Origin of the sequence: Paenarthrobacter sp. CAP02 (assembly GCF_040137855.1) — a bacterium.
Classification (GTDB): Bacteria; Actinomycetota; Actinomycetes; order Actinomycetales; family Micrococcaceae; genus Arthrobacter.
Window position 1 is genome coordinate 227,329 of the sequence record NZ_JBEEII010000007.1, and the last position, 42,988, is coordinate 270,316.

The 42,988-nt window shown below is 61.7% G+C and carries 29 protein-coding genes and 1 pseudogene (1 of these 30 cut by a window edge); 8 read left to right on the plus strand and 22 right to left on the minus strand.

Going from position 1 to position 42,988, the window contains the following annotated elements:
• Both ABHM97_RS14275 and ABHM97_RS14280 read left to right on the plus strand, forming a co-directional pair.
• Positions 1-187 carry the end of an amino acid ABC transporter permease gene (locus ABHM97_RS14275; protein ID WP_211711986.1) on the plus strand. It extends 605 nt beyond the left edge of the window, so the window shows 187 of its 792 coding nt (coding positions 606-792); its start codon lies beyond the left edge, outside the window; the stop codon is at positions 185-187.
• Between the two features lie 11 nt (positions 188-198).
• On the plus strand, positions 199-987 hold the full coding sequence (locus tag ABHM97_RS14280; protein ID WP_235517248.1) for an amino acid ABC transporter ATP-binding protein: 789 nt from the start codon (positions 199-201) through the stop codon (positions 985-987).
• Between the two features lie 105 nt (positions 988-1,092).
• Here the strand turns inward: ABHM97_RS14280 and ABHM97_RS14285 are convergent, their stop codons facing one another.
• From ABHM97_RS14285 to ABHM97_RS14305, 5 genes are all read right to left on the minus strand, one after another.
• Positions 1,093-2,046, minus strand: a complete 954-nt coding sequence (locus tag ABHM97_RS14285; RefSeq protein WP_257370668.1) for a hypothetical protein — start codon at positions 2,044-2,046, stop codon at positions 1,093-1,095.
• Positions 2,047-2,204: 158 nt separating this feature from the next.
• Positions 2,205-3,899 (minus strand): 2-succinyl-5-enolpyruvyl-6-hydroxy-3-cyclohexene-1-carboxylic-acid synthase, encoded by a 1,695-nt coding sequence (gene menD, locus ABHM97_RS14290; RefSeq protein WP_349471209.1) that lies wholly within the window; start codon positions 3,897-3,899, stop codon positions 2,205-2,207.
• A gap of 165 nt (positions 3,900-4,064) precedes the next feature.
• Positions 4,065-6,155, minus strand: coding sequence for a PhoX family protein (locus ABHM97_RS14295; RefSeq protein WP_349471210.1), 2,091 nt, complete (start codon positions 6,153-6,155; stop codon positions 4,065-4,067).
• 77 nt (positions 6,156-6,232) lie between these two features.
• Positions 6,233-7,252: an o-succinylbenzoate synthase gene (locus ABHM97_RS14300; RefSeq protein WP_349471211.1), complete on the minus strand. Its 1,020-nt coding sequence runs from the start codon at positions 7,250-7,252 to the stop codon at positions 6,233-6,235.
• A gap of 60 nt (positions 7,253-7,312) precedes the next feature.
• A complete protein-coding gene (locus ABHM97_RS14305; RefSeq protein WP_235517253.1) occupies positions 7,313-7,906 on the minus strand; it encodes a hypothetical protein in 594 nt (197 codons plus the stop codon).
• Positions 7,907-8,009: 103 nt separating this feature from the next.
• Here ABHM97_RS14305 and ABHM97_RS14310 point away from each other — a divergent pair, with 103 nt between their 5' ends.
• On the plus strand, positions 8,010-8,639 hold the full coding sequence (locus ABHM97_RS14310; RefSeq protein WP_349471212.1) for a DUF2510 domain-containing protein: 630 nt from the start codon (positions 8,010-8,012) through the stop codon (positions 8,637-8,639).
• Positions 8,640-8,651: 12 nt separating this feature from the next.
• Here the strand turns inward: ABHM97_RS14310 and ABHM97_RS14315 are convergent, their stop codons facing one another.
• Positions 8,652-9,533, minus strand: coding sequence for a helix-turn-helix transcriptional regulator (locus ABHM97_RS14315; protein WP_235517255.1), 882 nt, complete (start codon positions 9,531-9,533; stop codon positions 8,652-8,654).
• A 137-nt stretch (positions 9,534-9,670) separates the two neighbouring features.
• Here ABHM97_RS14315 and ABHM97_RS14320 point away from each other — a divergent pair, with 137 nt between their 5' ends.
• Positions 9,671-10,723 carry a LacI family DNA-binding transcriptional regulator gene (locus ABHM97_RS14320; RefSeq protein ID WP_349471213.1) on the plus strand — a complete coding sequence of 351 codons (1,053 nt, stop codon included), beginning with the start codon at positions 9,671-9,673 and terminating at the stop codon, positions 10,721-10,723.
• A gap of 100 nt (positions 10,724-10,823) precedes the next feature.
• Here the strand turns inward: ABHM97_RS14320 and ABHM97_RS14325 are convergent, their stop codons facing one another.
• The 4 genes from ABHM97_RS14325 to ABHM97_RS14340 are packed head-to-tail and all read right to left on the minus strand — an operon-like array spanning position 10,824 to position 15,490.
• Positions 10,824-12,203 carry a glycoside hydrolase family 32 protein gene (locus ABHM97_RS14325; RefSeq protein ID WP_349471214.1) on the minus strand — a complete coding sequence of 460 codons (1,380 nt, stop codon included), beginning with the start codon at positions 12,201-12,203 and terminating at the stop codon, positions 10,824-10,826.
• Between the two features lie 28 nt (positions 12,204-12,231).
• Positions 12,232-13,104: a carbohydrate ABC transporter permease gene (locus ABHM97_RS14330; RefSeq protein ID WP_349471215.1), complete on the minus strand. Its 873-nt coding sequence runs from the start codon at positions 13,102-13,104 to the stop codon at positions 12,232-12,234.
• Positions 13,105-13,112: 8 nt separating this feature from the next.
• Positions 13,113-14,075, minus strand: coding sequence for a carbohydrate ABC transporter permease (locus tag ABHM97_RS14335; RefSeq protein WP_349471216.1), 963 nt, complete (start codon positions 14,073-14,075; stop codon positions 13,113-13,115).
• The gene (locus ABHM97_RS14340) at positions 14,072-15,490 is read right to left on the minus strand and encodes an extracellular solute-binding protein (RefSeq protein ID WP_349471217.1); all 1,419 of its coding nucleotides are present in this window, start codon (positions 15,488-15,490) and stop codon (positions 14,072-14,074) included. The genes ABHM97_RS14335 and ABHM97_RS14340 overlap by 4 nt, the downstream gene beginning before the upstream one ends.
• Before the next feature lie 155 nt (positions 15,491-15,645).
• Between ABHM97_RS14340 and ABHM97_RS14345 the strand changes: the two genes are divergently transcribed.
• Positions 15,646-16,557: a phosphatase PAP2 family protein gene (locus tag ABHM97_RS14345; RefSeq protein ID WP_502921290.1), complete on the plus strand. Its 912-nt coding sequence runs from the start codon at positions 15,646-15,648 to the stop codon at positions 16,555-16,557.
• A gap of 113 nt (positions 16,558-16,670) precedes the next feature.
• Positions 16,671-18,020, plus strand: coding sequence for an acyltransferase family protein (locus tag ABHM97_RS14350; protein WP_349471219.1), 1,350 nt, complete (start codon positions 16,671-16,673; stop codon positions 18,018-18,020).
• Positions 18,021-18,022: 2 nt separating this feature from the next.
• Here ABHM97_RS14350 and ABHM97_RS21500 read toward each other — a convergent pair whose 3' ends face one another.
• The 7 genes and pseudogenes from ABHM97_RS21500 to ABHM97_RS14380 form a co-directional block, all read right to left on the minus strand.
• Positions 18,023-18,925 carry an S-layer homology domain-containing protein gene (locus ABHM97_RS21500; protein ID WP_502921293.1) on the minus strand — a complete coding sequence of 301 codons (903 nt, stop codon included), beginning with the start codon at positions 18,923-18,925 and terminating at the stop codon, positions 18,023-18,025.
• Between the two features lie 552 nt (positions 18,926-19,477).
• Positions 19,478-20,899: pseudogene (locus ABHM97_RS21505) on the minus strand (S8 family peptidase); the annotation flags it as partial.
• A gap of 129 nt (positions 20,900-21,028) precedes the next feature.
• On the minus strand, positions 21,029-23,851 hold the full coding sequence (locus ABHM97_RS14360; protein WP_502921291.1) for a S8 family serine peptidase: 2,823 nt from the start codon (positions 23,849-23,851) through the stop codon (positions 21,029-21,031).
• A 196-nt stretch (positions 23,852-24,047) separates the two neighbouring features.
• The gene (locus tag ABHM97_RS14365; protein WP_349471221.1) at positions 24,048-26,852 is read right to left on the minus strand and encodes a S8 family serine peptidase; all 2,805 of its coding nucleotides are present in this window, start codon (positions 26,850-26,852) and stop codon (positions 24,048-24,050) included.
• Between the two features lie 170 nt (positions 26,853-27,022).
• The gene (locus tag ABHM97_RS14370; protein ID WP_349471222.1) at positions 27,023-27,946 is read right to left on the minus strand and encodes a hypothetical protein; all 924 of its coding nucleotides are present in this window, start codon (positions 27,944-27,946) and stop codon (positions 27,023-27,025) included.
• 58 nt (positions 27,947-28,004) lie between these two features.
• Entirely contained in the window at positions 28,005-29,222 is a 1,218-nt protein-coding gene (locus ABHM97_RS14375; protein ID WP_349471223.1) for an MFS transporter, read from the minus strand.
• A gap of 155 nt (positions 29,223-29,377) precedes the next feature.
• Entirely contained in the window at positions 29,378-31,357 is a 1,980-nt protein-coding gene (locus tag ABHM97_RS14380; RefSeq protein WP_349471224.1) for a cell wall anchor protein, read from the minus strand.
• Positions 31,358-32,825: 1,468 nt separating this feature from the next.
• Here ABHM97_RS14380 and ABHM97_RS14385 point away from each other — a divergent pair.
• Positions 32,826-33,557 carry a choice-of-anchor P family protein gene (locus tag ABHM97_RS14385; protein WP_349471225.1) on the plus strand — a complete coding sequence of 244 codons (732 nt, stop codon included), beginning with the start codon at positions 32,826-32,828 and terminating at the stop codon, positions 33,555-33,557.
• Complete coding sequence (locus ABHM97_RS14390; RefSeq protein ID WP_349471226.1) at positions 33,539-34,063, plus strand: choice-of-anchor P family protein; 525 nt, start codon at positions 33,539-33,541, stop codon at positions 34,061-34,063. The genes ABHM97_RS14385 and ABHM97_RS14390 overlap by 19 nt, the downstream gene beginning before the upstream one ends.
• Positions 34,064-34,174: 111 nt before the next feature.
• Here the strand turns inward: ABHM97_RS14390 and ABHM97_RS14395 are convergent, their stop codons facing one another.
• The 5 genes from ABHM97_RS14395 to ABHM97_RS14415 all read right to left on the minus strand — a co-directional run bounded on the left by ABHM97_RS14395 (position 34,175) and on the right by ABHM97_RS14415 (position 42,723).
• Entirely contained in the window at positions 34,175-35,047 is an 873-nt protein-coding gene (locus tag ABHM97_RS14395) for an MBL fold metallo-hydrolase (protein WP_349471227.1), read from the minus strand.
• A gap of 169 nt (positions 35,048-35,216) precedes the next feature.
• The gene (locus ABHM97_RS14400) at positions 35,217-36,812 is read right to left on the minus strand and encodes a carboxypeptidase-like regulatory domain-containing protein (RefSeq protein ID WP_257370690.1); all 1,596 of its coding nucleotides are present in this window, start codon (positions 36,810-36,812) and stop codon (positions 35,217-35,219) included.
• Between the two features lie 279 nt (positions 36,813-37,091).
• A complete protein-coding gene (locus ABHM97_RS14405) occupies positions 37,092-38,645 on the minus strand; it encodes a polysaccharide pyruvyl transferase family protein (protein WP_349471228.1) in 1,554 nt (517 codons plus the stop codon).
• A 152-nt stretch (positions 38,646-38,797) separates the two neighbouring features.
• Positions 38,798-41,755, minus strand: a complete 2,958-nt coding sequence (locus ABHM97_RS14410; protein WP_349471234.1) for an Ig domain-containing protein — start codon at positions 41,753-41,755, stop codon at positions 38,798-38,800.
• Between the two features lie 299 nt (positions 41,756-42,054).
• Positions 42,055-42,723, minus strand: a complete 669-nt coding sequence (locus ABHM97_RS14415) for an S-layer homology domain-containing protein (RefSeq protein WP_502921294.1) — start codon at positions 42,721-42,723, stop codon at positions 42,055-42,057.
• Between the last annotated feature and the right edge of the window lie 265 nt (positions 42,724-42,988).

A 42,988-nucleotide genomic window follows, 5' to 3' on the forward strand; every position in this document is an offset into this window, starting at 1 on the left:
GATTTACGTCCTGGGCCTCACAGCTTCCCAGTACGAGCTCACCAAGTTCGGCCGCGATGGCATCTCCAGCCTCGGCGCGGGCCTGACGCCGCTGCTCGTGGCCGGCGCCTTCTACCTGGTCATCACCATCCCCTTGAGCCTCCTGGCACGGAAGTTCGAAAGCCGCTCCGCGCGGACGAAGCGATAGGCAGGACAGTCATGAACGACGTCGTAAACAGCACCGTTCGCGCCGCTGGCGTGGACATCAAGGACCTGCGCAAGTCCTACGGCAGCAACGAGGTCCTCAAGGGCATCTCGCTGACCGTGGAACCGGGCCAGGTGGTTTGTCTGATCGGACCTTCGGGCTCGGGCAAGTCCACGCTCCTGCGCTGCGTCAACCTGTTGGAGCAGCCCAATGCGGGCACCATCAACGTGGGCAAGTTCGAAGCAACGGATCCCGATGTTGACCTGAACAAGATGCGCCAAAGCGTGGGCATGGTGTTCCAGCACTTCAACCTGTTCCCGCACCTCAGCGTGCTGGACAACTGCACCATCTCACAGATGAAGGTCCTCAAGCGCTCCAAGTCCGAGGCCGCCAACGTGGCCCGCCACAACCTGGAGCGCGTAGGGCTGGGCCACTTGGCCGACCGTTTCCCGGACCAGCTCTCCGGCGGGCAGCAGCAGCGTGTCGCAATCGCCAGGGCGCTGTCCATGGACCCGCAGCTGATGCTCTTCGATGAGCCCACCTCCGCGTTGGACCCCGAGACCGTCGGCGATGTCCTGGCAGTCATGCGCAAACTCGCGCAGGAAGGCATGACCATGTTGGTGGTCACGCACGAGATGGGCTTCGCCCGCGAAGTCGCCGACCGCGTGGTCTTCATGGACGCCGGCGTCGTGGTGGAAGAAGGCCCGGCCGAGCACGTTATCAGTGCTCCTACCCAGCCGCGCACCAAGGAATTCCTGCGCCGCGTACTGGATCCGACACACATCGGCGTCGAGGAAGCGTAACTTTCTGCCCACGCATATACGCTGGCTCCACGCATACTGATTGGTGCCACAGAAACGGGAGGGCGACACCCACATTTTGGTGTCGCCCTCCCGTTTCTAGTTCAGCTACGATTTTGGGTGGCCTGCAGAAGCACGACGGCGGCGGGGAACCCCCGCGGCCTCAAGTGCGCGTTCCAGCTTGCTCACCGTCAGGTCGCTCCACACCAGCCGGAACACTCTTCGGCCGGTGGCGCGTATGGCGTCTTCACGGGCCTTCTCTTCGATCACAACTTGGGAAGGCGTACGTCCCTTCAAGTACTCCGGCTTCATGTACTTTTCGCGGCCATCGAATTCTCCAACCAAGCCAACGCTCTTCCAGTAGTAGTCCGTGTATACCGTTCCCCTCATGGTTTTCACCGCATACTGCAGCAGAGGCACCTCGAATCCGAGGACGTGTATCAAGGCCCGGGCATAGGACTCTCCGGGCGAACCAGAGTCTCCGGCACCGAACTCCACCGCCGCCGTGATTCGCCTGTCCGCTGCTTTGGAGTATGTCCCCTTGATGCCGTCCAAGAGTTGCTCCTTGGTTACAGGCTGGGAGTTTCGATTTCTGTTCAGCAGGAAATCCACCGGAACAACGGCCTCGGCAAAGGGAACCGACGCAGCGATGTCCAATACCGTCCGAACCCGGTCCGTGACCAGGAACCCGTTGACCTCCTGGACCTGCTCGCTTCCTTCGACTACTAAGTGGCGTCTCACCCCTGCACGCGAACGGCCACCTCCGGCATAAGTGGTCAGGGCATGGACAGGCTGCTGGCGCAGGATGGTTGGGATTCCATGGATCGACGCCGCCGAGTGATGCGAGAAGATAGTCGGAGCAGCCAAGCACTCCGCTGCCGCTTCTACGTTCAGGGCGTACCTTTCCCAGCTCTCCAGCTTCTGCCATTGCGTGGCATCGACGTAGACACCGTGCCTGATACGAACGAGCTTTCCGGCCCTCGCATCGACGGAAAGTGGCCTGGCATCGCCTCTGAGCATGGTCAGATCCTTGGCAAGGATGAGTTTGGGTAGCCTTCGCATTCCAACAGTCTTCGTCGGACGCTGTTGCACTTCGAGGGAAGAGTTGTCCTATGTGGATAACCACCCGATCGCGACGCGAACTGCCCGGTGCCCGGAAAACGGACTGACGACACCCAAATGTGGGTAGCCTTGGTCAGTTTCGGTGGCTCTCGTCAGTTTCAGTGGCCCACGGCGGCGTTGATGGCTTCCTTGATCCGGGCATGGAGTCCACGCAAGCCCACCCGGTCCACGCGCACCTCCACAATGGTGCGCCCCTTCAGCGGCGACTTCAGCGCTTCGGCAAGTTCCGCCGTCGTACTTACCGCTTGGTGTCCGACGCCGTAAGCGGCCGCGAGTGCCGCGATGTCCACTGAGTGCGGGGTACCGAAAAGGCGTTCGACGGCGGTGCCGTACGCTCCCGAGTCTTCAACGGCGCCGTGTTCCAGGAGGCTGAAGATGGCTCCGCCGGAATCGTTGAGGACCACGATGCGAAGATCCGGAACTGGTTCGCCGTGGCCGATGAGCAATCCGCCGGCGTCGTGGAGGAAAGTGACATCGCCCAGGAGCGCAGTGGTTTCGCGGCCGCTGCCCAGCGCGATTCCCGTGGCTGTGGCGATGGTGCCGTCGATTCCGGCCAGGCCGCGGTTGGCGAAAACCGTTGCGATAGGCGCGGTGTGTGGTTGCCCCGCGAGGTCGACATCGCGGATGCCGTTGGAGGAGCCGAGGACCAGCTGGCCGCGGGCGTGTTCCCAAACCGCTGCCCCGACGGATGGGCCATTGGCAGCACTCTCCCCCGCCAACACACTGTCCAAGCCATGCTGGGCTGCGGCGGCGGCGAGGAGCCAGGAGTCGAGCCACTCCGCGGAGCCACGGCCCGCGAAATCCGCGAGCTCCGGGAGTGTTTCAATGGGCGTTTCGCGTCGCCGTCCCGCCTCGTACCAGGCAACCGGGACCGGCTGGTAGATGGCGGACTGTACGGACTCACGCGCCAACAGGGACGCGACGGGACGCGAGAGCGTTGCCCGGCCGAACAGGACCACACGTTCGATCGGGGTTGAAGATTCGGGCCCGAAGTGCTGAAGCAGCACGCGATACGGGCCCACTGCATTAGGGCCGAAGCGCGCGTTGGATGATGGCTCTGCAAGCAACGGCAAGCCATGCGCCCTCGCGAAAGCCTCGGCCACGGGCCCGGCATCGTGACCGGCGAGGACCACGGTGCGTCGCTCGGGGAGTTCGCTGGACGCCGCCGGCAAGTCCAGTGCTTGAGGACCGGCGTCGTAATGGAACACGCCGTGTCCCTGCGTTACCGGGAGGGCGTCGTTGGCCCCCGGAACCAAAGGATCACGGAACGCAAGGTTCAGCTGGACGGGGCCGGGCGGGGTGTCTTCGAGGGCGCCCGTCGCGGCATAAAGTGCAGTGGCAACAGCCTTTTGCGGATCGTCACCCGCGGGGACGTCGACGGCGAATCGCACGTGCTCGCCGAAAAGGTCCAGTTGGATGGTGGTCTGGTTGGCCCCGGTCCCGTGGAGTTCTTCGGGCCGGTCCGCTGAAATGACAACCACGGGCACGGCCGAATGGTTGGCCTCCATCACGGCCGGAAGAAGGTTGCCCACGGCCGTCCCGGAGGTGGTGACGACAGCGACGGGAGCTTCCGTTGAGAGCGCCAACCCCAGGGCCGTGAATCCGGCGTCGCGTTCGTCGATCCGCACGTGGAGCCGGACCCGTCCCGCAGCTTCGGCTTCCGCGAGGGCGTAGGCCATGGGGGCCGACCGCGAACCCGGCGCCACCACCACATGCCGCACACCGCCGTCGAGCAGCGTAGTTACGGCGATCCGTGCGGCGGCGATGGATGTCAGAGAGTCCTGGGAAGTCACCGCTCCAGTCTATTGGGGCGGTGAGAGAGCGTCCGCCGGAACCGGGCGGGACGTGAGAGAGCGTCCGCCGGAAGGGGGCGGGACGTGAGAGAGCGTCCGTGTGGGAATGCTCCCCCACCCGGAGGCCGGGCGGGAGAGCATTCGTGGTGTTCGGAAAGGTCAGTGCTACTTGCGGAAGACCTGCACGATCGCGGGGCGCGGGGCCCGCACGGCACCGGCCGGAGCGGGGGCGCCTGCAGCAACGTAGTCCGGGAAGTACGAGTGCGGCGCGTCGAACGTGCCTTCCTCGCCCGGGTGCTGGACGGCGACAAACACCGTTCGCTCTTCGTCGTGGACGATCGGGCCACAGGTTTCGGCGTCGCGGGGTACGGCCAGGAACTGCTCCACCTTGCCGCGCTCCGGGCCTTCCAACGTGACCTTGAACAGACCGTCGTTGTAGCCGATGGTCGACGGGGCACCGTCGGTGGAGATCCAGAGGTTGCCCACCGAGTCGAATGCCACGTTGTCGGGGCAGGAGATGGGCGACACCTTATCCGCCGGGAAGCCGGAGAAGTAGGCGGACTTGTTCTTGGCCGGATCGCCCGCAACAAGCAGGAGGGTCCAGTTGAACTTGGTGCCGGTCTGCCCCGGCGCTTCAGTGATCTCCACGATGTGGCCGTCACGGTTCTGGGTACGGGGGTTGACCTCCGTCGCGCCTTCCTTGCCGGCCTTGCCGCGGTCGGAGTTGTTGGTGCAGGCCACATAGATCTTGCCCGTGAGCAAGTTGGGCTGGACGTCTTCGCAACGGTCCATCTTGGTGGGTCCGACCTTGTCAGCGGCCAGGCGGGTGTACACGAGGACCTCGGCCACGGACATACCCGGAACCGCGGAGACACCACCAACCACCAAGGGCAGCCATTCGCCCGAACCGTCGAAAGCGCCGTCGGCCGGGAGCTTGCCCGTACCGTCGATCTCGGCGGCGGGCGAGTCACCCGTGAAGCGGGCCACATACAGGTCGCCTTCAGAGAGAAGGTTCATGTTGTTCTGGCGGGCAGCCTTCGAATCACCTGGCTGGTACTTGCCCTTGGAGACGAACTTGTAAAGGTAGTCGAAACGCTCGTCATCACCCATGTAGGCAACCACGTGTCCATCGGGGGCAACGATCACGTTCGCGCCCTCGTGCTTGAACCGGCCCATGGCCGAGTGCTTCCTCGGAGTGGATGTGGGATCGAAAGGGTCCACTTCCACGATCCAGCCAAAGCGGTTGGTCTCGTTCGCGTACCCGGCGTTGCGGGTGTCGAAGCGGGGCTCGTCCAGCTCCCACTGCCGCGCGGTGGGCTTGGCAGACAGGCCGTAGCGCTTGTCCGAGTCGCTCGTACCGGGCGCAACGAAGTATCCGTTGAAGTTTTCTTCGCCGGAGAGGATGGTGCCCCACGGGGTGGTGCCGCCGGAGCAGTTTCCGAGCGTGCCCTTGATCCAGCGGCCGGCTGGGTCATCAATGGTCTTGACCAGGTTTGTACCGGCAGCCGGGCCCGTCAGCTCGTAGACCGTGTTGGTGAGGAATCGCCGGTTCAAGGGTGCGCCCTGGACGTAGCTCCACGGCTTGTTCTTGTTCTTGCGCTCAAGCTCCACCACTGCGAGTCCGTGGGCGGCGCGACCGATGGCACGACCCTCGGCAGCATCGAAGCCGACCGGCAGCATGATGTTCTCGTTGGTGTACTCGTGGTTGGTGAACAGGACAGCGCGGCGATCCTTGGAATCGGGGATCGGAAGGATGTCCGTGTAGTCGTTGTTGTAGCCGAACTGGCGTGCCTGCGCGGCCGCGGTCTGCTTGGTGATGTCGAAGGCCGGCGAGTCGCTGAACAGCGGATCACCCCAGCGGATGATCGGGTTCCAGCCGAACCCCTCAGGGACGGTGAATTCGTCGACGGCGGCGTCGACCGGCTTGATCGCGGTGAACTTGAGCTTGGACTTATCGAAGCCCTTCTTGGCAGCGTCGGAGAGTCCGTTCCCGGAGTCGGCGACTGCGGCATCGGTGCCGGTCACCGCGCTGCCAAGAACGACGGCGAGTGCACCCGCAGCGCCGAGGCCAAGAGCCGCGCGGCGTGACATGGCCGTGGAGGCGATGTCCCTGAAGTAGCCGTTGGTGCTGGTGTTACAGACATCGCCAGAGCAGGCGTTGTCGCATTTCAGAGCACACGTGACTGGGCTGCGCTTGCCTTTGGTATGGCCGAGCATGGGGAGCAGCGGGAACGTGCGTCCGGTGGTTTCAGACATGGGGATGACCTTCCAGAGGGTGTACGGGATTCCCGTTGAGCTTTTCAGCGGAATCCGAATCCGGGAGGTCGCTCGGGTTAAGACTGAGTGAACAAAGGGTGGTGGTCCCGCGCCAGGACGTCGTGCACCCGTCGGAGCCGGTCCAGCCACCAATCCCGGCGGTCCGCCGAAGCCGCGTACTGCTCCAGCAGTCCGGGATCGGGGTGCGTGTCACGCAACGGTATGGCGCCGTCGTCGGCTACCAACGGATCCAAGGTGACGTCTGAGGCAAACAGGGACACCGTGCCCAGGCCGCAGGCGTAGGGAAGGGACGGAAGGGAAGCTGCGAGCGCGAGCCCGGCACGGATTCCCACCGAGGTGTCCAGCGCAGAACTGACGACGGCAGGCAGCCCGGCTTGCCCGACGATGTCCAACGCCCGCCTGACTCCCCCGAGCGGTGCTACCTTGACGACAATGAGGTCCGCAGCCCCCGCCTTGGCTACACGGAGGGGGTCATCCTCTTTGCGAACACTTTCGTCGGCGGCGATCAAGACCGGCGTACCTGCGTCGGCAAGACGACGGCGGACCTCAGCCAAACCTTCGATGGTGGGAACGGGTTGCTCGGCGTACTCGAGGCCCTGCGATGACAGCGCCCCAAGCGCTTCCACAGCTTGGCTAACGTTCCATCCACCGTTCGCATCCACCCTGATGGCGGCCTCGGGAAGGGCCCGGCGTACTGCTGCTACCCGCGCGAAGTCGTCGGCGAGTTCCTGTCCCTTCTCGGCGACCTTGATCTTGACAGCATCGACCCGGCCAAAGCGGGCCAGGACGTCCGGTACCTGCTCGGCCCGAACTGCCGGAACTGTGGCGTTAACCGGAATCACATGCCGCAATGGCGAAGGAAACCCCACCCAACCTGCCTCCACGGCGGCAGCGAGCCAGCGGGAGGACTCTTCGTCGTCGTACTCGGGGAACGGGCAGAACTCGCCCCAGCCGCGAGGTCCCTGAAGCAGCAGGGTTTCGCGCTGCATGATGCCCCGGAACTTCACGCGCATGGGCAGCGACACAACGTGGGCGGAGTCCAGGAGTTCTTCGAGGGCAGGAAGGCTTGCAGGCATAGTGCCACTGTACCGGCGGCTTTGCGGGCCACGCGGCGGCAGTTGGTCTATGTGGACATCTCAAACGGCCCAGTAGTTTTGGACAGTTCCAAGGACATCAACCAACCGGGCTCCGGAAAGGACCACAGAGCTTTCGGGTACCCCCAGTTCGTCCCATTTGGCCACGATGCGGATATCACCCTCCACGGGCAGGGGCCATAGCCAGAACTGCGCAGATCCCTCCACTTGCTCATCCCCGGCACTGCCTCCGCCGCCGCCCCGGTGGGTGAGGACCGGCCCTGAGACGTCTTCGGTGTCCTCCAACATTGCCGGCGTGGGATGCGAGGCAATCGCCTTGCTCCCATCGGCGAGCGAGACTCCGACCTTGATTCCCGGCAGTCCCGGACGGCTGAAGCTTTGCTCCAGAATGTCCCGCCATTCCTGGGCCGACTCATCTACGCGTCGCACGGACCACTTGAGGTCCAGCAAACAGCCAGTGGAGTACACCTCCGCCATCTTCAACGCCACCACCACGTGGGCGCTTTGGTACACAAAAGCTCCGATGGGCAGGATGCCCGGCAGCTCGTCCGACGGCGGGCCGAACCATCCGGGCCGGATGGGCTGCGGTTGGCGTGGCCGTTCCGGCAATTCAGGGACGTCGTCGAAGAAGCTCATATTCCATGCTTACACCGCCACGCGGCGCCTGGGGAGGGCCATCTGGCAACTAAGGGACGGCAACCGCGATATTCTCAAAGTCACGACTCAATGCGGGGGAAACATGACTCAATCAATGCCCGGTTCACCAACACCTGCCGGCTGGTATCCGGACCCTTCGGACCCCAGGTTTGTCCGGTGGTGGGACGGCCACGCGTGGACCGCCAACCAGGCCCCGCGCCAGGGGCAGTACCAGCCAGCCTTCACGCCGCAACGCCCGCGGATCAATGAGGGGACACCTGTTTACAACCCCTTCATCTGGGCTATCACGCTGTTGCCGCTGGTCTCGGTCATCTTCCTGCTGTTCTGGCAGCCGGAGTTCCGGATGATCACCACCCGCAGTGGCGCGACCACTGTGGACCCGTTCTCGATGTATACCCCGGCGTATTTCCTCAGCCTGGGATCGGGTTTCATCGCCTATGGCCTCTCGGTGTTTTTCGCCTATCTGGACCGTCAGCGCCTGCTGAAGTCCGGCGTCGAGCGTCCGTTCCATTGGGCGTGGGCGTTCCTCAACGCCGCTGTGTACGTGATTGGCCGCTCGGTGATCGTCAACAAGGTTGCCCCGAAACGGGGGCTGTGGCCGATCTGGGTCACCATCGCCGTGTTCGTGCTCACCATGGTGGTTGCAGGTATTTGGACGTCCAACATGATGCAGTCCATGTACAACCAGCTCGGCTACTCGGTCACCACGTAGCTCACCCGCAGCTCACAACGTAGCCGTGGTGGCCGCCCAGCTGCTCAGGAGCTTGATGTGTTCCTCGTGGACGGTGCCTGGCTCCGCTGTGTAGACGCTGAGTTCGTTGACGGCCCGAGGCAGGGTGGGCAGGGCGAGGGACTGGTAAGTGAGTTCCAGATACCCCACCACGGGGTGCTGCAACCGCTTCATGCCCTCGTGGCGGAACCGGATATCGTGTGATCCCCAAAGCTCCCTGAATTCGGGGCTCAGGGTGGAGAGCTCGCCCACCAGTTCGCGCAAGGCCCGGTCGTGGGGCTCCCGTCCGGCTTCTGCGCGTAGAAGAGCCGCCGTGGCAGCGGCGCCGGCTTCCCAGTCGATGTAGAAGTCCCGTGACGCCGGATCGAGGAAATGGAAGCGGGCAAAATTGGGGCGGCCATTCGCCGTGGTGGTTTCGCTGGCGAACATCTGAGCGTGCAGCGCCCGTCCCAAGGCGTTGGATGCGACGATGTCCAGGCGGCCATTCCTGATGAACGCCGCGGACATGGTGATGGAGTCCACCATCCATTGGACGGGTGCGGCCACTTCCGTGTCCTTGCGCCTGGGAGCGGAGCGATTCGTGGTCCTGGCCGCTTTGGCGAGCTCGAACAGGTACGTCCGCTCCTCTTCGTTCAGTTGCAACGCCCTGGCTACGGCGTAGAGGACGTCATCCGAAACGCCACTGATGTTCCCCTTTTCCAAGCGGGCGTACCACTCCGGGCTGACGCCTGCCAGCACGGCTACTTCCTCGCGCCGAAGGCCCGGCACCCGACGCCTGCTACCCGATGGAAGCCCAACCTGTTCCGGGAGGAGTTTCGCGCGGCGCGTAGCGAGGAAATCCTTGATGTCGGCACGGTTGTCAGGCAGGTTGTTCATGGATTTACAGTATCGCTGCCGCGCCACACTATGGGGGCCACAACCTGTACCCCCTATCAACGGAGCCTGTCCCGCAGAACCGAAGCCTCACACGCGTTAGATAGACTTCAGGGAACAGAGCACGGAAGGACGTTCCCATGAACCGCAAGGCCACCGCCCTGGACGTCGCCAAGAGGGCGGGAGTTTCCCGGAGCGCGGTCTCGCTGGTACTGAACGGCCGCGGCGACGGCAATGTGGCAAAGGACAGCCAGGACCGGATCCGCCAGGCGGCCCAGGAACTCAACTACTCCCCCAACGCCATTGCGCTGAGCCTGCGCAACCAGCGGTCCCGGGTCATCGGCATCCTGTCCGACGAGGTGGTGGTGAGCCCCTTCGATGGCAACATCATCGGCGGCGCTGACGACGTCGCCCGGAGCCGCGGTTTTGTCACCGTGGTCATGGACACCGAGAGCGATACTGCCCGGGATGCGAGCGCCATCGAGACACTGTTGGATCGCCAAGTGGACGGTCTCATGTACGTGACGGTGGGATTGAAGCCGATCGAGGTGCCGCAAGGGATGCTTCGTGTCCCGTCGGTCCTGGCAAATTGTTATGACGCCCACCCTGAGCCGCAGCTCCACCATGTCATCCCGGACGAGGTCACCGGCGGCAGGGAGGCAACGGAGCATCTCCTGCAACTGGGCCACACGGATATTGCCCTGCTTGCCGGTTCCTTGGACTCTCCCGCGGCTCCCCTGCGCGTGCAGGGTTACCGGGATGCGTTCGCCACTGCGGGACTCGCAGCGAATGAGGGCCGGATCCACATGGCGGGCTGGGATATCGATGCCGGTTTCCACGGGGCCATGAAACTGCTCGACGGCGTGTCCCCGGCTGATCGGACCACCGCCATCATGTGCGCGAACGACCGCCTGGCCGTCGGCGTAGCCCTCGCCGCCGCACGCCTTGGATTGAACGTTCCTGCGGACCTGTCCATCATGGGCTACGACGACGAGACCCGGATCGCCGACACCATGGTCCCCGCCCTCACCACCATGGCCCTGCCGTTGCGGGAGGTAGGGCGCGCGGCGATGACCACGTTGCTGGACGCCCTGGAACGTACCGAAGGCGCGGCGGAGGAAACCACGAAGGAAACCATGGTTCCCTGCCGCCTTGTCCTCCGCGAATCCACTGGCCCGGCGCCAACCCGCTGATCTGCCGCGTTGTGAGGCCCGCTCTGCACCCCAAAAGGTCGAAATACCCTGCAGAGCGGGCCTCACAACGCAGGTCAGCGAACGACGCCGGCCTGCCGCCTTAGCGGGGCAGCGCCAACTCCCACACGTCGGCAGTCGCGCCCGGGGGCAGGGTGAGCTCCCACGACTCCCCGGGAGCGGGGTAGGCGCGGACCGTCGTAGCCACGGAACCGGTACGGTATACCTCCACGAGGGAGGCGTCGACGAAGATCCTCAGCTCCTCCCCCTCAACCAGGGAACCTGAGTAGACCACCTGCGCCGCGGGCCCTGAGCCAAGCACCAGGTCGATGGAACCGGCCGGTGAACCCGAACCCCGCACCAGTACCTCGGCAAACCCGGGCACGGCAACCGATCCTGCAGCACCCATCTCCAGTGCAACACCACGGTATGCGAGGACCTCAGGCGCAGGGGCGACAACCAAGGAACCATCAACCACGGACAAGACGCGAGGATGTGTCAGCACACCCGACCATCCGGCGTCGTCGATTTCCTCTTGGGTGCGGCCCCGGCGACCATCGCGCCCGGGCCCCTCGTTGGCCCAGCCCCACAGCAGCGCCGCAGGCGCGCAATCAACAGAACCGGTGGAAAGCTGCAGGATCTGCGGCGCATAGAAGTCCCGTCCGAGATCGGACTTTCCTCCAGTAACGGGAGTGAACACCGGCAGCCCGGTCTCGGGGTCCGGGGTGAGCGAGCCGATCAGGTGGCCGACACCGTTGGCGTGCTCATGGTCGTCCCCGGAGAGCCACAGCGAGAACATCATGACCCATTCCCCCGTCGGCACCTGGACCAATTGCGGGCATTCCCAGATTTCGGCCGGCGTGTGAGCTCCAGCGATGGGATCAGCCGTGGTCAGCCAGATTCCCTGGTACTTCCAGTCATCGAGGGTATCCACCGTGTAAAGCAGCAGGGCAGCTCGACCGTCAGCAAGTCCCGCCCCCTGCATGGCGTAGCGGGCACCGTTGAAGCGGAAGATGAAGGGGTCGCGGACGGCGGTGACAAGAGGATCGGCCGGCATGGAGGCGGCAACATGCCCGTCCTGGGACCAGGTCACCAAGTCCCGGGAACCCCGGGCAATGACCACCTGCGAATGCCCGCCGTGATCCTTGACTCCGGAGTAAGCAGCGGTCGGCACGCCGTCGTCGGAAGTGACCACACCTGTCCAGCAGCCCGCTGAGTCCGGCCCGCCCGGCTGTGGCGATAGCGCCACCGGGTGTTCTTCCCAGCGGACCAGGTCCGGGGAGCTCACGTGGCCCCAGCAGATCTGGGAATGCCGCGCGGACAAGGGGTTGTACTGAAAAAACACGTGGTACCTGCCGTCGATGTAGCTGACCCCGTTGGGGTCGTTGATCCATCCTTGCGCCGGACGCGGGTGGAAGCGCGGAAATGCGGGATCCGGATGTGTCGTTGCCGCAAGGAGGGAGTCAAGTGCAAGGTCCGTCAATGGAAGCCCTTTCAGAGTGAAGAGAAGATTACTTGCCCGTGCCTGCGGTGAGTCCATCCTGCAGCGCGCGCTGGCCGAACATGAACACCACCAGCGCGGGAATCATGGACAGGACAACACCGGCGAGCACCACGGAGATGCTTCCCGTGCCGAGGTTGCCCTGGAGCGAGACAAGGCCCAGTGGCAGGGTGAAGTTCTGTTCCGAGATGGTCATGATGAGTGGCCGGAAGAACTCGTTCCAGTGGAAGTTGAACGCCAGGATGCCCACGATCGCCAAGCCCGGCATGGCCAGCGGAGCATACACGGAGCGGAAGGTCCGCCACGGCGATGCGCCGTCGATCGCAGCCGCTTCAGCGAGCTCACCCGGCAACCCCATGAAGTACTGGCGCATCAGGAAGGTTCCGAACGCCGTCGGGATGGCCGGAATGATCAGCGCGAGCAGTGTGTCGGAAAGCCCCACGCCGCGGATGAGCATGAACACGGGCACGATCGTCACCTGCGCGGGCACCATCATGGTGGCCAGCACGATCGAGAACAAAGCACCGCGCCCCTTGAAGCGCAGGTGCGCGAAGGCGTAGCCGGCCAGCGCCGCCGTCACCATTTGTCCGACGGCGATCAGCCCCGTCACCAGGGCACTGTTCACCACCAGCAGCACGATGTTGAGCTGTTTGAAGACCTGCGTGTAGGACGTGAGGTCCGGGTTCAACGGCAGGAAGGCGGGCGGAAGTTTGAAGGATTCCGACGGCGGCCGAAGCGAGGTGGACAGCGTCCACAACACCGGACCAAGGACAAAGACGGACGCTATCAGCAGGACCATGATGCGGACGGCCACTGACCAGTCCCGCTTCTTCCGGGTGACGACGGGCGCCGTGGTGGTGACACGTTCTTGAATGGTGGTCATGGCGGGCCTCACTGGTAGAAGACGAATCGTTTGCTGAGCCGGAACTGCGCGGCGGTGATGGCCATGATGATGAGCGTCAGGATCACGCCGATCGCTGAAGCCTGGCCGAACTCGAGCCGCTGGAACGCGGACTCGAAGATCACCATCACCGCTGTCCGCGTCGAGTCGCCGGGACCGCCGCGGGTGAGGACGTAGGGCTGGTCGAACACTTGGAGTGCGTTGATGATGGCCATGACCGAGGCCACCAGTGTGGTGGGACTCAGGAGCGGAAGCGTGACGTAGAAGTGCTTGCGCCACCCGGTAGCACCGTCGATCGACGCGGCCTCGTACGTCTCCACCGGAATGGACGCCAGGCCGCCGATGAACAGCAGGAACGAGAACCCGAAGTTCTGCCACACGTAGACAAGAATCACGACGGCGGCAGACCCGCCTGGCGTCGTCAGCCACGGTACTGCCGGGATTCCAATCAATGAGAGCATCCAGTTCACGACGCCGAACTGCTCGTTGAAGAGGTATCGCATGAAGATCGAGACCGACGCCGCGGACAGGATCAGCGGGAAAAAGAAGGCGGACCGGAAGAACACCCTGAGCCAGGCCGGGAGTTTCTCCTGCACCATGATTGCAAGCCCAAGGGCCAAACCCAGCTGCAGCGCCACGGCCACCACCACAAACACGATGGTGTTCACGAATGAGACGCGGACCGTGGGGTCCTGGACTACTTCGGCAAAGTTGTCGAATCCCACGAACGTCGGTGCCGAGATGATGTCCCAGCGGAAGAACGCCAGCGCAATGGAAGCAATGATCGGCAGCAGGGTAAAGATGCCCATGCCCACGATCGTTGGCGCAAGGAAGACCCATGGGAGCCATCGCTGTTGCACGCGGCCGCGCTTGGACGGCTGGCTGTGCTTGTGGGTTGTTTTGCGTCCCGGTTCGCGTCCCGTCCCAGTGGGCGTGCTGGTTGCGGTGCTCATGGCTGCCTCCTCAAGGCAAGTTCAAGGTCACGTTGCATGGAGCTGAGGGCGTCCTTGAGTTGGCGCTCATCGCCGCTGACGGCAAGGCTGACGTTTTTCATCAGGGCGGTCTCGACGGCGGCCTGCTGGGGTGGCGCTGGAATGGGACCTGTGGTGGGGAAACGGTCCAGGGTGTCGTAAAAGACTTTCCAGTTCCGGGGCCCGATTCCCGAGTAGAGCTGCTCGTTGACCATGGAGCGCCGGGCCGGAGTGGTGTTGGGCGTGGGGAACACGATCTGCATGGCTTCGAGGCTGGAGCTGAACTTCACCCATTCCCAGGCGGCGTCCTTATCCTTGGCGGTCTTCATGATCGCGTACCCGGCCGTACCGAACTGGTGCCGCTGGGACCGCCACTTCGGGAAGAACTGGACGTCGAAGTCGTTCTCTGTCATCCCAGCTTCGTGGAGGCCTTGCACCCAATAGCCGCCTGCCGGCGTCGTACCTATCCTGTTGGAGGCAAAGAGGCCGATGAGCGAACTGCCGCCGCCTTCTTCGGGCCGAACACCGAGTCCGTCCTTGACCAGTCCGCGGAGGTAGTCGAAGGATTCGAAAACCCGGGGATCGTCGGCGTTTGGTTCGAGCCATTGGTAGCCGCCGGAGCGGAGGCTTCGGGTGGGGTCGTTGGCGTAGAAGCCGTCCCAGAACCACTCCCCGCCCGGTGACTTGGTCTCTTTGAGGAAGCTGGTGTCGTTGGCGTAGAGCCACGGCACCACTCCGCCGAAGAGACGGTTGGTCCAGTAGTAGGGAGTGAAGTCCTTGGGGTTGGCCTTCTTCATGGCGGCCAGGGTGCTCCGGAAGTCGGTGTGCGTCCAGTTGTCGGCGGGCCGCTCGAGTCCGGCTTTAGTGAGCGCCGTGGTGTTGTAGTACATGTTGGCGGCGTTCCAGTCGATGGGGAGCTGGAACAGGCTGCCCTTGTACATGAACGCTTCCACCAGGCTGGGGTGGACGTCCGCAAAGTATTCCTTCATGTCCGCTGCGTCGCGGCGAAGATATTCGTCCAGCGGGTGGGCCAGTTTTTCCGCGAACAGCTGGGCACCTTCGGTGGCCACATAGACCACGTCCGGCGGGGTTCCCGCTGCCACCATGGTGAGGATCTTGGTGAAGAAGTCCTTCCAGTCCACGGCCTGGATGGCTTGGACCTTGACCTTGATCTCGGGGTGGACTTTGGCGAAGGCGTCGATGACCTTCTGGCGGGCTGCGGCGTCTGCGGCGGTGCCCATGATGGCGATACTGAGGCTGTTGTCTCCCCTGCCCGGAATGTCTGCTCCTGTGAGTCGCGGCCACGACGCCGCAGTTACTCCAACAATCCCGGCGCCGAGGGCTGTGAGGGCACTTCTGCGTGTGAATTGACGCAAAGCCCCATTGGTTCCCGACATGTAGATTCCCTTCCCTAACACGTGTTAGGAAGACTATGCTCGGCACCTAACACGTGTCAAGCGTCACAGGAATGTTGCAAGGGTCTCACGTCGGCCCGCCGCGCCGGAGCACACTTCACATGAGGCGTCCAGTGAATTGTGGCAGTCTTGAGAGAATGAGTTCCCAGCAATTCCGCACCAGCGGGAGGTCAAGCAAACGGCCGATCCAAGCACGCGACGCCGGCGCCGGCGCAGGTTTCCTTTTCATCCTGGCCACCATCGCCAGCGTCGTAGGCCTTGCCGCGACCTACTACTTCTTCGTGCGCACCACCATGGGCCAGTTCATTGATGAGTCCGCACTGGTCGAAGCAACCGAGCTGGGTGGAACGGCGGGTCGCGCATCCACCAGCCTGCTGGATATGCTCCCCATGCTCTCCCTGGCCATTGCCACCCTCATGGTCATTTTCGTCACGGTGGCCCGGCGGCGGTGGACTGCTGCGGGAATCGCCGTAGTCGCCTGCATCGGAGCCAACGCGGCCACCCAGATCCTCAAATTCCTCATTCCGGACAGGCCCGACCGCGGAGTCCAGACACTGGAACTCAACTCGCTCCCTTCTGGGCACACCACCCTTGCCGCTTCTGCGGCTGCCGCCGTCTTCCTCATGGTGTCACCCCGCTGGCGCCCGCTGGCAGGCTTCCTGGGCAGCACCTTCGCAGTAGCCACCGGAGTCTCGACACTCATCAACCAATGGCATCGCCCGGCCGACGTCGTTGCGGCCTTCCTGGTGGTGGGCGCTGTGATGCTCCCAGCGGGTTGGCTCATCCTGCGGACCGGCAGCAGCTGGAACGTGTGGAAGGGATACGGCGAACACTGGGCAGCGTCCCGGATATGGGTATGGCTCACGGTCGCCGCCCTGCTGATCGCCATCGCCGTGGCCGGCTATTCCTTGCTGCAGGTCATGCCCGGGCTGAGCGCCGACAGTACCGTCGACTACTTCTGGGCCGGCACCGCATTCATCGTGATCGCCGGCTATCTTTCGGCTTTGGGCGGCACTTGGCTGTTCGGCCTGGCGGCACGCAAAAGCTAAAGGCCCCCCGCCACTTCTCCAAGTCGATAGATCTACCCGTGGCATCCCCGGATTCCTTGCATTACTATTAATCCAATCGTTGGAATAACAGTGCAAGATCCCGAGGAGCCTTCATGTCTTCCACCCCCACCGCCAAGCTGCGGACTCAACCCTCCGTCAAGCCAACCGCAGTCCCCGCTTCCCGGGACCTGGTTGTCGACCTCATCCGGGTCGCGTGCATGTTCGCCGTCGTGGCTGTCCACTTGCTCATGATGGGGATCAGTGTGGACGGGTCCGGCATTGGAGTCGGAAATCCGTTGACGTCCCTGAGCTGGTTCGCCCAAGGGACGTGGTTCGGACAGGTCATGCCACTCTTCTTCGTGGTGGGCGGCTTCGCGTCACTGACTTCGTGGCGAAGCCTGCAGCGCCGCGGCGGTGACGCAGGCGACTACCTCCGCAACCGGGTGCTGCGCCTGGTCCGCCCCACGGTTGCCTTGTACGCGTTCCTCGCCGTTGCGTTGTGGAGTGCGACGGCGGCCGGCGTCCCCGGCGATCTGCTCACGGTTATCGCTGCGGGCGCCGGTGTTCAGTTGTGGTTCCTGGCCGCATACCTCATCTGCCAAGCCATGGTGCCCACCATGGCCCAACTCCACAGCGTGGCACCCTACCGGACCATTGCGGCGCTGGCCGCGGGCGCCGTCGTCGTCGATGTTTTTCGCCTGGGCTTGGAGCACAATCCCTGGGGCTTCGACTCAAACCCGATCGGGCTGCTGAACATGGTGTTCGTTTGGGGGTTGCTGCAACAGCTTGGGTTCTTCTATGCGGACGGATTCTTTGATCGGTTTGCGCGCTGGCAACTGCCTCTGGGAGCTGTGGTTTGTTACGTTGCGCTGATTCCACTGACCCATGCCGGTCCGTACCCGGTGGACATGCTGACCAACCAAAATCCGCCGATGTTCCCGCTGATCCTTGTAGGGCTGGCCCATGTCCTCCTGGTCAAGGCCGTGTACCCCATTTTGCAGGGGTTCGTGAGGGTCGGCTGGGTGCAGAAGACCATGTTCGTGGTCGGCAGCAGGGCCATGACCATCTATCTTTGGCACCTCCCGCTGATCATCGCGATGTTTGGCATCGCGCTGCTCCTCCGGCTTCCGTTCCCCGAGCCGGCCAGTGCCGAGTGGTGGTTGAGCCGTCCCCTGTTCTACGTGGCGGCATGGGCGCTGGTGCTTCTGGTGTCCACACCGCTGGTCCGACTGGAGCTTGCCAGCACCGCGCTCACCCCCGGTGCGGCCCGGCCCGCGATGTGGCGCATCCTGACGGGGACCGTATTGGCGATCATCCCGCCCTTCGTGGTGATGCGGACAGCGTTGGATACAATCAACGCGACGTGGGGACTGGTGTTGCTTGTAGTTGCTGTGGCTTTGGTGACAGGCAACGTTCCTGACCGGGCGTGGAAGTCGCCGCGGCCCGTATCGGCGACTTCCTGACCTTATGGCATGCGGTAAAGGAAGGCCGCCATGGCGTCGCGGTTGATGGGTGAAAGCGGGCGGTAGCTTCGCTTCCCGTCAGCCTCGACCCAGCCCGCGGAGATCTCCATCTCAGCCATCCACGCCATTTCGTCGTAGAACTGCTGTCCACTGACAACGTCACCGAACGGCGATGGATGCGGGGCGGTGTAGGCGGGCGAGCCGGCCATCCGGTAAAGGAACGCAGCCATGGCGTCACGGTTGATCGGCGTCAATGGCCTATAGGTTCGGGATCCGTCCACCTCCACCCATCCTGTGGAGATCTTCCGGTCCGCAAGCCAGGCCATCTCCTTGTAGAACTGCTGAGTGGTCAGCACATCCTTGAAGGGTGATATGGCCGGCGGAGTGTAAGCGGGCGAACCCGCCAATCGGTAGAGGAACGCAGCCATGGCGTCACGGTTGATCGGCGTCAATGGCCTATAGGTTCTGGATCCGTCCACCTCCACCCATCCTGTGGAGATCTTCCGGTCTGCAAGCCAGGCCATCTCGCGGTAGAACTGCTGGCTGGTCAGCACGTCCCTGAACGGCGAAACGGCGGGCGGCAGGAAGTCCGGCCCCTTGGCGCTGAAGCGTTCGGTCCATTCCGCGGTGGAACCGGCCAGGATGGCGTATCCGTCCTTCGCCGTAGCTGTTACCGTGACACGATCCTTGCCAGGGTATGTTCCTACCGCCACGATCTCTCCGCCGATGCGGTAGTCGACCCCCTGCGTTGCCGGGATCGCGTATGTGTCGCCCTCGGTGAGGGGAGCATCAGTGAACACTACGGCCGCTGGCGTTACAGCTTTGTCAGCCGGGACGACGACGGCGGTCGGCTCACTGGTGCGTGACTCAGTGGTGTGTCCGGGCTTTGTGCCGGTCACGGTCACAGTGAGCTTCGCTCCAACGTCCGCACCGGTGATGGCATAATCCGAGGCAGTTGCTCCAGGAATTTGTGTTCCGTCGCGCGACCACCGATAGCTGAGGGTGACCGGGGCCGGTTGCCACGGTTGGACGTCGGCCTTTACTACGCTGCCAACGTAAGCTGCACCAACGATCTTCGGGTCGGCGGCGAACATATCCGCGGGCGTAATCGCGGGCGTTGGTGCAGAGGTAGCTGACACGCTGGACGCATACTGTTTGGAGCCGGTAACTGTCACCGTGATGACAGCGTTGGCGTCCTCGGGGGCGAGGACGTATACGGCAGACCTGGCGTAGCTGATCGGGAGCCCGTTGCGATTCCATTGGTACGACGTCACTACTTGCCCCGGCCCCCAAGTCCCTTCATTGGCCTGCAACATCCAACCAACCTTGGGCTCGCCGTAGATCGTGGGCGTACCGGGAACAATTGGTGCGATATCGGCGGCCACTTGCTTGAGCGCGGCATCGGCTTTCACCATTCCCGCCCCACAGTTGCATTCGTAACTCGGCCTGGCAGTCTCCTTGAGCCGTTGTTCAATGTCAGTGGGAGTCAATGACGGCAGCTTCGACAGCATCAGCGCAGCCACTCCGGAAACCTGCGGAGCGGCCATGGATGTGCCCTCCTTGAGGTAGTAGTCCTCCGAGGTGGGGAGGTCCGTGCCGTTGTTCAGCGTTGACACAATTCCATCTGCAGCTTTGAACCTCATATCTCCGCCAGGCGCGGCGAAATCCACGTTGACGCCAAAGTTGGAATACGGCGCCCGGATGCCGTCGCGCTTCGTCGCCCCAACCACCAGGACATTCCGGCAGTTTGCCGGGCTCACCTGTGATGCATCGATGTTCTGGTTACCAGCAGCCACCACCACCGCAACACCACGGTTGCGTGCAAAGTCTGTGGCGTTTTAGTATGTAGCGGAGCAGGCTGCCCTGCCGCCCAAGCTGAGGTTGATGACGCGGGCCGGGTTCGGGTTTGCCGGGACTCCGGCAACTGCGCCGCCAGCGGCCCAGATAATCGCGTCCGCGATGTCTGAGGTGTACCCGCCACAGATTCCCAAGGCCCGAACAGGAACCACTTTGGCCATGGGGGCAATCCCCGCGACTCCCTTGCCGTTTCCTGCAATGGCAGCAATGATGCCGGCTACGTGTGTGCCGTGCCACGAAGATGCTTCCCCGGTCCACCCGGGTTCGCACTGCTCGTCGTAGGTGCCGTCGCCCTCATCGCGCGGGTTTGAGTCCCGGCCAGTCCCGTCGCGCGCTATCGCCGCCGAGCTGATCATGTCGTAGCCAGGCAAGACGTTGGCGTTCAGGTCACTGTGGCTGAGAATCCCGCTGTCGATAACAGCCACCACGCTTCCCTCTCCGCGGCTCACGTCCCAGGCCTGCAGCACACCCATGCCGCCATATCCGTCTCCGTGCGCCCATTGAAGGTCGTAGTACTCATCATTAGGTGCCGCAGCAAACGGCCTCATGATGGTGTCCGGTTCGGCGTATTCGACGGTCGGGTCAGAGGCCAGAGTGGAAACCAGGCTGTTGGCCTCTTCCGCCCCAAGCTTCCGTTCGGTCCTGAGGACCTCGACGCCGGAATCCATGGTCCGCAGCGGCGTAATGGGAACGCCCAGGGCATTGGAGGCGCGGCTAAAGGAGGACTGAATATCAGTCGACTGAATCCCGGCGCGGTCCTTGAACTTCACAATGAACTGATCCGTGGTGGTGAACGACGCCGTAGATTGCGCTGCAACCCCCGGTGCTGCTCCCGGCACAGGAGTCGGCGATTCATTGGCTGCAGCCGGCAGCGTCGGCAAAGCAACCCCCAGCATCGCGACGATGCCCACAATAAAAGCTCGGGAGCGCACGCTGGCTCCTGGTCGATTCTGCATAAACAGCGCCCTCTGCTCAGACGCCCCCAGGAGCGCGAAAAATGGCCGCGATGGTGCGGCCAGCATGAGTTTAGCCAAAGAATTGAGTTTCCTGCGAATTCCCTGAGAGCCCAGGGTGTGTTGGCAAAAAAACGACCCGGGCAGGTTGCATGGATCTGCAACCTGCCCGGGTTCTTATTCGTAGCCGGTTATTGCTTACGGCAGGCGGTAGAGGAAGGCAGCCATGGCATCGCGGTTGATGGGCTCAAGAGCCTTGTAAACGTAATTGCCTTCGCCGATCTGCCAACCCGTCGAGATGCCGGTGACCTTCATCCAGACCATCTCTTTGTAGAACTGCTGGTTGGGGTCAAGGTCGCTGAAAGGGGGAGTCGTGGGAGCTTCGTAATCCGGCTTGTTAACCAAACGGTAGAGGAAGGCAGCCATCGCATCGCGGTTAATGGGGGTCAGCGGCCGGTACGTCCGCGATCCGTCCGATTCGGTCCAACCTGACGAAATGCCAGCATCTGCAAGCCAGGACATTTCCTTGTAGAACTGCTGGGTGGTCAACACGTCCTTGAACGGCGACTGCGCGGGCGGCGTGTAATCGGGAGATCCAGCCATCCGGTACAGGAACGCAGCCATGGCATCGCGGTTGATGGGTGTTACCGGCCTGTAGGTGACCGACTGGTCTGCTTCGACCCAGCCCGTGGAGATTTTGCGATCCGCCAGCCAGGACATTTCCTTGTAGAACTGCTGGGTGGTCAGGACGTCCTTGAACGGCGAAACGGCCGGTGCAGTGAAGTCCGGGCCCTTGCTGCTGAAGTAGGCCTTCCATTCGGACGTAGAGCCGTTGAGCAGCGCCCAGCCTTCCTTCGGCTGGGCAGTGACCTTCACCTGGCCGCGGGCGGCGTGGGTACCGGCGACGACAGTTTTTCCGTCCACCAGGTAATTCACTGACTCCGACTCCGGGATGGTATAGCTGTCATTGGCCATGTATGGCGCTTCGTCGAAGACGACAGGCGCGGGCGTCACGGCCTTGTCGGCGGCGACGACGGTGGACGTGGGCTTGCTGGTCATTTGCAGCAACCAGTACGGCGTCTTTACGCCCGTTACTTCCACCGTCAGCGTGGAACCAACGTCCTCGCCTGTGAGTGTGTATTCCGGCAGGCTGGAAACGTTGTCACCCGTGGTACCCGCCTTATGGCGCGTCCAGTTGTAACGCAATTCCACGGGCGCTGGTTCCCAAGTTCCGGCATCGACGGTCAGGGTGCTCCCGACATAGGCATTGCCAACAATGAGGGGAACCACGCCACTCAAAGTACCTGGAGTGACCTGCGCTGTGGGTTCGGAAGTAGCTGACACAGCCGGAACATAGGACTTAGTGGCAGTAACCGTCACAGTTATCGCAGCTTGGTGGTCGTCTGCCACCAAAGTGTAGGTGGGGTCAGTGGCACCGGCAATGGGTGCGCCCCATCGGTTCCACTGGTACGTCCATTGTGCAGACTCCACATTGGACCACGTGCCGCGGTCGGCGGTCAGGGTCTTACCCACTGCGGCCTCGCCGGCAATGGTCGGGGTTCCTGCAACGATCGGTGCTGCGTCCGCGGCCACCTGCTTCACCGTGGCGTTGGCGTCGACCAGACCCGATCCGCATCCTGTGCAACCTGCTACCGGACGGGCATTGGCTTTCAGGCGCTGTTCGACGTCTGCAGGGGTGAGAGCGGGAAGCGCGGCCAGCATCATCGCTGCAACTGCTGCGACGTGGGGGGCCGCCATGGAAGTACCGGATTTGAGGTAGTAATCCTCGGTGGTGGCTGTATCTGCACCCTGGTTGAGCGTGGACACGATCCCGTTGAGTGCGTCTTTCGTCATGTCTCCGCCGGGAGCCATGACGTCCACGTTCGCGCCAAAGTTGGAGTAGTAGGCCCTCTCAGCGGTCCGGGTGCTTGCTCCAACCGTGATGACGTTGTTGCAGTTGGCCGGGCTGACCAGGGACGCGTCAACGTTCTCGTTGCCAGCAGCTACCACAACGGCTGTACCCTGGCTCCGGGCGAAGTCCAAGGCATTCTGGTAAGTGGCTGAGCAGGTCCCGCGGCCGCCCACGCTGAGGTTTATCACACGGGCAGGGTTGGCGTTGGCGGGGACGCTGGGCACCGCACCACCGGCTGCCCACCTGATACCGTCTGCGATGTCTGACGTGTAACCGCCGCAGGTTCCAATGGCTCGGATGGGCACGATCTTGGCCTTCGGAGCAACGCCGGCTACGCCCTTGTTGTTACCGGCAACTGCGGCGATGATGCCGGCCACGTGAGTGCCGTGCCAGGACGACCGGGCACCTGCGCGTCCAGCTGCACACTGGTTGTCCGAGGTTGCGTCACCTTCGTCGCGGGGATTCGGGTCGCGGCCATCGCCATCACGGGCCGTCGTCGCGTTGGAGATCATGTCATACCCGGGCAGGACGTTTGCGTTCAGATCGCTGTGGTCCAGGATGCCCGTGTCAATGACGGCGACTGTGCTGCCTTCGCCGCGGCTGACATCCCACGCCCCCAAAGCATTGATGCCCCCTGTTCCCGCGCCAAGGCCCCACTGGAGGTTGTAATAGGTATCGTTGGGCGCCGTGGCCAGGGTCTGCATGATGGCATCTGGTTCTGCGTACTCCACTGCCGGGTCAGCGGCCAGTGTGGCCACCAACGCGCTTGCCTCCTGGGCGGCGAGTTTACGGTCGGTTTTGACCACTTCCTCTCCGGCAGAGGTGGTCCGCAGGCTCTTGACGGGTACGCCCACAGCGTGTGCGGCATCAGTGAAGGACTTCTCCGGGTTCAGGGACTGGATCCCCGCGCGCTCCTTGAACTTCACAATGAACTGGTCTGTCGGAGTTGCCGGAAGGGTTGATGTCACCGGCAAAGGCGCCGCGCTGGGAAGCGGCGCAGGCGTGTCGACAGCTGCGGCCGGGAGTGCAGGCAGGGCTGCGCCTACCATGGCCACGAGGCCAAGAAGGATTAAACGAGAACTAACCATGGCTTTCCGCTGGTTACGCATATACAGTCGCCCTTTTGCTCAAAACGCCCCCCAAAGAGCGCTGAAAAATGGCCGCGAGCGCAGCCAAAAATGAGTTTAGCCAAGAATTTGAGATTCCTGCGAATCTCCTGTGGGACTTTAAGCTGACCGTTTTGGCAACACGGGCCGGCTGCAGGTAATCCTGCAACCGGCCCAGGTTGATATTCGCGGTTCGCCCCTACGGCATGCGGTAGAGGAACGCCGCCATGGCGTCGCGGTTAATGGGTGAGAGCGGGCGATAGGTCCGGCCACCGTAGGCGTCTCTCCAACCGGAGGAGATCTTCTGCTCAGCCAGCCATGCCATCTCTGTATAGAACTGCTGACTGACAGCTACATCCTGAAACGGTGAAGTGTACGGCGGCCCATATTCGGGTGACCCAGCCAGCCGGTAAAGGAAGGCAGCCATGGCGTCGCGGTTGATGGGAGCCAGCGGCCTATACGTCTTTGAGCCGTCAGCTTCGGACCAGCCCGAGGAAATACCGCTTTGAGCCAACCAGGCCATTTCCTTGTAGAAAAGCTGTGAGGTCAGCACATCCTTGAACGGAGACTTCGCCGGGGGTGTGTAGGCAGGCGAACCAGCCATTCGGTAGAGGAAGGCAGCCATCGCATCACGGTTGATAGGTGTCAAAGGGCGGTATGTGAGGCTCTTGTCCGCTTCCACCCAGCCGGTGGAAATCTTGCGGTCGGCCAACCATGCCATTTCCTTGTAGAACTGCTGGCCGGTGAGGACATCTTTGAAGGGCGACTTCGTCGGCGGTGTGTAGTCCGGCCCCTTAGCGCTGAAGGTCGCAGCCCACTCTGTGGTGGACCCGTCCAGTATCAAGAAGCCGGGTTTGGCACTTGCCCAAATCCTCACGGGGCCTCTCGCCATATGGGTTCCAGGCGCAATAACGCCGCCGCCCCAATGTTGATACTCAATACCCGCCGACGCAGGAATGGTGTAGGTATCTCCGCCCATGTAGGGTCCGTCAGCAAAGATTACGGGAGCGGGAGTGAGGACTTTGTTGGCCGCCAGGATTGTCACCCCTGTGGTCCGGACGAAAGAATTGTATTTTGGCTTGGTGCCCGTGATGGCCACGGAAACTGTTTGCCCTTCGTCGGCCTTAACCAACGTGTATTGGGTACTGGTGGCTCCTGCGATCGGACTACCGGCACGGCTCCACTGATAGCTCAGCTCTACAGGCGCTGGCCCCCACTCGCCCGGCTGGGCGGTAATGGTATTGCCCACGTAGGGCTGACCCTTAATGCTTGGGTAATCGGCTCCCAGATCTCCAAGCGGAATGGTCACCGTCGGCGCGGAAGTCACCGAGATGGTGGGAGAGTTGGTTTTTGTGCCTGTCACAGTGGCGGTGACTTTTGTACCAACGTCATCTGCCGTCAGATAGTACTCCTTATAGGTGGCCCCAGGTATGGCGATCCCGTCGCGATTCCACTGGTAGGAAAGCGCAACGCGGAACTTTGGGCTCCACACACCCGGCTCGACATACAGGCCATATCCAACCATGAAGTAGTTGCCACCAATTTGCGGCGTGGACGGCGTAATGGGTGCGTCCGCCAACGACACGTCGAGCGTTGCGGCGGCGGCGTCCAGAAGGCCCGCCCCGCAATCCGTCAGACACTGGTACATCGGCTTGGCTGTCGCTTTCAGCCGTTCTTCCAGTTCGTCAGGCTTGAGCGAAGGCCTGGCAGAGAACATCAACGCTGCGGTGGCGGCTACATGTGGCGCCGCCATCGAAGTGCCCTGCATCAGGTAGTAGCCCTGTTTCGCTGGCCCGTCCAGGCCGGTGTTCCCTGTGGACAGCACGCCCTCCACGGGAGCGTTTCGCATGTCGCCGCCCGGCGCTGAAATATCGATGGTCGGACCGAAGTTTGAGTAATACGCCTTGCCCTCGGAAGTGGTGCTGGCACCCACCGTTATCACGCCACGACAGTTGGCCGGGCTGATCTGCGAGGCATCAATCCCTTCATTGCCGGCAGCCACCACTACAACTGCTCCCAATCCTCGGGCAGTATCAATGGCTTTCTGATAGGTGGTGGAGCATGCCGCACGACCACCCAGGCTGAGGTTGACGACTTTAGCGGGGTTGGCGTTGGCGGGAACACCGGCGACGGCCCCGCCGGCACCCCAAACCAAGGCGTCCGCGATGTCGGAACTGTAGCCGCCGCAAATACCCAGTGCCCTGACGGGGACTACCTTGGACTTCGGGGCCACTCCGGCCACGCCCTCATTATTTCCAGCAACCGCTGCGACAATGCCCGCAACGTGTGTACCGTGCCAGGACGATACCTCTGCCGGCACTCCCTCACCACACTGGCCTTCTGCCCGCGCGTCACCTTTGTCCTGTGGGTAGGGGTCGCGGCCGTTGCCGTCCCGGGCATTCTCGGCAGAGCTGATCATGTCGTAGCCGGGCAATATGTTGGCATCAAGATCGCTGTGGCTGACGATTCCCGTATCGACGACGGCGACCACACTGTTGGCACCGCGGGTAATGTCCCAAGCTTCCAAGACACCCATTGCGCGATGCGGCCACTGCACATCGTAGTAAGAGTCGTTGGGGGCCACAGCGAAGGGCCGCATCATGACGTCCGGCTCTGCGTACTCGACGTTCGGGTTTGAAGCCAGGGCAGCAACAAGCTCCCCCGCTTCGTCCGCCCCGAGCTTGCGGTTTGTTTTGACCACCTCTTCACCTGAAGCAGTAGTGCGCACAGACTCCAGCGAAATGCCCACGGCTTCGGCCGCCGACCCGAAGGCCGATTGCCGGTCTGCCGACTGAATGCCGGCCCGCTCTTCAAATTTCACAATGAACTGATCCGTGGGAGCCACACTGGCGTCAGTGGTCATGGCACGTGGGGTGCTGCTAAGCGCTGGCACGGGTGCATCATCGGCGGCGGCGGGAACAGCCGGTAAACCAACCCCGACGAGGGAAATCAGGCCCAAAAGGATTATTCGAGAGCGCAAGTGGGCTCCCCGTTGGTTCTGCATAGACAGCGCCCTCTGCTCATACGCCCCCAAGAGCGCAAAAAATTGGCCGCCTGAGTGCGGCGAGGACGAGTCTAGCTACTATTTTCAGGTTTCTGTGAATTTCCTGGGAACCACACCCCTGTTTTAGAACAACCGCACCCGATATCGGTTGCACAGGCCCTTCATACAAGTTATTTGACAGGAGCCGGCGCGGTATCCACGACACGGCGCTTTACATCCTGCCGGGTAGTTTCGGTTTGGAATCCACAAGATGACAATGCCGCTGGCCAGTCCCCCCGACAAGTAGCCAACTCCTCGAAGCAGGCCCGCAACAGCTCCTTTGGCGGTGGAGTATGCCCGTCGCCAGTGTCAGGTCCCCACCGATCCATCAGCATGAAGAGGTTCGCCGATCCTCCTACGACATCCAAGAAAGGGATCTGGTGGTTCTGTATGTGGAACCAGTCCTTGGCGTTCTGGATGAGAGCGACGGTGTGTCCGAAACCTGCAGCGTAAGAGGGAAGTAGGTCGTGAGCCACGCTTCCTGGTAGCTCAGACATGTCTTGGCCTTCCATCCCCCAGGCGTGGGTCAGATACCTCCCGACAGCTCCAGGATAGAAACGGGAGATTGAAGTCTGGGGATTGACTGCAAGTGCAAGCGACGTCGTGAAATACCTCGACAATGCAAGGCTCGCGTAACCGCCGCCAGAGCTGCCAAAGAAGATCACGTTGTAACCTCCCGTCGCCCGCAGGATGCGCCTGATGACGTCTGCCAACGTTTCTTGGAGATCTGGCTGTTCGCTCGTTCCCGCATACCATGCGAGATTGAGGTCTGAAGATTTCCGAAGGCTGGGGTCCGAAATGAAAATCCGGTTAACGGGCAGCCCGGAAGTCACGCCTTTACCCAGGAACCACGGCAGACGAACATCCTTTTCAGCTGCGCCGTGGAAACACACGAGCGTTGTATCCGAGTTTGTAGGTAGGTTCAGGATCTCGATGGGCAAGCCCTGGTGCCGAATTTCCAACAGCCCCGCAGGCACTTCTTCCGACGACAAGAACGCTTGAAGGTCCGGGAAGGAAGTCGGGACGGGTGTATCAGCGGGCTGGTTATCTGGCACCCCGGTAGTCTAGCCGTCACATCCGTTCAGTCCTGAATCTGTTCGAAGCTGGATGGCCCTAGTAGTTCCGACGATGCTTCAGCCTCGGAATCGCGACGGCGAATACCGCCGCCGCTGCGAATCCCAGTATCCCGGTGGCCCAGACGCCGACGGACAAGGACACCGCGGCCGTCAACCCGGACAGCAGCACCGGTCCCCCAGTTGCCCCCGAATCTGCGATGAACCTCCAAATGCCAAGAAAATGACTGCGGCCGTTGTCTGGGGAGAAGTCGGCGCCCAACGTCATGATCAGCCCCGAGCTGATGCCGTTGCCAAATCCGATCAACAAGGCTGCCAGCAGCAAAGAGACGAATCCGCCTGTGAAGGGGATCAATATCAGCGCTGTACCCATGATCAGTGTGGAGGGGACAGCCACCCACTGCCTGCCCTTCCTGTCCATGAGCTTCCCCGCCGGGTAGAACACCAGCATGTCGATCGCCCCGGATAGGCCGAAGAGCAACGACGCGTGTGTGGCGTCGAGCCCCAGGTGATCCGCCCACAGCGGGATAACCACCTGCCGGGACGCCCTCAACGCGCTCAGCAGGAGAATCCCGAACCCGACAGTCAGGAACACTCCCGCGTGTGAAACCGCGACGCTCCGCAACGTCGACGCCGGAGGGCGGGGGCCGCCGTCGGACGCTTCAGGGGCCACCAGGTCCGGGATGGTGAGCGACAAGGCCGCAGCCGCCATCATGCCCGCGAAGCCCACCCAGTAGGCCCCGCTGATGCCGGCAAACTGCATCACGCCAGCGCCGACGAAGGGCCCAATGAAGATGCCGATCCTGGTCACGCCGCCCAAGGTGGAGAGGGCGCGTGCCCGGAAGATAACCGGGACGGCTTCGGTGAGGAACTTTTGCCGGGCGAGGTTGAAGACGCTGGCCGACATACCCACCAACGTCATGGACACTGCCAACAACCAAAGACCGTTATCCACCCGCGGCGCGAAGGCTGATGCGCCCAAGGCAAGGGCACCCAAAGCGCCGGCCCCAACGATGGACCAACGTTCGCCGAACTTCTCCGTGATGATCGACGCCGGAATGTTGAAAAGCCAGGAGCCTATGCCAATGAGAGTTACGACCAACGCCGATACTGCAACGGAGGCGCCGAGATCGCGGGCAGAGAGAGCAATGACCGGGAGGACGGCACCTTCGCCAATACAAAACAACAGCGCTGGCCCGAAGGCCGGGAGTGCGATGCTGCGCAGGCTGAAAGCTTGGTTTGTCTGGGTATTGGTCATCCCTTTCATCCTAGGACTGCGGCAGCCGCAAGCCGGGCCAGCATGACGTTTCGCAATGCACGCACCGGTCTGATTGCACACTGGCCAGCGCGCAGGTGTTGCGGTTCCGGGCAGCGGAACCGCAACACCCACATGCGAAGCGGGATCGTCCGGGACTACCGGCGGTTGGCTGCCGCCTTCCGACGGCCGGCTGCCGCCAGGAACAGGCCCATCAGGAGCATGGCTCCCGCCCAGAGAACGAAGGTTTCGTTCAGGCCCGTCTTAGCCAGCACGCTGGGGCCTCCGACGGCGGTCGAAACCGCGGTGGTCGGCGCACCCTTTGTCACACCAGCGGCTACGACCGTGCCGGCTTGGGTGCCAGCGCTGCCGGTGGTGATGAGACCGGCGGTGTTGATGCTGGTTGTCGGAGTACCCGTGGGAATCTCTCCACCGTTATCGGGGCCACCGGAGGTCGGAGGGGTAACAACAGGCGGGTTCACAACCGGAGGCGTGACAACCGGAGGGGTAACCACCGGAGGAGTGACAACCGGCCGGGTAACCACCGGAGGAGTGACAACCGGCGGGGTAACCACCGGAGGAGTGACAACCGGCGGGGTTACAACCGGAGGGGTGACCGTTCCTACCGAACCGCCACCTACGCCCACCGAAGCGGAGCCGGTGCTAACGGGAACCGTAACGGGGATTATCAGCTGAGTCCCCGAACCAATGCCGCCAGAACCACTCGTGGTACCGCCGCTCGTCGTGCCTGGAATAGTCCCACCTGTGGTGCCCGTATTCGTGGCGGAAGAATCACCCAACACGCCAACCGACGTCGAACCCAGGCCCACTGGAACCGTCACCGGAGCAAAAACCTGAGTCCCCGAACCAATGCCGCCAGAACCACTCGTGGTACCGCCGGTCGTCGTGCCCGGAGCCGTCCCACCTGTGGTGCCAGTGTTGGTGACGGAAGAATCACCCAACACACCAGCGGACGTCGAACCCACCGTGATAGGAACCGTCACCGGAGCTACAACCTGAGTCCCCGAACCGATGCCACCAGTGCCACTCGTGGAAGCACCCGAAGTAGAACCACCGGAAGCGGCAGATCCGGCTGGGGAACTCGACGTGGCGGAAGAATTACCCAACACACCAACCGACGTCGAACCCAGCCCCACCGGAACCGTCACCGGAGCAACAACCTGAGTCCCCGAAGCAACACCATCCGAACCACTCGTCGAAGCACTCGACGACGAACTGCCAGGCGCAGCGACGCCCGAAGAACCGGACGTAGCCGAAGAATCACCCAGCACACCGACCGCCGTCGAACCCAGGCCCACCGGAACCGTCACCGGAGCAACAACCTGCGTGCCCGAACCAACACCATCCGAACCACTCGTCGAAGCACCCGACGACGAACCACCAGGAACAGCCCCAGCAGTGGAACCGGACGAACCGGAAGTGGCCGTCGAGTCGCCACCGACACCCACAGCAGTGGCTCCGATGTTAACAGGGACCGATATCGGAGCCACTACCTGAGCGCCGGATGCAAGACTCTCTCCCCCCGACGTTGTTGCCTGCGCTGGCGCTGAAGCTGCCGGCGCAGGAGTCGATGCCGCTGGTGCTGAGGTGGCGGTTGAGTCCCCCAGGACACCCGCCGACGTCGACCCCACCGTGATGGGAACCGTCACCGGTGCAACCACTTGGGTGCCGGACGCAATCGCGCCAGCTCCGCTGGTGCTGGCTGCCGGCGTCGAGCTTGTTGCCGCCGGAGCGGCAGGTGTAGCTGAGCTCGTCGCAGTGGAACCCCCCAGCAGACCCACTGACGACGAGCCCAGGTTTATGGGCACCGTGACCGGAGCGACCACTTGGGTCCCGGAACCGATGCTGTTGGAGCCGCTGGTGTTGGCGGCGGGTGTTGCGCCGGAACCTACAGCGTGTGACGGCGCGGTTGTTGTGGCTGCTGAGTTTCCCAGCAGTCCCAGCGAGGTGGCGCTGAGATTGGTTGGTGCTGTTATAGGCGCTGCCACCTGCGTTCCGGAAAGGACTCCGTCCTTGCCGCTGGTGGTGTCCGCGGCGTTTGCCGCGGTGGCGCTGAGGACAATCATGCCCCCGGCAAAGCATGTGCCGATAAGGCATTTGCGAATGGTCGTGTTCATTGTGATCTTCTCCTGAAGGATCTTGTTCCCAGAGACGTCCGTTGACGAACGTCCTTACAACCGTCTGCCGCGAAAAGTGGCGCGGCATGGCCAGGGAATCAATCAGGAGAGGAGCCAGGGTCAAAACAAACGGGTTCGGGACTCTGCTTTTCGCCGACCGCGGAACAACCCGGTAGTGAGTCGACGGGAACAATCATTGCCTCGTGCAAGAAAGCAGCAGCGGGGCTTGGTGGGCCATTTTGGGAACTATTGGATCCGGCCCCAGCCACCCCGGCGGGTACCGCTTCGAGGGCAAGACGCGGGTCAGCGGGTAGACCTGGAAGCACCGCCGACGGCTGGACTTTAGTGACCGGGATGCTGCCCCGTGAGCTGAGTACGTGGGATATGGACACCGTCGTAGCGATTGTGGGTGCCGAAGCTGCGGACTCGGCCTTTGTAAGCACGACTTCGCGCCCCGGCAAAGCGTCCGCGGCTGCAGAGACACTTTCGGTCAGGATTTCCGGCGCAGACGGCGCGGTTCCGTCCAGCACTGGCGGAACGGATGAGTCCGCTCCGGAGAGTGGAGGTAACGCAGGTGCAGATGGTTCAAGGACCGTTCCCACCGGCGGCAGAACGGTGTCCACCACCCCAACGATCGGTTCAAGAATGGGTGTGGTCACATCGGTGACAGGCTCCAGTCGCACCGGTGCGATTGCATCGTTGACAGGGGTAGCAACTGCACCAACTGAATCGTCAACGACATCAGTAACCGGCGTAATCACGGTGCGCACGGCGTCGTCGGTCGTATCGGCAGGGAGGATATGGCTGACCACCGGGACCGAACCAACGACGGTGTCAACAGATGCGCCCGTTTGTTGAACGATTGGCGTGAGAGCGGGCACGGGAACTGCAATAGGTTTCGCGGGTATCACGGCTTTGGCCGGCGCTGGCACCGGCACCGGCACATTCGGCACCGGAACACTAAGGGGCGGTGTGGGCGCGCTTTTCACGGTCGAAGTTACTGAGGCCACGGTTGAACTGACTTCACCCAGGAGTGAGTGGCTATTTTGTGGGCCAGAGTCGGCATTTGCTGACGTTGCCGAGAGAGCCATCCAGATTGCCGTGCCAGCTCCAGCGACCATGACAGAGCGGAGAATGCTGGTAGCACGCGGGAAAACGCGTGAACCCTTCATCTCGACACCCCCAGGTAGTCGCGAACCAACGGTCGCCTTCATCCTAGGACGGACGCAGCCAATTAGTCCATGGCTGGTATTAAAGAAATCCTTAGACATCCGCGGCTGGACGCGCACATGGTCGCGGCACCAGCACCTAGCGCGGTTAAACATGCAGCGAACCTTTGCCGAAGTCGACAAATCTATTGTTTTAGCCTATTTACGGGCTGTGCCGTGAGCGCCATCGTAAGCAACTTACGAGATCGTGTAAGACATTCTGGGGAGATAACTACATGAAGCGTTCGCATGTTGCATTAATGGGGACACTCGCACTCACACTAGCCGGACCGGTCTCACCGGCTCTCGCTGCCACTACACCAGCGCAAGTAACTACCGGATTTTCCGGCACGGCGTATGGCTCCGACATTTTCAATGCCGACGAGACTCTGACGTCTGGCCCTACGGCTAGTTCAAGCATCAGTTGCACCGGCGCCACCGGTAAAACATCCTCGAACACTGCCGCGGCACTTACCGTGCCTGCCGTCGGAAATGTCGGTGCGGCAACAACCAGCGTCAAAAGCCGGGTTACCGCCACTGGGAAACGGATCGAAAGCAAATCAACGATTAACGGAACCAACCTTCTCGGTGGCCTGATCACCGCCGGTGCCATCATGCCGGAGAGCTCGGCGGACAAAAATACAGCAGGCGCGTTTGCCGGAACGAACAAGACCACCATCGCTGATTTGAAGGTTTTGGGTGTCGCGGTTGGGGCCAATCCCGGCGCTAACACGGTGCTCGACCTCACGGTGCCGTTAGTGGGTTCGGTTGGAAAGATCACGTTGAACGGGCAGGAAAAGCGCTTGGTCAACGGCGCCTATCGGATATCGACCACGGCGCTCCGTGTCGAAGTCCTGAAGTCCGGGCTGCCTGGGCTCAGGGTCGGAACGACAATCCGCCTTGGGGTTGCGCAGCGAACCTTACGGCTCCGCAGTCGGGCTATCTTTCCGGCACCGGTTTCAGCACCAGGGCCTTGCTTGCTTCGGGGCTGATTAGTTCAAGCCCCACTGCGCTGTCCTACGTCGGATGCAGCGGTGGAGCAGGATCAGAAAATCTGGCAGGAGCCAACATTCCGGGTCAGGCAACGGTCGGAGCAGCCTCGACGAAGACCAGCGGTGTCCTAACCCCGCAGCCGAAGAGCACCGTGACGAACACCATCGCAGGAATCAATGTCCTCAATGGGCTGATTCAGGCGGATGGCATCAAGGCCGAGACGAGCGCTACACGGGCTGCGGGCGCCACCACGGCCACTCTGACGGATACGTCCACCTTCACCAACCTCAGGATTGCCGGGCTGCCCGCCATCAATGCATCGGTAGCTCCGAACACGGTGGTTCAAGTCGCCGGGCTAGGGCAAGCTACCCTCCACAAGGTCAGCAAATCGTCCAGTGCCATCATTGTCACGATGGTCGACGTTGTCCTTAGCCAGCCCATCGGTGCTTTGCCCACGGGATCACGTCTCCAGATCGGCTACTCCAGCACGGGAGTCGCACTCTAGGCGTATGTAGTCGCCAAAGACCCACAGCTGCTGGGCGAAAACGGGGAACGGTCCGTCACCAACTACGGTGACGGACCGTTCGTCTATTCGCCAATTAGGTGACCCACCTGCTCAGGAAGGGTACGAACCTGTTTTTCCAGGCCCGAAGTCAGGGGTACCCAAAGTGGTACGACTCGCAGCATTGGTTTCCTGCAGCCGCTTGATGAACCAGCGGGATTGTTCTGGACCATACGGCAGGACGGGGATGGCTTTGGTTGCGTCCGAGGGCATGTCACGAATCGACTGGGTGGCCTGCCGTACGGCGGTGCTCATGGTGTTGGCCATGGTTTTGACGAACTGGTCGCTCGCGGGCTCACCGTGGCCCGGAACCAGGTGTTCGTAACGGTGCCGCAGCGCCGAGATGTGACGCAAGGCGTCCGCCCACTCTTCCGGGTATGAATCCTCGAAGGACGGGTGGGCGCCTTGTTCCACAACATCGCCAACATACAACGTCGAGCTGGTGCCTACCAGCAAATCACCATCCGTGTGGGCCCTGCCCAAGTAGAACAGCGTCGCAGTGACCCCACCGAGATCAACCAGCACGGGCTGGTCATGAACAAGTGCATTAGGGACAACGACCTCGACGGCCTCCCCCTCCCCTGCTGCCATCTCCGGTTCGTTCGTGGCGACAAATCGGCGTTGATTGTCGGCGTCTTTTTCAATGGCCGCCGCGCAGTTGGCGTGGGCCCAAAACTCCGTAACGCCGTCGTCCGCAAAAACTGCATTCCCAAAGAAATGGTCGTAGTGGGCGTGGGTGTTCACCACTACCAGCGGCAGCTGGGTCTTTTCCCGCACGGCATTAAGGATCTCGCGGCCTTGGCGCGGGCCGCAGCCGGTGTCGATGACCATAGCGAGCTCGGCGCCCACCACGAGCCCGGTATTGAGTAACGAACCCTCGGTTTTCAAGACGTAGTTGTCCGGTCCGAGTTCTAGCCAAGCTGACAATGCGTTCTCCGTATCCAATGCAATCCGGCGATGTTCAGGCCTCTACTCTACCCACGGGAAGCTGTGAAACAGCAGAACGGCTTGCTGCGGTCCGGGAGGCTGACAGCCAAAAAAACCCATGTGGCCGAGGACAACGCCTTCGCGTGCCCTCCGGCCACATGGATCTCCGCTAGGGGATTCTTAGTTCCGGGCTATCCAAGTACTGGTAGCGGTGCATGAACGCTGCCATGGCATCACGAGCGACAGGCGACACGGGCTGGAAAAGCTTCGTGCCATCTGATTGGGCCCACCCCGTGCTGATACCCGTACCGGCCAACCAGGTGATCTGCTTATAGAACTGGTTGTCGGTGGCTACGTCTGCGAAAGGAGACACCGCGGGCGGAGTGAATGCTGGGCTACCGGCAAACCGGTAGAGAAAGGCGGCCATGGCATCACGATTTACGGCCTGGAGTGGCCGGAAGGACTTTGTGTTGCCCGGCTCAGTCCAACCGGTACTAATATTTTGCGCTGCCAGCCATGTGATTTCTTTGTAGAACTGACTGCTGGGAGCAAGGTCAATGAACGGGGAAACCGTGGGTGGAGTAAACGACGGGGACCCTGCCAACCGGTACATGAAAGCCGCCATGGCATCCCTATTCACGGAACTGAGGGGTGAATAGTTGAAGGTGCCGTCGCCGTTGGCGTAGCCGGTACTGACTCCAGTTGTTCCCAGCCATGTGATGTCGTCAAAGAACTGCGCGCCCACGGCCACGTCCTTGAACGAACTGAACTTCGCCAGGGCGAAATCTACTCCCGTAAGGTTTTGTGGCATTGTCACCGACGTCAACGTCGCAGAACTTCGGAGCAGTTTATTCGCGTACCACTTGGCGGCAAAAGGAACGGGAGTGGTGGTAGCCCCTTCGAAGGTCTTCGTCGGAAGGGCAACAACCTTGTATTTCCCGCTTGGCAGTGCCGGAATCGTGTAGGTTCCATCGGGCGCCGGGTACGTCCAGGAAACTACGTTGGCGAACCAATAGTTCGGGCATGACCAGCCCACTGCCGCCAAGGGCTGAACACTTGCAGGTTCTTCGGGAACTGAGTTGATCGCTGGTAAAGGCACGTCCTCGGGAAAAGCGCCTACACAGATATGCGGCAGTAAGGATGCATCCGGCCCAGTGATCTTTCCGCTGATTTTGGCGCCAACCACCATAGTGGCGTCTATCCCGTCAGCAGTCTGACCAGCCCTCAGCTGAACGGCTGTCGCCGCTTCGTAACTAGACTTGTTTGTGTACCACTGCGTGGCCAACGTGCGGTTATTGATGGCATTGTGACTAAAGCGAACCTTGTATGTGCCCGCCGGGAGGCCCCATAAGGTGTACTGGCCATCGCTTCCAACGAAGAATGACTTGTCCGCTGGGCCCGTTTTGCCGTTCTTAGTGTCGAAGGCCGTGACCAGGACCTCCGTTGAATTCACTCCAGCCGGAACTGCCACCTTGCCTTTGATGAAGGCGCCCTTAACCATCAAAAAATCGATTCCGTTGAGGGCTTGTCCGTCGGCCACAGCAGCAACCTTGCTGTTCTGGAGAAATTCGTCGGAGCCGTAGACCAAGACCTCGTACGTTCCTGCCGGCAGGCCGGTAATCGCATAACTTCCATCTGGGTTTATAGTTCCGTAGACCCTTTCAGCATTGCCGTCCTGGATTTTGGCCGAGATGAAAAAACCCTTGAGGTCCGTTCCAGCTGGCGCGGAGATCGTTCCACTGATGGAGGCCGTCTGAGCCGCCATCGCAGGGGTTGATACAACCCCGCCGAAAATGAGTGCTACCAGAATTCCAAGTGTGGCGGTAGTCAGCCGCCATGTTCTGTTCCGTTTGAACATTGAAGACCCTTTTCCCCGGGCCACGACAGCGCGCCGCCCCCCATATTGCCTGCGGACGCAGACTGAGAAGAATGTAACAAGCCGGAGGCCGCGGAAGGCAACGAACGCCGTTTATGACTTGACTCCACAGCGCGCCGAGCACTCAGTTCAACAGGGATTCGGCCTAGGAAGCCACCGCTAAGATGCCTAAGCGCGAAGCAGGCCCAACCGGCGGCCTATCCGCACCAACATCGAGGAATTAAGTTTGCCCAGCCGGCCCTGCAGGGACTCAACCTCGCGTTCCACAGCAGATATTGCCGAGGACATGTCTTCCAACGCTTGCCTTAAACGCTCACGCTCGGCCTCAGCCGCGGCCAGGGTTCCCGTGGTGTCCTCCAGAGCGTGCGTCAGTCGGTAGAGCTCCACGGACTGGTGCCCGATATGTGCCTCGTTGTTGGCCGTGAGCTTCGCTGCTTCGGGGTGTTCACCAGAGTGAAGCTCCGGGAAAATCGGTTCGGGGATGTCAAGAATCGGAGCGACCGGTGTCGCTCCCTTCAAGGTTTCGACGACGGTGTCCCACCAAGCACTTTGGAAGTCGGCTTGTGATGGGCTAATGGTGTTCAGGTAATCCCTGATGTCACGGCGACGACGCCACAGTTCGTCCACGAACTCATTGAATTCAGGAGTGACTACATGCCGGAGCGACCGCATCGTGTGGCCCAGGCCCCAGTTCGCCAAGGCGCCGCCGAGGCGAACCTCTCCGTAATAATCCACGGCCAGGGCGAGGCAAGGAACGCCCGCTCCGAGCGCAAAGACGATGGGGTGATAGCGGCTGGCGACCACGAACTCAGCCTGTGTTGTCAGGGTGGCCGCTTCCTCGGCAGTGAACTGTCCACACACGGTGACGTTCTTAGCCCGCATCCTGCGCTGGATATCCGCGTGAGTCTCGATGTCGATGTCGCGGTTCCCCGGACGGGACATGTGCGGAATCATGACAACATCAAGGCTGCCCGGTCCCGCAATCCTGTCCAGAATGTCGGCAACCCGTTGGTTGAAATCGTTTCTGTCCATGGCGCCGGTCCCTGGCGCGAAGCTGGCGACCAGATAGGGACGTCCAGGCTTCGGCTGGTACGACGGTTCCGCCGATAGGTAGCCCTCGCCCTCGGGGCTCGCTTTGAGGAAGCTTGCATCGTCCAAGGTCAAGCCGGTCTGGAGGCCGGCTTCATTCAGCATTTCCAGCGACGTGCTCTCACGCACGCTTGCCAGCGCGGCGGACCGGAAGAGTTCAATAGCCGTGTCGTAATCCGGACCGGTAAGAACGGGGCCGACTGTTTGCCCAGAGATAACGAGAGGCTTTCCCAACGACTCTGCTATGGCGCCGAGTGCAGCACGCTCATAAAGCAACCAACCGTAGGGGGAATTCATGTTGCCGCCGCCGGCAATGACCACGCCGTCGGACTCGCCAACGGTCTTGATAAGCGCATGCACTTGGTCGCCTGCCGGAAGAGCGTCCAAGTCGCCAGCCAAAACGGCGCGGATTTCCTTTAGGTATGTCTCGCGCCGGTGTGGAGGCCAGGGAAACTCCAGTGTCTTCACCGCAGATGTGTCATAGAGGCGTGCGCTCTGTTCAGGGTTGCGGGAAAGCAGGACGATGTCCGAAACTCCCCGGGCCTGCAGTTCATCCACCACCGCGTGGGCCATCGCCTCATCGCCCACGTGATAGACGGATTGGCCAATATCTCCCAGAACTACAACTCGCACGATTCCCCGGTGTTAGATCACAAAAAACAGATTCCAGCCTACCGGGTCAGCCCACGGTCAGCAGAAACGCACCAGCCAACGAAGGAAGGCATGACCCCGCTACGGGCGAGGTCATGCCTTCTCAGGGTGCTGAAACTAGCAGCGAATAAGGATCAAGGTGTTTTCGAAAGGAAGTTCTGGACGTTCTGCAGAATAGGCGCCCTTGTGTCGTACTCGAGGTAGTTGATATCCATGAGAACCACCACGCGGCCTCGCTTGGACTTCATATCCGCCTCCGACCAGACTCCGCCAACAACGGTGCTATCGCTCCGGGCGAAGACGTTCCGCGCATCGACTCCCCCAAGCCCGCTGATTGCTCCGGGGGCAAGGGGTTCAAAAGCAGAAAGAAGATTGGGTGCTTTCGAAATTTGGTTGGTTGCTGCCGGGTTGAACGTGTATGGTCCGTCAACGTCACCTTGCCGACCCACCACAACATCCTGATCCACGAGCACCTGTCGCAAGACCCGTTGCACTGTGTCGTTCACTTCCTCACAACAAGGCCGTTCGCCCGTAAGGTAAGCCGCGCCGCCGTCGATAATGTAGCCGGCAACCTGCTGTTCCTCTGCTGCGGTCCATCCGTTGTATGACGGGTTCCAGATGGATTTGTAAGTGCCCAATTCTGCGGGAAGTGTCTTGGAAATTACAACGTCCGCTCCGGCGGCCCGGAGGGTTTGAGCGACGTTAGCCACCCCATAACCTTCGTCGGTAGAGCCGTACACAAGGACCTTGTTGCCTCGCACAGGTTTAGGGTTCACCACCAGGGACAATGCCGCAGCTGCAGATATGCCCCGACTGTCGGTCACGCTGAACGTCATAGGTGTTGTGCCGGCAGCCGACGGAGTTCCGCTGACGACGCCAGTTACGGCGTTCAACGAAAGGCCCGCGGGCAGGCTTCCCTTGGATATCTTCCACGCGTACGGTGCTACGCCTCCAATGGCTCCAATCCCAATCTTGTACTGCTTGCCGAGGACAGCTCCGGGCAGGCTCGTGGTAAGGATCTTCAGCGGCTCAATCTTCGGAGCTACTTCAGGCTCCGGAGCGCCTGGCGGCTGCGGCTTCGCGGACCACGTTGCGATGGTCTTCTCGAATATGGTGCCTGAGTACACCGTCAATTTCGCCGGTGAATCCTCCCAGAAGCAGAACGCACAAGCACCCAGTTCAACGCCGGCTGACGCTTTGAGCTCAGCCATCGGATCCTCGGTGGGGTGGAAGCCGGCCTCCAAGGAAGCTTCGATCTTGCCTGTGATTCCAACGATGTCCATCCATGTGATGCGGGTATCCAAGGCGCCCGTGAGGGTCGCATCGATGCCTGAATCACTGGAGAGCGCAAGAGGTTCATGTTCGGTGCTGCATGACGCTGAGCGGCTTTCCTGCTGGTCCCTCCACTGGTACGAGGTGCCACATTTCAGTACAACAGAGGCGCTGATATCCAACTTGCCGGTTACTTCGAAGGTGATGCTCGGCTGGGCGGCCATGACAATTGCGCCTGCACCTGAGGGGACAGTTACCTTCACTTCAGGCACCGTCATAGTGCATTTGCCTTCGCCTGAAACTGCTGCGCCCATGTTGACGGTTATTGATCCGTCAATGTTCGCCTGCATGAGGTGAAGACCAAACCAACCCCACTCCGCGTAGACAGAAGGCTCCAGATCGGGGGTAACGGACAATCCCTTCAGGTCTGCGGTGGCTCCGCGATCACATTCCATTTTCGGTTTGACCGCGTTCAGAGATTCCTGGGGCGTAGCCAGAACCGGCGGTGCCTCAGCCTGCTGGGCGGACGCGCCCGTTGTGGTGAAGTGAACAGTTCCTTCGGAATAGGCCGAGGAAAGATTGCCGGGTGAGGTCTTGATTAGCTTGGTGCCGGCCGTGGTAACGCTCACGTCATCTGCAATAAGGACTGCTCCGGACTCGACGTTGGCCCAGGGGGCCAGCGTCAGGACCTGCCCCTGAGCCACAACGATGTCTGTCAGTTCGATTGATGTGATCTTCCTGGTGGCGGGGTCCCTTGTAATGGCAACGATGTTGTTGCCTGGGACGTGGATGGTGTCCTGCTTTGGAACTACGACTTCACATGGCTTTCCGACGCATTCCTGCGGAGCCGACTGAGGTACGTCGAGGGTCAGCGTACGCGATACAGTCATGCCGGATGAGTCCGTCGCCGTTACGGTGACCGAGCTGGGACCCGTGACGGTAGGCAACCCGGATATTGCCCCATTGGGTGCGATGCTAAGTCCCTGTGGGAGACCTTGCGCTTTCCACGCAAGCTCTCCGAATCCTCCGGCTCCCTTGAGTTGGTCAAGGTACTTGACCCCGGCAATGCCCTCCATCAGTTGTTCATTCGTGATGGTCAACGGGCTCTTGAATTGCTGGAATCTGTACATGAATGCCGCCATTGCATCGCGGTTCACCGACTGCAGCGCACGGTAGGACTTGGTGCCATTGGACTCATTCCAACCCGTGCTGATTCCCCTTTGGGACAACCACGTCATTTCTTTGTAGAACTGCTGCGACTTGGTGATGTCAGCAAACGGCGTTGCTGCTGGTGCGGTGTAGTCCGGGCTACCAGCTAGCCGGTAAAGGAATGCTGCCATGGCATCCCGGTTGACTGGCTGGGTTGCCCGGTACGTTTTGGTTCCGTTTGCTTCCGTCCAACCGGTACTGATGCCGGTTGAAGCCAGCCAGGCCATTTCCTTGTAAAACTGCTGTGAGGTGCTCACGTCGGCAAATGGCGAGACCTTTGGCGGGATAAATCCGGGGCTCCCTGAAAGGCGGTACATGAATGCAGCCATCGCATCCCTGTTAACGGGCAAGAGGGCGCGGTAGGTTTTGGTCCCGTTCGCTTCGGTCCAACCAGTACTGACTCGCGCAGAGGCCAACCATGCCATTTCCTTATAGAACTGCTGCGACGTGGCGATATCCGCAAACGGCGACGTCACTGGTGGCTTGAAATCCTGAGACGTGTCTTGGATGGCGGTGTCCGCGGGTTGGGTAGCTACAGTTGCAGCAATGCCGGTGAGCGACGCCTGGGCCGCAGCTGGAGAAGCTTGGGCCTGTACAAGGCCGGTCAGCATGAGCACAGAGAGAGCAAGGCTCACTCCCGGAACAAAAAGTCTGTTTCTTCGATGTTTATTGCGCACTAAAGTCTGCTTTCCGCGCTGATTGGCGGAAAACCCGCCCCCATTGATGGCTACCGATTAGTGGCCAAGCGACACACTACCCCAGCTTTGTAAGGGACCTTTCAACTGGGGAATTATGAAGGGGCAAATCTCTTAAGTTACGACCGCAGATAAAGTACTTCTTCCGTCGAGAGACATTAGAACGGGAGGTCAGAAAAATCTAACCTCCCGCTCCTTTGAACTAATCCTTGTGCTTACAGTTGTCCGTACTTCTGGTTGTACCTGTACATGAATGCGGCCATCGCATCGCGATTCACGGGCTGGAGCGGCCGATATGTTTTAGACCCGTTGGCTTCGGTCCATCCCGTGGAGATACCTGAACCGGCCAACCAGCTGATTTCCTTCCGGAACTGCGCACCAGCAGGGACATCCGTAAATGCCGCAGAGGAGGTGAACGCGGGCGAGCCAGCGAAGCGGTACATGAACGCAGCCATCGCATCTCTATTCACCGGCTGCACCGGACGGAACGTCTTGGTCCCGTTCGACTCAACCCACCCCGTGGAGATACCCTTCGACGCGAGCCACGTGATCTCCTTGTAGAACTGCGTAGAGGGAGTCACATCAGCAAACGGAGACTTAGCAGGTGGCTGGAACGCCGGCGAACCAGCCAGCCGGTACATAAACGCAGCCATCGCATCACGATTCACAGCCTGCAACGGCCGGAACGTCCGGGAACCATTAGCCTCAACCCACCCCGTGGAGATGCCCTGCGCAGCAAGCCAGGAAATCTCGTCATGGAACTGGGCGCCAGCAGCCACATCAGCAAACGACACCGCCGACGTCGCCTTGAACGTCCCCGTCCACGAAGCCGTTGCACCGGGTGCCAGAACATAATCCGTCACCGCACGTGCAGTCACCGTCACCGTCCCCGAACCCGGATACGACCCCGCAGCAACAACCTTCCCCCCGACCAAATACTCAACCCCTGTCGTAGCAGGAACCGTATAGGCGTCGTCCTTCGTGCCGTCCTTATCCGTAAAAACCACAGCAGCAGGCGTCACCACCAACGGGGTCGACTTGAACGTCCCCGTCCACGAAGCGGTCGCGCCGGCAGCCAGAACATAATCCGTCACCGCACGTGCAGTCACCGTCACCGTCCCCGAACCCGGGTACGTGCCAGCAGCAACA

Bases quoted from the DNA above. Each gene is read 5' to 3' on its own strand.
- ABHM97_RS14280 (WP_235517248.1), top strand. From the start codon at position 199: ATGAACGACGTCGTAAACAGCACCGTTCGCGCCGCTGGCGTGGACATC.
- ABHM97_RS14285 (WP_257370668.1), bottom strand. From the start codon at position 2,046: ATGCGAAGGCTACCCAAACTCATCCTTGCCAAGGATCTGACCATGCTC.
- ABHM97_RS14295 (WP_349471210.1), bottom strand. From the start codon at position 6,155: ATGTCTGAAACCACCGGACGCACGTTCCCGCTGCTCCCCATGCTCGGC.
- ABHM97_RS14300 (WP_349471211.1), bottom strand. From the start codon at position 7,252: ATGCCTGCAAGCCTTCCTGCCCTCGAAGAACTCCTGGACTCCGCCCAC.
- ABHM97_RS14305 (WP_235517253.1), bottom strand. From the start codon at position 7,906: ATGAGCTTCTTCGACGACGTCCCTGAATTGCCGGAACGGCCACGCCAA.
- ABHM97_RS14310 (WP_349471212.1), top strand. From the start codon at position 8,010: ATGACTCAATCAATGCCCGGTTCACCAACACCTGCCGGCTGGTATCCG.
- ABHM97_RS14315 (WP_235517255.1), bottom strand. From the start codon at position 9,533: ATGAACAACCTGCCTGACAACCGTGCCGACATCAAGGATTTCCTCGCT.
- ABHM97_RS14320 (WP_349471213.1), top strand. From the start codon at position 9,671: ATGAACCGCAAGGCCACCGCCCTGGACGTCGCCAAGAGGGCGGGAGTT.
- ABHM97_RS14330 (WP_349471215.1), bottom strand. From the start codon at position 13,104: ATGACCACCATTCAAGAACGTGTCACCACCACGGCGCCCGTCGTCACC.
- ABHM97_RS14335 (WP_349471216.1), bottom strand. From the start codon at position 14,075: ATGAGCACCGCAACCAGCACGCCCACTGGGACGGGACGCGAACCGGGA.
- ABHM97_RS14340 (WP_349471217.1), bottom strand. From the start codon at position 15,490: ATGTCGGGAACCAATGGGGCTTTGCGTCAATTCACACGCAGAAGTGCC.
- ABHM97_RS14345 (WP_502921290.1), top strand. From the start codon at position 15,646: ATGAGTTCCCAGCAATTCCGCACCAGCGGGAGGTCAAGCAAACGGCCG.
- ABHM97_RS14350 (WP_349471219.1), top strand. From the start codon at position 16,671: ATGTCTTCCACCCCCACCGCCAAGCTGCGGACTCAACCCTCCGTCAAG.
- ABHM97_RS14360 (WP_502921291.1), bottom strand. From the start codon at position 23,851: ATGCGTAACCAGCGGAAAGCCATGGTTAGTTCTCGTTTAATCCTTCTT.
- ABHM97_RS14365 (WP_349471221.1), bottom strand. From the start codon at position 26,852: ATGCAGAACCAACGGGGAGCCCACTTGCGCTCTCGAATAATCCTTTTG.
- ABHM97_RS14375 (WP_349471223.1), bottom strand. From the start codon at position 29,222: ATGACCAATACCCAGACAAACCAAGCTTTCAGCCTGCGCAGCATCGCA.
- ABHM97_RS14380 (WP_349471224.1), bottom strand. From the start codon at position 31,357: ATGAACACGACCATTCGCAAATGCCTTATCGGCACATGCTTTGCCGGG.
- ABHM97_RS14385 (WP_349471225.1), top strand. From the start codon at position 32,826: ATGGGGACACTCGCACTCACACTAGCCGGACCGGTCTCACCGGCTCTC.
- ABHM97_RS14400 (WP_257370690.1), bottom strand. From the start codon at position 36,812: ATGGCGGCTCAGACGGCCTCCATCAGTGGAACGATCTCCGCGCCAGCT.
- ABHM97_RS14410 (WP_349471234.1), bottom strand. From the start codon at position 41,755: ATGCTGACCGGCCTTGTACAGGCCCAAGCTTCTCCAGCTGCGGCCCAG.